At 70.2% G+C, this 51,061-nt stretch carries 49 protein-coding genes (1 of these 49 running past the window's edge); 12 read left to right on the top strand and 37 right to left on the bottom strand.

Annotated elements, in window-relative coordinates; genetic code table 11:
• Positions 1-2,112 carry the 3' portion of an ABC transporter permease gene (locus ACWDAG_RS28760; RefSeq protein WP_450698448.1) on the top strand. The gene continues 222 nt to the left of window position 1, outside the view, so only the last 2,112 of its 2,334 coding nucleotides appear in the window; the start codon falls outside the window, past its left edge; it ends in the stop codon at positions 2,110-2,112.
• A 44-nt stretch (positions 2,113-2,156) separates the two neighbouring features.
• Here the strand turns inward: ACWDAG_RS28760 and ACWDAG_RS28765 are convergent, their stop codons facing one another.
• From ACWDAG_RS28765 to ACWDAG_RS28795, 7 genes are all read right to left on the bottom strand, one after another.
• Positions 2,157-2,585: a hypothetical protein gene (locus ACWDAG_RS28765; protein WP_351462188.1), complete on the bottom strand. Its 429-nt coding sequence runs from the start codon at positions 2,583-2,585 to the stop codon at positions 2,157-2,159.
• A 4-nt stretch (positions 2,586-2,589) separates the two neighbouring features.
• Positions 2,590-2,982 (bottom strand): roadblock/LC7 domain-containing protein, encoded by a 393-nt coding sequence (locus ACWDAG_RS28770; protein ID WP_450698449.1) that lies wholly within the window; start codon positions 2,980-2,982, stop codon positions 2,590-2,592.
• A gap of 58 nt (positions 2,983-3,040) precedes the next feature.
• Positions 3,041-3,865 carry a MarR family transcriptional regulator gene (locus ACWDAG_RS28775; RefSeq protein WP_450698450.1) on the bottom strand — a complete coding sequence of 275 codons (825 nt, stop codon included), beginning with the start codon at positions 3,863-3,865 and terminating at the stop codon, positions 3,041-3,043.
• 133 nt (positions 3,866-3,998) lie between these two features.
• Positions 3,999-5,351, bottom strand: a complete 1,353-nt coding sequence (locus tag ACWDAG_RS28780) for an AI-2E family transporter (RefSeq protein ID WP_450698451.1) — start codon at positions 5,349-5,351, stop codon at positions 3,999-4,001.
• Positions 5,352-5,482: 131 nt separating this feature from the next.
• Positions 5,483-6,166, bottom strand: a complete 684-nt coding sequence (locus ACWDAG_RS28785; protein WP_450698452.1) for an aggregation-promoting factor C-terminal-like domain-containing protein — start codon at positions 6,164-6,166, stop codon at positions 5,483-5,485.
• A gap of 419 nt (positions 6,167-6,585) precedes the next feature.
• Positions 6,586-7,911, bottom strand: a complete 1,326-nt coding sequence (locus ACWDAG_RS28790; RefSeq protein WP_450698453.1) for a PhoH family protein — start codon at positions 7,909-7,911, stop codon at positions 6,586-6,588.
• Positions 7,912-8,241: 330 nt separating this feature from the next.
• Complete coding sequence (locus ACWDAG_RS28795; protein WP_450698454.1) at positions 8,242-9,015, bottom strand: isoprenyl transferase; 774 nt, start codon at positions 9,013-9,015, stop codon at positions 8,242-8,244.
• A 647-nt stretch (positions 9,016-9,662) separates the two neighbouring features.
• Here ACWDAG_RS28795 and ACWDAG_RS28800 point away from each other — a divergent pair.
• Complete coding sequence (locus ACWDAG_RS28800; RefSeq protein ID WP_450698455.1) at positions 9,663-10,817, top strand: winged helix DNA-binding domain-containing protein; 1,155 nt, start codon at positions 9,663-9,665, stop codon at positions 10,815-10,817.
• 3 nt (positions 10,818-10,820) lie between these two features.
• Here ACWDAG_RS28800 and ACWDAG_RS28805 read toward each other — a convergent pair whose 3' ends face one another.
• The 3 genes from ACWDAG_RS28805 to ACWDAG_RS28815 all read right to left on the bottom strand — a co-directional run bounded on the left by ACWDAG_RS28805 (position 10,821) and on the right by ACWDAG_RS28815 (position 13,437).
• Entirely contained in the window at positions 10,821-11,636 is an 816-nt protein-coding gene (locus tag ACWDAG_RS28805) for an SAM-dependent methyltransferase (RefSeq protein ID WP_450698456.1), read from the bottom strand.
• An 89-nt stretch (positions 11,637-11,725) separates the two neighbouring features.
• The gene (locus ACWDAG_RS28810) at positions 11,726-12,598 is read right to left on the bottom strand and encodes an LLM class flavin-dependent oxidoreductase (RefSeq protein ID WP_450698457.1); all 873 of its coding nucleotides are present in this window, start codon (positions 12,596-12,598) and stop codon (positions 11,726-11,728) included.
• Between the two features lie 77 nt (positions 12,599-12,675).
• The gene (locus tag ACWDAG_RS28815; protein WP_450698458.1) at positions 12,676-13,437 is read right to left on the bottom strand and encodes a prepilin peptidase; all 762 of its coding nucleotides are present in this window, start codon (positions 13,435-13,437) and stop codon (positions 12,676-12,678) included.
• 134 nt (positions 13,438-13,571) lie between these two features.
• Between ACWDAG_RS28815 and ACWDAG_RS28820 the strand changes: the two genes are divergently transcribed.
• Positions 13,572-13,946: a DUF192 domain-containing protein gene (locus ACWDAG_RS28820; RefSeq protein ID WP_450698459.1), complete on the top strand. Its 375-nt coding sequence runs from the start codon at positions 13,572-13,574 to the stop codon at positions 13,944-13,946.
• Between the two features lie 38 nt (positions 13,947-13,984).
• On the opposite strand, the gene ACWDAG_RS28825 is transcribed toward ACWDAG_RS28820, so the two are convergent.
• From ACWDAG_RS28825 to ACWDAG_RS28835, 3 genes are all read right to left on the bottom strand, one after another.
• On the bottom strand, positions 13,985-14,488 hold the full coding sequence (locus tag ACWDAG_RS28825) for a hypothetical protein (protein WP_450698460.1): 504 nt from the start codon (positions 14,486-14,488) through the stop codon (positions 13,985-13,987).
• A gap of 66 nt (positions 14,489-14,554) precedes the next feature.
• Entirely contained in the window at positions 14,555-16,462 is a 1,908-nt protein-coding gene (locus ACWDAG_RS28830) for a Flp family type IVb pilin (protein ID WP_450698461.1), read from the bottom strand.
• A gap of 125 nt (positions 16,463-16,587) precedes the next feature.
• Positions 16,588-17,133, bottom strand: coding sequence for an N-acetyltransferase family protein (locus ACWDAG_RS28835; protein ID WP_450698462.1), 546 nt, complete (start codon positions 17,131-17,133; stop codon positions 16,588-16,590).
• A gap of 208 nt (positions 17,134-17,341) precedes the next feature.
• Between ACWDAG_RS28835 and ACWDAG_RS28840 the strand changes: the two genes are divergently transcribed.
• Positions 17,342-17,908, top strand: a complete 567-nt coding sequence (locus ACWDAG_RS28840; RefSeq protein ID WP_450698463.1) for a dihydrofolate reductase family protein — start codon at positions 17,342-17,344, stop codon at positions 17,906-17,908.
• A 37-nt stretch (positions 17,909-17,945) separates the two neighbouring features.
• Here the strand turns inward: ACWDAG_RS28840 and ACWDAG_RS28845 are convergent, their stop codons facing one another.
• From ACWDAG_RS28845 to ACWDAG_RS28910, 14 genes are all read right to left on the bottom strand, one after another.
• Complete coding sequence (locus tag ACWDAG_RS28845) at positions 17,946-18,599, bottom strand: OmpA family protein (RefSeq protein WP_450698464.1); 654 nt, start codon at positions 18,597-18,599, stop codon at positions 17,946-17,948.
• Positions 18,600-18,607: 8 nt separating this feature from the next.
• The gene (locus tag ACWDAG_RS28850) at positions 18,608-19,192 is read right to left on the bottom strand and encodes a hypothetical protein (RefSeq protein WP_450698465.1); all 585 of its coding nucleotides are present in this window, start codon (positions 19,190-19,192) and stop codon (positions 18,608-18,610) included.
• Between the two features lie 34 nt (positions 19,193-19,226).
• A complete protein-coding gene (locus ACWDAG_RS28855) occupies positions 19,227-19,826 on the bottom strand; it encodes a pilus assembly protein TadG-related protein (RefSeq protein WP_450698466.1) in 600 nt (199 codons plus the stop codon).
• The gene (locus ACWDAG_RS28860; protein WP_450698467.1) at positions 19,826-20,023 is read right to left on the bottom strand and encodes a Flp family type IVb pilin; all 198 of its coding nucleotides are present in this window, start codon (positions 20,021-20,023) and stop codon (positions 19,826-19,828) included. The genes ACWDAG_RS28855 and ACWDAG_RS28860 overlap by 1 nt, the downstream gene beginning before the upstream one ends.
• Positions 20,024-20,183: 160 nt before the next feature.
• A complete protein-coding gene (locus ACWDAG_RS28865) occupies positions 20,184-21,125 on the bottom strand; it encodes a response regulator (RefSeq protein WP_450698468.1) in 942 nt (313 codons plus the stop codon).
• Between the two features lie 32 nt (positions 21,126-21,157).
• A complete protein-coding gene (locus tag ACWDAG_RS28870; RefSeq protein WP_450698469.1) occupies positions 21,158-22,747 on the bottom strand; it encodes a sensor histidine kinase in 1,590 nt (529 codons plus the stop codon).
• Between the two features lie 19 nt (positions 22,748-22,766).
• Positions 22,767-23,654 (bottom strand): DUF5936 domain-containing protein, encoded by an 888-nt coding sequence (locus tag ACWDAG_RS28875; RefSeq protein WP_450698498.1) that lies wholly within the window; start codon positions 23,652-23,654, stop codon positions 22,767-22,769.
• 45 nt (positions 23,655-23,699) lie between these two features.
• A complete protein-coding gene (locus tag ACWDAG_RS28880; RefSeq protein WP_450698470.1) occupies positions 23,700-24,644 on the bottom strand; it encodes a type II secretion system F family protein in 945 nt (314 codons plus the stop codon).
• Between the two features lie 36 nt (positions 24,645-24,680).
• Positions 24,681-26,018, bottom strand: a complete 1,338-nt coding sequence (locus ACWDAG_RS28885; RefSeq protein ID WP_450698471.1) for a CpaF family protein — start codon at positions 26,016-26,018, stop codon at positions 24,681-24,683.
• A 23-nt stretch (positions 26,019-26,041) separates the two neighbouring features.
• Complete coding sequence (locus ACWDAG_RS28890; RefSeq protein WP_450698472.1) at positions 26,042-26,425, bottom strand: TadE/TadG family type IV pilus assembly protein; 384 nt, start codon at positions 26,423-26,425, stop codon at positions 26,042-26,044.
• 1 nt (position 26,426) lies between these two features.
• A complete protein-coding gene (locus tag ACWDAG_RS28895) occupies positions 26,427-26,819 on the bottom strand; it encodes a TadE/TadG family type IV pilus assembly protein (protein ID WP_450698473.1) in 393 nt (130 codons plus the stop codon).
• Positions 26,820-26,824: 5 nt separating this feature from the next.
• Complete coding sequence (locus ACWDAG_RS28900) at positions 26,825-28,072, bottom strand: AAA family ATPase (protein ID WP_450698474.1); 1,248 nt, start codon at positions 28,070-28,072, stop codon at positions 26,825-26,827.
• Positions 28,073-28,081: 9 nt separating this feature from the next.
• A complete protein-coding gene (gene cpaB, locus ACWDAG_RS28905; RefSeq protein WP_450698475.1) occupies positions 28,082-28,789 on the bottom strand; it encodes a Flp pilus assembly protein CpaB in 708 nt (235 codons plus the stop codon).
• Between the two features lie 93 nt (positions 28,790-28,882).
• On the bottom strand, positions 28,883-29,719 hold the full coding sequence (locus ACWDAG_RS28910) for a hypothetical protein (RefSeq protein ID WP_450698499.1): 837 nt from the start codon (positions 29,717-29,719) through the stop codon (positions 28,883-28,885).
• A gap of 297 nt (positions 29,720-30,016) precedes the next feature.
• On the opposite strand from ACWDAG_RS28910, the gene ACWDAG_RS28915 reads away from it, so the two are divergent.
• The 3 genes from ACWDAG_RS28915 (at position 30,017) to ACWDAG_RS28925 (ending at position 33,719) form a co-directional block, all read left to right on the top strand.
• A complete protein-coding gene (locus ACWDAG_RS28915) occupies positions 30,017-31,738 on the top strand; it encodes a chitinase (protein WP_450698476.1) in 1,722 nt (573 codons plus the stop codon).
• 176 nt (positions 31,739-31,914) lie between these two features.
• A complete protein-coding gene (locus ACWDAG_RS28920; RefSeq protein ID WP_450698477.1) occupies positions 31,915-32,421 on the top strand; it encodes a SigE family RNA polymerase sigma factor in 507 nt (168 codons plus the stop codon).
• A 65-nt stretch (positions 32,422-32,486) separates the two neighbouring features.
• Positions 32,487-33,719 (top strand): hypothetical protein, encoded by a 1,233-nt coding sequence (locus ACWDAG_RS28925; protein ID WP_450698478.1) that lies wholly within the window; start codon positions 32,487-32,489, stop codon positions 33,717-33,719.
• Between the two features lie 33 nt (positions 33,720-33,752).
• Here the strand turns inward: ACWDAG_RS28925 and ACWDAG_RS28930 are convergent, their stop codons facing one another.
• From ACWDAG_RS28930 to ACWDAG_RS28940, 3 genes are all read right to left on the bottom strand, one after another.
• On the bottom strand, positions 33,753-34,235 hold the full coding sequence (locus ACWDAG_RS28930) for an ATP-binding protein (RefSeq protein WP_450698479.1): 483 nt from the start codon (positions 34,233-34,235) through the stop codon (positions 33,753-33,755).
• 77 nt (positions 34,236-34,312) lie between these two features.
• Complete coding sequence (locus ACWDAG_RS28935) at positions 34,313-35,224, bottom strand: anti-sigma factor RsbA family regulatory protein (RefSeq protein WP_450698480.1); 912 nt, start codon at positions 35,222-35,224, stop codon at positions 34,313-34,315.
• 55 nt (positions 35,225-35,279) lie between these two features.
• Complete coding sequence (locus ACWDAG_RS28940) at positions 35,280-37,655, bottom strand: ATP-binding protein (RefSeq protein ID WP_450698481.1); 2,376 nt, start codon at positions 37,653-37,655, stop codon at positions 35,280-35,282.
• A 241-nt stretch (positions 37,656-37,896) separates the two neighbouring features.
• Between ACWDAG_RS28940 and ACWDAG_RS28945 the strand changes: the two genes are divergently transcribed.
• Positions 37,897-39,240 (top strand): M14 family metallopeptidase, encoded by a 1,344-nt coding sequence (locus ACWDAG_RS28945; protein WP_450698482.1) that lies wholly within the window; start codon positions 37,897-37,899, stop codon positions 39,238-39,240.
• 109 nt (positions 39,241-39,349) lie between these two features.
• Here ACWDAG_RS28945 and ACWDAG_RS28950 read toward each other — a convergent pair whose 3' ends face one another.
• From ACWDAG_RS28950 to ACWDAG_RS28970, 5 genes are all read right to left on the bottom strand, one after another.
• On the bottom strand, positions 39,350-39,946 hold the full coding sequence (locus ACWDAG_RS28950; protein WP_450698483.1) for a hypothetical protein: 597 nt from the start codon (positions 39,944-39,946) through the stop codon (positions 39,350-39,352).
• A gap of 175 nt (positions 39,947-40,121) precedes the next feature.
• The gene (locus ACWDAG_RS28955; RefSeq protein WP_450698484.1) at positions 40,122-41,630 is read right to left on the bottom strand and encodes a GntP family permease; all 1,509 of its coding nucleotides are present in this window, start codon (positions 41,628-41,630) and stop codon (positions 40,122-40,124) included.
• Positions 41,631-41,735: 105 nt separating this feature from the next.
• Entirely contained in the window at positions 41,736-42,146 is a 411-nt protein-coding gene (locus ACWDAG_RS28960; protein WP_450698485.1) for a RidA family protein, read from the bottom strand.
• A 28-nt stretch (positions 42,147-42,174) separates the two neighbouring features.
• Positions 42,175-42,936, bottom strand: coding sequence for an IclR family transcriptional regulator (locus tag ACWDAG_RS28965; RefSeq protein WP_450698486.1), 762 nt, complete (start codon positions 42,934-42,936; stop codon positions 42,175-42,177).
• Positions 42,933-44,213, bottom strand: a complete 1,281-nt coding sequence (locus tag ACWDAG_RS28970) for a sugar kinase (RefSeq protein ID WP_450698487.1) — start codon at positions 44,211-44,213, stop codon at positions 42,933-42,935. Before ACWDAG_RS28970 ends, ACWDAG_RS28965 begins: the two co-directional genes overlap by 4 nt.
• A 137-nt stretch (positions 44,214-44,350) precedes the next feature.
• Here ACWDAG_RS28970 and ACWDAG_RS28975 point away from each other — a divergent pair, with 137 nt between their 5' ends.
• A complete protein-coding gene (locus tag ACWDAG_RS28975; protein WP_450698488.1) occupies positions 44,351-45,616 on the top strand; it encodes an amino acid deaminase in 1,266 nt (421 codons plus the stop codon).
• A 10-nt stretch (positions 45,617-45,626) separates the two neighbouring features.
• Positions 45,627-47,237 (top strand): N-acyl-D-amino-acid deacylase family protein, encoded by a 1,611-nt coding sequence (locus ACWDAG_RS28980; protein ID WP_450698489.1) that lies wholly within the window; start codon positions 45,627-45,629, stop codon positions 47,235-47,237.
• Between the two features lie 94 nt (positions 47,238-47,331).
• Here the strand turns inward: ACWDAG_RS28980 and ACWDAG_RS28985 are convergent, their stop codons facing one another.
• Positions 47,332-48,201, bottom strand: coding sequence for a S1 family peptidase (locus ACWDAG_RS28985; protein WP_450698490.1), 870 nt, complete (start codon positions 48,199-48,201; stop codon positions 47,332-47,334).
• Between the two features lie 106 nt (positions 48,202-48,307).
• Positions 48,308-48,991: a hypothetical protein gene (locus tag ACWDAG_RS28990; protein ID WP_450698491.1), complete on the bottom strand. Its 684-nt coding sequence runs from the start codon at positions 48,989-48,991 to the stop codon at positions 48,308-48,310.
• Between the two features lie 125 nt (positions 48,992-49,116).
• Between ACWDAG_RS28990 and ACWDAG_RS28995 the strand changes: the two genes are divergently transcribed.
• Together ACWDAG_RS28995 and ACWDAG_RS29000 are read left to right on the top strand one after the other, a co-directional pair.
• On the top strand, positions 49,117-50,328 hold the full coding sequence (locus ACWDAG_RS28995) for a pyridoxal phosphate-dependent aminotransferase (protein ID WP_450698492.1): 1,212 nt from the start codon (positions 49,117-49,119) through the stop codon (positions 50,326-50,328).
• Between the two features lie 47 nt (positions 50,329-50,375).
• Positions 50,376-50,807 (top strand): SCO4983 family protein, encoded by a 432-nt coding sequence (locus tag ACWDAG_RS29000; protein WP_450698493.1) that lies wholly within the window; start codon positions 50,376-50,378, stop codon positions 50,805-50,807.
• The last annotated feature ends 254 nt before the right edge of the window (positions 50,808-51,061 follow it).

Here is a 51,061-nt window from a genome sequence, read left to right on the forward strand (position 1 = left end):
TCGGACCACACGCTGATCATCGCCAACGCGGAGACGTCCTTCCGCAGCAAGGACATCCGCGGCCGGTTCGTGGAGCCCGAGGGGGTGAAGGCGCCGCTGCCGCCGGGCGTGGCGAAGTTCCCGGCGAAGGGCGAGATGGTCGCCTCGCCGGCGCTGAAGGAGCTGCTGGAGTCCGACTCCGGCAAGCTGCTGCGCGAGCGCTACCCCTACCGGATCACCGGGACGATCCAGAACTCCGGACTGATCGGACCCGCCGAACTCGCCTTCTACGCGGGCGCCACCGGCCTGGAGAACCATCTCTCCAACGGCTACGTCGAGCGCATCGACTACTTCGGACCCTCCGCCAACCGCACGCCGGACAAGCTGGACCCGGTCCTGATCCTGCTCATCATGATCATCTTCGTGGTGCTGCTGCTTCCGGTCGGTGTGTTCATCGCGGCGGCCGTCCGCTTCGGCGGCGAGCGCCGGGACCGGCGCCTCGCGGCGCTCAGGCTGGTCGGCGCCGACGGCCGAATGGCCCGTCGGATCGCCGGCGGTGAGGCCCTCGCGGGGGCGCTGCTCGGGCTGGTGCTCGGCACCGTCTTCTTCGTGGCGGCCAGGCAGTCGGCGAGCATACTGGTGGTACGGAACATCAGCGTCTTCCCCAGCGACCTCAACCCCTCCCCCGCGCTCGTCGCGCTGGTCGCCGTCGCCGTACCGGCCGCGGCCGTCCTCGTCACCCTGTTCGCGCTGCGCGGGGTCGTCATCGAACCGCTCGGTGTGGTCCGTACGGCCAAGCCCCCGCGCCGCCGGCTGTGGTGGCGGCTGCTGCTGCCGCTGGGCGGGCTCGGGCTGCTCTACCCGATGATCGGCCAGGGCAACGACAACGGCCGCTTCAACGAGTGGATGGTGATCGGCGGCACCGTGCTGCTGTTGGTCGGCGTCACCGCACTGCTGCCGTGGGTCGTCGAGGCCGTGGTGGCCCGGCTGAACTCCGGCTCGGTCTCCTGGCAACTGGCCGTCCGCAGGCTGCAGTTGAGCAGTGGCTCGGCCGCCCGCATGGTCAACGGCATCGCGGTCGCGGTGGCCGGGGCGATCGCGCTGCAGATGCTGTTCGCCGGGGTCGAGCACGACTACACCAAGCAGACCCGCAACGACCTGAACCGGGCGCAGATGCAGGTCTCCCTGCACAGCGACGTGCCGCTGGCCGAGGTGAGCCGTGCGCTTTCCGGAACCGAGGGGGTGCGCCACGCATCGGCCCTCTCGCTGGGCTCCGCCGCGGACCGGGCAAAGAACCCGGAGAACTCGCTGGAGGTCGCCGTCGGCAGTTGCGCGGAGCTGCGCGAGGTGGCGCGGCTGGCCTCCTGCCGGGACGGCGACGTGTTCCGGATCACCGGCGGCGAGTACGGCGACAAGGCGAAGGAGTTCCTCACGCCGGGCCGGACGCTGTACTTCGACCCCCGGTACGACGACCACCCGAGCCACACGGCCGCCTGGAAGGTGACCTCCGGCACCCTGACCGCCGAGGGGCGCCCGGACCCGACCGGCTACGAGCGCGGCGGTCTGCTCTTCACGCCGGGCGCGCTGCCCGCGTCCGCGCAGGCCGGCCTGAGCCCCATGGTGTACGTGTCGCTGGACCAGTCGGTGCCGGATGCCCGTGACCACGTGCGCAATGCCGCGGCCCGGCTGGATCCGCTGTCGGAGACGTTCAATCTGGCGGCCAGCGAGCAGTCGCTGCAGTTCAAGCCCATCCGCAACGGCCTGTCCGTCGGCGCCACCTGTGTCCTGCTGCTGATCGGCGCGAGTCTGCTGGTCTCCCAGCTGGAGCAGCTGCGCGAGCGCAAGAAGCTGCTGTCCTCGCTGGTCGCCTTCGGCACCCGACGCCGCACGCTGAGCCTGTCGGTGCTGTGGCAGACGGCGATTCCGATCGCGCTGGGTCTGATGCTGGCGTCAGCGGTCGGGCTGACGCTGGGCGCGGTGCTGCTGCGGATGACCGGCGAGAGGGTGACCGTGGACTGGGCGAGTGTGCTGACGATGACGGGCATCGGCGCGAGTGTCGTACTCGCCGTGACCCTGCTCAGCCTGCCCCCGCTGCTGCGGCTGATGCGCCCGGACGGCCTGCGCACCGAGTAGCCGGCCCAGGGCCCCTCCCCGACATGGGGAGGGGCCCTGTCCCTTCACAGGCCGTACTCCCGCACCACCCGCCGTACCTGCGCGAACAGCATGCCCACGTTGACCGACTTGCGGCAGACGACGACGGCCACGACGTCCTGCTGCTCATTCATGCGCACGAACAGGTGTGTGAGGTTCTCGCTGTTGACCAGGATCTCCTGGAAGAAGTGGTTGTCGCTCTGGATCCCACGGCGCTCCTTGAACACGTCCTCGATCATCACCACCGTGCGCCCCTGGAACAGGTCGAGGGTCGCACCGGCCAGCAGGTCCAGGACCTCCGGCGGGTGGTTGTCGACGGTCTCGTACGAAAGCAACATGCCGGTGGACATGTCGACGACGCCCGAGGCGACACAGTCGGGGGCATCGGTACGGAGGGACTTGACCAGGCCCATCACCTGGTCCGAGAAACCTGGGGTCATACGCTTCGTCGCCATCCCTTCAGACTCCTTCTGCTGTCTTGTTGTGCTGCATGAGGATCGAGCCGATGCGGTCAAGGGCGGGCCCGCTCGCCCGGTGCAGGCCGTCGACGTCCATGCCCTCGTCGCCGAGCACGACCATCAGGGCGGTGTCACCGACGGCGTAGAAGGCCGCACATCCCTGGCTGCCGTACGTCACGGTCCGGCGCAGGGGGCCGCGGGCGGTCGCCTGGGCGGTGCGGCGGGCGAGGCCGAGGCCGGCCGCGGCGAGGGCGGCGAGACCTTCCGGGTCGATCGAGTCTGCGGTGTCGGCCGCGATCAGCAGTCCGTCGGACGCGGCGACCGCGGTGTCGGTGATTCCGGCCACCTGCTCCCGAAGGCCGCGCATCTCAAGCGCCAGAGCTTCGTGGTCCATATGCTCAACTCCCCTATTTCTCTTTGCATTTCGTGCGATCGGCAGCTGCTGGGCTGATTCATTTCGGGGTTCCGTTCCGCAGCCGGAAGAAGCCGCCCGGCCTGCGTCGGGGCAGGTCGACGGGTGCCGGCGGCTGCGGCGGGGGTGGTACGGGCGGTGGCGGGATGCGGTGGCGGATGCCGTCGGGGGGTGCGCGGACCGGGATCGGCGCGGGCACGGCGGGGCACTCCAGGAGCCCCTCGCCGAGCATCCGGGCGACCTCGACGGTGACGGTGTAGACGCCGCGTCCGGTGCGGAAGGCCAGGTCGCGGGCGGTACGGCGGCCGTCGGCGTGGTCGAGCAGCGCGCGTTGCAGCGCGGTGAGCGGGCCGCCGGAGTGCGGGGCGGGGACGGGCCGTTCGCGATCGGGGTGGACGGGGCGGGGCAGGGCCGCGAGGGCGGCGAGTTTGCGGGCCGCGTCCTCCAGGAGCCGGGCCGGCGGCTCGCCCTCGGCGACCGGAGCGGTCGGTTCGACGCCGTCCTCGGCGCGCTCGCAGCCGTCGACGCGGCCCGCGAGGATCGCGAACGCCGCATCCTGCAGCGCCATCACGCACACCACCCTGAGCTGGGCGGCACCGGTGTATCCGCGGGCGATCAGCCCGGCGGCGGGCCAGCGTGCGCCCCTGGCCTCCCGGACCAGCGCGGCCCACTGTTCGCCGTCCACCCGCCCGGACCGCAGCAGCAGCGTCTCGGGGCCCGGCGCCCCGGGCGACTCGGCGGCGACGACGAGCCCGTCCCTGAGGTGCAGGGCGCCGCCGGGCGCCCCGGACACACGCAGGACACCGGTCCACCCGTCCCGCCCGCAGGCGGCCAGCGCCCGCGTCAACAGGTCGTAGCCCGACATCACGCGGGAAGGTGTATCAGGCCGAACGCATATTCCGGGCGCAGGTTTCCGAGCTGTCGCCAGGTGACGGAAGTTGAGCCGGGGGCTCGTTCAAATCGCTTTCTTCGGTGCGGATTTGATCGAGCGGTGGCTGTCAGGCGCCGGTGTTTTCGGTGACGTCGCCGAGGGCTGTGCCCCCGGACCCCCCTTCGGCCTGAACGGCCTCGTCCTCAGTCGCCGGAGGGGCTGGTTGTTGCTGATCGGCGGGGAGAAGTCCGGCCGAGTACGCCCGCAGATACCCCACCACCGTGTTCGTCACCGCCACCAGCGGTACGGCGACCACCGCGCCGCCGATCCCGGCGACCATGCCGCCCGCCGCGACCGACAGGACCACCGCGAGTGGGTGGACGCGTACCGCGCGGCCGAGGATGAACGGCTGCAGGATGTGGCCCTCGATCTGCTGGACCGCGAGGACCACGAGGAGCGTCATCACCGCGGTGAACACGCCCTGGGTGACCAGCGCGACGACCACCGCCAGCGCGCCGGAGGCCACCGCACCGACGAGCGGGATGAAGGAGAACAGGAAGATGAACACGGCCAGCGGTACGGCCATGGGGACGTCGAGGAAGTAGATGCCCAGGCCGATGAAGATGGCGTCGATCAGGGCCACCAGCACCGTGCCGCGCACATAGGCGGTCAGCGTGCGCCAGGCCCGCGGGCCCGCGCCCGCGACACCGGGGCGGGCCGCCGCCGGCACCAGCTTCAGCGTCCACTCCCAGATGCGCCGGCCGTCGTACAGCAGGAACAGGGTCGAGAAGAACGTCAGCAGAATGCCGGTGAGTGCCTCGACGACGACCGTCACGCCTTCGAGACCGGCGGAGGTGATCTGGTCGGTGTTGGCGCCGACCGCCTCCCGCAGGTTCTTGGCGATCTGGTTGATCTGCTTGTCAGTGACGTGGAAGGGGCTCTTCAGCAGCCAGTTGCGCAGATCGTCGATGCCGTTCTGGATCTGGTTGGAGAGGTTGTCGATGTTCTCCATGACCTGCCAGGTCACGAACCAGCCCAGCAGGCCCAGGACGACGAAGCCGAAGATCGCGGTGAGGGCGGTGGCCGGGCCGCGCGGCACGCCATAACTCTTGAGGCGGGCCACCGTCGGCTGCAGCAGCGCCGTGATGAGCAGAGCGACGACGAAGGCGAAGACGACGAGTTGTACGGCGCTGATGACCCGCATCAGCACCCAGACCGTGCCCGCGAGCACCAGCAGCCGCCAGCCGGCCTCGGCGGCGACGCGCACACTCCACGGCACGGCCTGTACGGGGTCGGGGCGGACGACGGGCGGGGGCGGTGCCTCGGCGGTGTGGTCCACAGGCGGCGTCGCCGTCCTGCGCGGCGACGGCGTCGGGTCGTCCGACTCCCGCTCCACCTCGGCGCGACGCTCGTCCAACCGCTCACTCACCTCGGTCAGACCGGCACCGATACGGCCGAGCCACCCTGGCACTCGCGACATGATCCGTCCTCTTCCCCCGTCTCTCCCCACCACTCCCCCCGGAGTCGTCGCGTCCGACCGTACATTGCGAAAGCCCCTCCCCTAAGGACGGGGAGGGGCTGCGCAAGGTTGAGAGGGCTCGGACGGAGCTCCTAGTACCAGTGGTTGGCGGCCCAGAAGGACTGCGCCGCGCACGGGCTGCCGTAGCGGTTGTTCATGTAGTTCAGGCCCCACTTGATCTGTGTGGCCGGGTTGGTCTGCCAGTCGGAGCCGGCCGAGGAGTACTTCGAGGCGGGCAGTGCCTGGAAGAGACCGTAGGCGCCGGAGGAGGCGTTGACCGCGTGGTAGTTCCAGCTGGACTCGTGGTCCACGATGTAGCTGAAGCACTGGAACTGGCCGCTCGGCACCATCTGCCGGGCCATCGCCTGGATCTCGGCGACGGAGTACGAGCTCTGGATCGGGAAGTCACCGGCGCTGCGGCTGGCCTTCTCCTTGGCCTCGGCGCGCTCCTTGGCTTCCTTGGCCGCCTTCTCCGCCGCTGCCTTCTTGGCGATGGCGGTGTCGGCGGCAGCCTTGCGGGCGGCCTCCTCGGCGTCCTTCTTGGCGCTCGCGTCGGCCTGGATCGCCTGGGCGTCGGCCTGCTGCGTCAGGGAGGCGGTCTGGACCTGGGCCTGCTGGCCCGCGGGTATGTCCGCCAGGAGCGTCGCGTCGCTTGCCGTCGCCTCGGCGTCGTTGGGCACAGCGGTGCTGCCCGAGGCAACTCCGACAACGCATCCGACGGCGGTGACCGCGGTGGCCGAGGCCACTGCGAATCCCCGGACCGCAATCCGGCTCACACGGTTTCCTTCCAGCATCGCCCGCTTCGGTGACCCTGGCGGACGCAATCGTGCCCCTGACTCTGGCCTCCCAACTAATGGGTCACGGGAGGCGCGGGCCCGGTGGGCAACTCCCGCGAGGGGAGCGCCGCGTGGTGCTCGGGCGGCATACGACGACGCTGTGGAGTTAGCTGTGGTGCTCATGTGGTTCCGTACCGCTGGGGGTACAGGTGTGTCGTATGCGGGGCCTGACAGGAGTGAGACTCTGCCGTAACCGGACGCCGGGTGGCAATTCTGAGTTGCGTGTGAAAGCTCACATCCCGTTTGACCCCAGGGATTTCGAGAAACAGCAACACGCGAAGGCGCCGCCCCGCTAGGCTCACGGCCTTTGCGGAACGGCGCCAACCGCCCTTGAATTACCTCAGAGTTGACCTTCCGTCTCAGATCTGTCCGTCTTCGAGCATTTCGGTCACAAGCGCCGCGATCTGGGACCTCTCGGACCTGGTCAGCGTCACATGCGCGAAGAGCGGATGCCCCTTCAGCTTCTCCACCACGGCGACGACACCGTCGTAGCGTCCGACGCGCAGATTGTCCCGCTGTGCCACGTCATGGGTGAGAACCACCCGTGAATTGGCACCGATTCGGGACAGAACGGTCAGCAGGACATTCCGTTCCAGTGACTGCGCCTCGTCCACGATCACGAATGCGTCGTGCAGCGAGCGTCCGCGGATGTGGGTGAGCGGAAGGACCTCCAGCATTCCGCGCGCGGTGACCTCTTCGATGACCTCGCGGCTGGTGACCGCGGACAGTGTGTCGAAGACCGCCTGCGCCCAGGGGCTCATCTTCTCGGCCTCGGAGCCTGGCAGATAGCCGAGCTCCTGCCCGCCGACCGCGTACAACGGCCGGAAGACCATCACCTTCTGATGCTGGCGCCGCTCCAGCACCGCTTCGAGTCCCGCGCACAGCGCGAGCGCCGACTTGCCGGTGCCAGCCCGGCCGCCCATGGACACGATCCCGACGTCCGGGTCGAGGAGCAGATCGAGCGCGATCCGCTGCTCCGCGCTCCTCCCCTTGATACCGAAGGCCTCCCGGTCGCCGCGCACCAGGCGGATGTTGCCCTCGGCGGTGACCCGGCCGAGCGCCTTGCCGCGCTCCGACTGGATGGTCAGACCCGTGTGCACGGGAAGGTCGGACGCTTCGGGCACATACACGTGCCCTTCCTCGAAGAGGATGTCCACCTGCTCACCGGGCAGGGTCAGTTCGGACATTCCGGTCCAGCCGGAGGAGTCCGTGATGGCGAGTTCGGCGCGGTACTCCTCGGCGAGGAGGCCGACGGACGAGGCCTTGATCCTGAGCGGCAGGTCCTTCGACACGACGGTGACGTCGAACCCCTCGGCCTGCAGATTGCGGGCGACCGCGAGGATGCGGGAGTCGTTGTCCCCCAGGCGGTAGCCGGTCGGCAGCACGCTGGGGTCCGAGTGATTGAGCTCGACACGCACGGTGCCGCCGAGTTCCCCGATCGGGATGGGGGCGTCGAGGCGGCCATGCCTCACCCGGAACTCGTCGAGCAGCCTGAGGGCCTGCCGGGCGAAGTAGCCGAGCTCGGGATGGTGCCTCTTGGCCTCCAGCTCCGTGACCACGACGATGGGGAGCACTACCTCGTGCTCGTCGAAGCGGCTCAGGGCGTTCGGGTCGGCCAGCAGGACGCTGGTGTCGAGAACATAGGTGCGCCGGTCTGGCTTGTGGCGCTTTGTGCTGGTCACCACGGAAGGACGTACCCCCTCGGATGAGGTCGGGGAGCGACGGAGTGGAGCTGGGCCGGTCGACGGCCGCGATGCACGGGCCGAATACCGGCCCTCCGCCTTGTCTTCCGTGCTGGAACCGCACGGTCGGGCTGGTGCAAAGGGCCTCCCGGGCGGACGGCCCCGTGCCGCCCGCTGAGATCCGACACCCGTGGTTCGGGCGTCGACCTGACTGGCTTATGCCCTCGAACATGCGTCACCATGCCGACGCATATGACGGCACCCTGGTGAACTCCTTGTTACGGATGCCCCAAATCGGGGTACTCGCGCGCCCTTCGGATGGCGTACGGCGTGTCAGCCGCCGTAACGCCGGTGTCGCGCCGCGTAGTCACGCAGGGCGCGCAGGAAGTCCACCTTGCGGAAGGCGGGCCAGAAGACCTCACAGAAGTAGTACTCGGAGTGCGCGGTCTGCCAGAGCATGAATCCGGACAACCTCTGCTCACCGCTGGTGCGGATCACCAGGTCGGGGTCGGGCTGGGCCCCGGTGTAGAGGTGGCGGCCGATCATGTCGACGTCGACGGCCTCGGCGAGGTCCTCCATCGAGGTGCCCTTGTCCTGGGCGTCGAGGAGCATCGCGCGCACCGCGTCGGCGATCTCCTGGCGGCCGCCGTATCCGATGGCGACGTTGACCAGTATCCCGTCGATGCCGGCGGTGGCCTCCTCGGCCTCCTTCAGGGTGGTCTGCATCTGCGGCGGGAGCAGGTCGGGGGTGCCGACGTGGTGCACGCGCCAGCGGCCGTCGGTGGCGAGGGCCTTCACGACGTCCTCGATGATCCCGAGGAGCGGGCCGAGCTCTTCCTGGGGCCGGTCGAAGTTGTCCGTCGACAGCAGCCACAGGGTGACGACCTCGACGTCCGTCTCGCTGCACCAGCCGAGGAACTCCTCAATCTTCTCGGCACCGGCCCGGTGGCCGTGCACGGTGGAGGAGCCCGCGGCCTTCGCCCAGCGCCGGTTGCCGTCCATGATGACGCCGATGTGCTTGGGCACCTGAGCGTGGTCCAGGTGGCCTTCCACCCGGCGTGCGTACAGCCTGACCAGCAGGCCGCGCAGCTTGTCGCGCAGGTTCACGTGATTGTCAGCCCCTCCGTACGGATCGGACAGGCGCGGGCCCAGGAGTGTGGAGGGCGATCCTGTCCGTATGGCGGTCCCCGGAGGCGAAGCCTACCCCCGGCTCCACCACCGCTCTCCCAAGGGGTGCTGGGGGGCAAGAAAACGGGCCGGTCCGTGGGGGGGAGACGGACCGGCCCGAGGGGGGGTTTCCACCATAACCCTTCGTAAGTGCTGCTGGGTGCATCGGCGTGCCACAACTACTCTCCGAATTCGAACGACGACGCGCCGATGGCCATGGAGAGGCACTTTCACGGCGGGCTCATGGCCGGATCACAGCGGATTTCCAGGGGAAACGTGCGGGAAGCGGCGTGATCCGGAGGGTTTGCCGGGTCTTGGGCCTCGTTCGGCGAGTTGTCCCCGCATCCCCCAGCCGGGTGACCCGGCCCACGAACGTCGACTTGACGTGGCTACGGCACCGCGCAGCCCCCTCCACTGCGCGGTGCCGCCGCGCAGCTTTGCTCACGCGAATTACCTTGGTCTGAACTTACGTGACACATGGGACTGGAGGCGACCCGCGGGGATAACGATGTGGAAACCGCCGGCCTTCACGCGCGGAACCTCCATCTAGGACAGAAACTGTCCTGCTTACCTCCTACGGTCGTCTCATGACCTTGAGGATCAGCTGGAACGAGGCGAGCGCGCGCCGACTGGAACGGCAGTTCCTGGCCAACCCTGCCGAGCCGGGCACGGCGGTCGCCGATGTGGTCGACGCGATGCTCGCCGCGCATGCCCAGGTGCTGTCCGCGGCCGAGGTGTCGGTGGGGGTGCGGACGGCCGGGACGACCCGGGCCGCGGTGCGCGCCGCGCTGTGGGAGAAGCAGGAGCTGGTGAAGACGCACGGCCCGCGCGGGACCGTGCATCTGCTGCCCGCGCGGGGACTGCCTCTGTGGTGCTCGGCGTTGCCCGCCGTACCGTCCACCGCGAGCCCGTTCGCACCGGGGGTACGGGTCACCGAGGAGCAGGCACGGCAGATCGTGGCGGCGATCGGGGACGCCCTGGAAGGGGTGTCCCTGACCATCGACGAGCTGAGCGAGCAGGTCGTCGCCCGTACCGGTCCCTGGGCCGGCGACCGGGTGATGCCCGCCTTCCAGGACCTGTGGCCGCGCTGGCGGCAGGTGCTGCACCGGGCCGGGCAGTCCGGCGCCCTGTGCTTCGGCCCGAACCGCGGCCGCAAGGTGACGTACACCCGCCCGCCGCACTTCGCTCCGCTGCCGGCGGACGAGGCGGTGCGCGAGCTCGCCCACCGCTATCTGCGCGCCTATGGCCCGGCGACGCCGCAGAACTTCGCCAAGTGGCTGGCGGCACCCGGGGGGTGGGCCGTCGAGCTGTTCGGCACGCTCGCCGGGGTGGGGGAGATCGAGGAGGTCGTCTTCGAGGGGGCGAGGGGGTACTGGGTCGTGGCGGGCGACGCGGAGTTCCCTCAGGAGCGGCTGCCCGGGGTCCGTCTGCTGCCGTACTTCGACGCGTACGGCATCGCCGCGCAGCCCCGGGAGCTGCTGTTCCCGGGGGCCGCGCACGGACGTGCGCTGGCGGGCGGCCAGGCGGGCAACTATCCGGTGCTGCTGGTGGACGGCGTGGTGGCGGGGGTGTGGCACCAGCGGCGCCGGGGTCGTCGTACGACCGTCACGGTGGAGCCGCTCGGACGGCTGACGGCGCGGCAGGAGCGCGAGTTGGGCGAGCAGGTGGAACGGGTCGGCGAAGTGCTGGAGGCCGAGGCGGAGCTGGTGATCGGGGAGGTGACGGCGGGGCCGCACGCATAGGGCTCACCGGCGGTGCGGCTTGCGGGCCTCGAGGAGGTGTCGGGTGCTGTGCGCGACGAACGGGCCCTCGGCCTCGATCCGTTCGTGCAGTGCGCGGAGCTTGTCCTCGTACGCCTCGACCGTGAAGTCCGGGACCATCCAGATCACCTTGCGGAGGAAGTGGACGACGGCTGCGATGTCGTGGAACTCGATGCGGAGCCGTTCGGCGCGCAGGTCGACGATCTCCAGGCCGGCCGCTTCGGCTCCGGCGCGTTCGCGGTCGGGGTGGCGGGTGCTGCGGGACGCGTCAGGCTGGGGGCCGAGGAAGTGCTCGACGAGTTCGAAGACGCTGTTCGGGCCGACGTGTTGGGCGAAGTAGGTGCCGCCGGGCTCCAGGACGCGGGCGATCTCCGTCCAGTGCGGGGTCACCGGGTGCCGGCTGCTGACGAGGGCGAAGGCGCCGTCCGCGAAGGGCAGCGGGGCGTCCTCGGGTACGGCGACGACCACCGTGCCGTGGGGGCGGAGCAGGGCGGTGGCCTTGGCGACGTTCGGCGGCCAGCCCTCGGTCGCGGCGGTGAGCACCGGTGGCTTCTCGGCCCGGCCGAGGGCGAAGTGCAGGACCTCGCCTCCGCCGGTCTGGATGTCCAGCGCGGCTTCTGCCCCGGCGAGGCGGCCTGCCAGGGAGACGGCGTAGCCCCATGACGGCCGCTGCTCCGTGGCACGGCCCTCGAACCAGGAGAAGTCCCAGCCTTCGGTGGGTGCGGCGGCGCCTTCGGCGAGGAGGGTCTCGAAGCGGTGGGGTTCCCTGCGGGACGTGAGTGATTTGCGGTGGGGCAACATCCGCGGCTCCGTCGTGGCTGGTCGCGCAGTTCCCCGCGCCCCTATGGGGCGCGCTACGGAACCGTCGCGGACTTTTGCGAACCCTGCGGTCATGGGATCAGCGGTCTGACCTCTTGTGCCGCGAACCGTACGAATCCCTCTGGGTCGGGTTCGTCGCCCGTCGGCTGGAGGATCACCCTGTCGGCGCCTGCGTCCGCGAGGCGCTGTACGGCCTTGGCCACGGCGCCGGCGTCTCCGGCGACACCGAGGTCGGGGACGGACTCGAGGCCCTCGTCGGCGAGTTCGGCGCGGAGCCGGGCGGTGGCGTCGGGGCCGGTGGCGGTGAGGAGGTACACGACCACCTCGTGCGGGTCGGTGCGCCCTGCCGACTCCCGCCCCTCGTCGATGAGCCGGCGGGCCTGCCGTACGCCGTCGGCCGTGGTCGACGCGGTGAGGATCGTGCCGTCGGCCGCCTCTCCGGACAGCCGCAGCGAACGCGGCCCGGTGGCTCCGGCCAGAACGGGCACGGGTCCGGCGGGCGGCCAGTCCAGGGCGACGTCGTCCAGCCGGACGTAGCGCCCCTCGGTCGTCACCCGCTCACCGCCCAGCAGGGTCCGCAGCGCGACAAGGTGCTCACGGAGCAGCGTGACGGGCGACTCGACCCGCGCCCCCACCTGCCCCATCCAGTCCTGCACGCCGTGCCCGACGGCGACGACCGCGCGCCCCGGGAACATCCGGTGCAGCGCGGCGGTCTCCATGGCGGTGATGGCGACGTTGCGCAGCGGCACGGGCAGCAGCCCGACGCCCACCCGCAGCCGCTCGGTCCAGGCAAGAGCGGCAGCGGCGGTGGAGATCCCGCCCTCCCGGAAACAGTCCTCCCAGAGCCAGAGTTCCTCGAGGCCGCTCTCGTCCGCGAGGCGGGCGACGTCCCTGAGGCGCTCGGGAGGCAGTTGGGGTCGGAACACAGCACCGAGTCCAGTCATGGCTTCTTCCTATCCGGGCGGCACGAGCCGGACAACTTCTTTATTCACCGCCGTTGTCGGTGTCCGGCTCGGAGCCGTCACGCCGCCGCGAATGCGCCCAGCAGCAGTCCCGTGAACGCCCCGCCGATCATGAACGGGCCGAGCGGAATGGCCGACTTGCGGCCCGCGCGGCGGGCGACGACCATCCCGAGGCCGTACACCGAGCCGTAGAGAAGGCCCGCGAAGGCCCCCGTCAACAGGATCTGCCAGCCGTACCAGCCGAGGGCCGTGCCCAGGGCGAGGGCGAGTTTCACGTCGCCGAAGCCCATGCCGGAGGGGTTGAGGAGGAAGAGGACGAGGTAGGCGGCGCCCAGGGTCAGGCCGCCGAGCAGGGCCGTGGGCCAGGATCCCGTGGCGGAGGGGAGGCCGGCGGCGAGACCCAGGAGGGCGGCGGTCGTGGCGGCCAGCGGCAGCGTCAGGACGTCGGGGAGGCGGTGTACCCGATGGTCGACGAGGGTCAGCAGGACCGCCACGGGGGTGAGGAGCACCCAGACCGCCGTCTCGGGGTGAGGGCCTGCTGCGGCGGCAAGGGCCGTACAGGCGAGGGCCGTTGCCGTGGAGACGGCCACCGCGCTCGGGCCGTACGGACCGCACAGCCCTGTTCCCTCTGCCCCTTCGCTCTGCCGGCAGTCCGCTCTGCCCAGCCAGCCGGCGAAGGCGCCCGTGATCCGGTGGCCTGAGGGGCAGCGGTCGCTCCACGGCTGACCCGGGTCGACCGAGAAGCGGTGGGCGGCTCGGGGCAGGAGCAGGCCCGTTCCCGCGCCCCACAGGGCTGCCACGAGGGTGAGGATTGTGCGCACGGCGGGACCTTATGCCCGGCGCGGGCGGGAGGCATGGGTCCCCGGGCCCATGGGAGGCCTACTCGGGTGGCGAGCGGAGCGGATACGTTCGGTCCGGGCAGGAGACGGTGACGGCGGTGGGAGGTGGCCTCGGGATGCGGCGGAGATGGGCGGACGGGCACGGGAAGTTGATCGTGCGGACGGGGGCCGGGGCGGGCGCTGTCGCCGTTCCGCTGGAGATCGCCGCCTCCTACCGCGCCCGTACGAAAGGGCTGTTGGGGCGGGACTCGGTCGACGGGGCGATTCTGCTCTCCCCCGCCAACAGTGTGCACACGTTCCGGATGCGGATGCCCATCGACGTCGCCTACCTCGACCGTGACCTGACCGTCGTCGCCGTGGTCACCATGAAGCCCTGGCGGCTGGGCCTGCTGCGGGCCCAGGCGCGGCATGTGCTGGAGTCGGAGGCCGGGGCGATGGCGGGGTGGGGGATCAGGGTGGGAGTGCGGGTGGAGGTGCTGGCCGACGGCTGAGGGGCTGACGACTGAGGGGCTGACGGCTCCCGGGCTGTTCAGCCCTGGTTGTTCTCGCGCTCCCAGCGGTGCATGTCCTCCGCGTTTCCGATTCTGATGCCGAAGGTCCAGGTCGGGTCGAAGAAGAGCCAGTAGCGGGACTCGAGTTCGAGGCCGAGGCACTTGATCACAGCCTCGTCGGGCTTCGACCTGGTGTCCGTGAAGGGGCGGACGGCCGTGCAGCGAAGACGGTCCCAGCCGTCGCCGAAGAGCTGTTCTCCCCAGGAGACGTGCGCGATCTCGTCGTCGGTCTCCTCTTCGACCCGTTCGAAGAGTTCGACACCGCCCAGCGACACGGAGTCCACGACACGGGCCGCCAACTGGTCGTACTGGCCGACCGATTCGAGACGCAGCGCTCCCTCGTCGAGCAGGACGTGCACGACGAGCGGCTGGGGACGGAACACGGGGACCGGTTCCTCGTCCCGGTCGATCCAGCCGGGTACGAGGACCTCGGTGACGTATCGCCGCCGTAGGACGTCCTCGACGTGCCTCCAATGGGTCACTGCCTGCTCCCGCCCTTCTCCCGCTGCCACTGCCTCGGCTGCTTCCGGGACCGATTGCACCACGGGTCAGCCGGCCTGCTTGGTGATTTCGATCGAGGTGTCCAGGCCTTCACCGGACTTCAGCGCGGTCCAGAACTCGCCGTTCTCGCGCAGCACGATGGTCACCCCGCCGCCGCGGTAGACGAGGCCCTCCGGCTCGCCCTTCTTCAGTGTGCCCTTGCCGACGAGCTTGAACGTGCCGTTCTCGATGTTGGCTTCGATGTCCCGCAGGAACCGCGGACCGTCCTCCTTGAGCTTCTTGTACTTGGTGCCGAGCGCGTCCTCGACCAGTTTCTTGTGGCGCAGGAAGTGGTCCTTGAACTTCTTCGGGTCGCCCTGCCGGACGGTCGGCCTCCTGGCCGCCTCGACCTCTTCCTTCGTCATGCGGCCGGCGGCCTCGTCCGCCTCGTCGGCCTGCCTGCGGGCCTCCTCGGCCTCCTTCCTGGCGTCCTCGTCGCAGCCGTCCTCGGCGAGTACGACGTACGGGGAGCCGGCGGCTCCCGCGGCCAGGACGGTGGTGCCGGTGCCGGAGGAGCCGGTGAGGGGTGCCCCGCCGGCGGGGGCGGTGCCGTCGTACGGGACGCGGCGGCCCGGTGCGGAGATGGTGCAGCCGCTCCGCCTCGCCTTCTTCTCGGCTTCCGCGGCCGCGTCCTCGGCCTCCTTCGCGGCCTTCTCCGCGCCCGCCGCATCACCGGCCTTCGCCGCCTTCTTGGCGTCCTCCGCCGCCTGGCCCGCCTTCTCCGCGAGTTCGCCGAGCTTCCCGAGCCGGCCCAGCTTGCCGAGGTCGCCGACCTTCTCGCCGACCTTGGCGACGTCGTAGCCGGGGATGAAGAGGGAGCCGATGTTCCAGATGACATGGCTCACGGCGCGGGTCCGGTGGCCGCTCTGCCAGTCATTGGCCACGTCGTCGCCGATGAAGACGTCGGAGAGAACGGTCCCGCCGGTCTTCAGCGATGCGCCGCCCCAGCCGAGGACGGCGCCCAGGTAGTCGCCCTTGGACCAGTTGTCCCGGGCGCCCTCGGAGTTCTCCATCCAGTCGTGGCCGAGCTGCTTGCCGTAGTCGCCGATGCCCTTCAGGGTGTCCAGCGGGTGGCGGACCAGGCCGTAGATGCCCGTGATGTCACCCCAGGCTCCGTCGACGAACAGGCCCTGGCCGACCTGTTCGATCTGGTTGCCGGCGCAGCCGAAGAAGGCACCGACGCCGGAGAAGCAGCCGTGGTCGCTCTTGTCATCGGGGCTGTCGTCTTTCTGGTCCGGGGTGGCCGTGTCGTCGCCGTTGCCCTTGGCGTTCTCTGCCCTGACGTCCGTGCCGCCGCCCGACGGGGCGGGGCAGCCCACGCCGGTGACCTTGCAGACCTGGGCCTCGACGCCGCCGTAGACCTGGGTGCCGAGGCCGCTGACCAGCAGCGCCGTGATGAGGGCGGCGACGATGGCCACGAGGCCGGCGTACTCGACGGCGGTCTGGCCGTCGTCGCGGTGCCGGCGGATCATGCGGGGCGGGGAGAAGGGGCGGCGCTCTGCGCGGTTGGGCTCGGGGAGCTCGTACCACTGCCTGCTCTCGGACTGGAGCAGGAAGCAGAGGATGACGACCGGGAGGAAAAGCTGCAGACCGCCGTGCCCCGAACCGGCGGCGAGGTCGGCGAGGCCGCCGAGGATCAGCCAGACCTGTACGGCGACGAGTCCGCGCCGCACGCGTGGCCCGCCCTCCCGGCTGCGCCGGGCGAGCCACCATCCCAAGATGCCGGGCGCGGCCGCGTACCCGACGCGGGCGATGACGCGGCCGTCGAGGGCGTCGTACGAGGCGGCGGTCAGGAGGAGGCCGACACCGCCGAGGACGGTGAACGCGAACAGCGCGTGCACCAGCACCAGGGCCACCGACAGCGACCGCGGCAGCTCCCGCCGTCCACCGTCCGGCACTCCCCCCATCGACGCCATGCCTGCCCCTTCGCCGTCGGTTCGCGACAGGGTTCGACGGTAGGGAGGGGGCGGTCGGGCAGCATGGGCCCGCGGACCCAAATCGGTGCCCAATCGGCCTTGGGCCGAGTACTGAGTGGATGTTGCTACGAGGCTGCGGGTCCGGTCGGGAGACTCAGCTCAAGGCGCAAGCGCACATAGTTCGCGTCGCCCGGACCGGGCCGATGATGCCCATCGGGCTTCCACCCGTGCCGGGCATAGAAGGTCTGAGCCCGGCTGTTGCGCTCCCATGCTTCGAGCACACCGGTCGTCCGGGCCGCATCGCGTAGCCGCTCCACGAACGCCGCATGCAGCCGGCTGCCGATCCCCTGTCCCCAACTTCCGGGGTGGACATGGATCTGGTACAGCTGGCCGGCAGCCGCGGAGTCCACGTCAGGATCCGAGGGCGGGCCCATCGCAAGGATGCCCAAGGTCTCGCCTCCGCGCACAGCGCACAGCACTGTCCTGGCGTCGTCCTGGAGGGCGTGCATCCACATCTCCCGCCGACGGGAACGTGCCTCAGGAGAGGTGAGTTCCGGCTCCCGGAATCCACCTGCCCGGTAATACGCGGTGCGCGCTTGCGTGTGCAGGTCTGTGATCCGGTCCAGGTCGTCGAGGCTCGCCGTTCGCAGCAGGGTCTGGGAAGTCGTCACAATCGGACGACGTCACTGGCTCGATGATCGGTTCCGCTGTGAGTGACCGGCCAAGTTCACCCGCACCTTGCGTCGGGTCCGGGTCGGCCGAGTGCACCACGCTGAGGCCCGAGCACGAGGGCCACCGGCGGGCCCAGATCGCGCACCGATGAGTTTCCCGCGCCACGCTGGTCTGTACGTCGGACACCCACGGACGGAAGGCTGGGCCATGCGGAAACTGATCTACGGCATGAACCTCACCCTGGACGGCTACATCGCCGCGGTCGGCGACGACATCGGCTGGAGCGGACCGCCGAGCGACGAGCTGTTCCAGTGGTGGCTCGACCTCGAACAGGCGAGTGGCCTGTCGCTGTATGGGCGCAAGCTGTGGGAGACGATGAGCTCCTACTGGCCGACCGGCGACCAGCAGCCTGGCGCCACCCCGGCGGAGATCGAGTTCGCGCGGACCTGGCGGGACACGCCGAAGGTGGTGTTCTCCTCGACGATCGACAAGGTCGACTGGAACACCCGCCTGGTCACCGGCGACGCGATCGCCGAGATCACCCGGCTCAAGGCCGAGGACGGCGGCCCGATGCACATCGGTGGCGCGACGCTCGCCGGGGCGGCCATGCGCGCCGGGCTGATCGACGAGTACGCGATCGCCACCCACCCGGTCCTGGTGGGCAGCGGCACGCCGTTCTTCACCGCTGTGGACAGCTGGGTGAACCTGAACCTGGTGGAGACGCGGACGTTTCCCGGCGGCGTGGTCCTGACCAGGTATGAGACGAGGCGCTGAGCAGCGGTACCCGTGAAGCGCGTCCCAGAGTCGTTGATCAGCTCTCCGTTCGCGGGAACGTGACCTCGACCCGCCGGTTCTTCCTGCGGCCCGCCTCCGTGGAGTTGTCGGCGATCGGGTACTGCTCGCCGTAGCCGCGTACCTCGAAAGTGATGCTCGGGTCGTGGAGCTCCTGGTCCAGGACGTCCTGTACGGCGTTGGCGCGTTGCCGGGAGAGGACGTCGCCATGAGCCGCCGAGCCCAGGTTGTCCGTGAAGCCGAAGACGCGGACCTTTGTCGCGTTCTGCTTCTTGATCTCGTCCGCGATCCCGGCGATTCGGGACTTCGCCTCGTCGCTCAGCTTCGCGCTGTCCTTGCTGAACAGGACCTCGGCCTGGAGGGCGAACGTCACGTCGGTATTGGTGTCTTCGCGGCGTTCCTCGCCGCCCTGGTCCTCTACGACGGACTTGATGTCCAGGACTTTGGGCGCGGCGAGGGTGGCGCCCTCGGGGAGCTTGAGGTCGGGGTCGTTGGGGTCGACTTTGACCGGGGCCGAGGCGGTGGCTTCGGTGCCGGGCGGGACGCTCGGGGAGTCGTCCGCTTGGGCCGTGACGGCGCCGAAGAGGTTGGTGGCGAACATGAGGGAGGCGGCGGTGAGGGTGAGGGCGAGGCGGGGGGTGCCCGCTCGGGCAGGGGTGTGGGTGACGGTCATGGTCGGCCTCACCCAGAGATCGCGATGTCAGCGGGAGCGAACATGGGGAGCTGGAAGGAAACTTGGGTCGTGTCCGTGGGCGGCGCGGGGAACTGCATGAACACAGGCACGGTTTCGCCTGACTTGACGGACGTGATGCCCGTCGTGGTCAGCGGACGACCATCCGTGTCACGCAGGACGTAGTAGCGCTTCTTCCCCTTGGAGTCCACCAACGTGGCTCCACCGAGCGATCGGCCATTTCTGATGATCTCGGTCTCGTTGCCGCTCAGCTGCGCGGGAAGGGTGAGCGTCTTGCCGCTGTCGTTCTTCAGGACTCCGCTGACCGTGACGAATCCACCCGAGTCCCGCTTGGCCGAGGTGATCTGAAGCAGCAGACCATCCGGGCCTTTCAATTCGGCCAGGGGCTCGTCCGACTGCCCCTCCTGAGCACTCGCGTTTGATCCACTGCCCTTGGAGGCGGACGCCGACGTGTCCGGCTTCTTGGCGTCGCCACTACCGCCGCTGCCGCAACCGGCCACCCCGACGGCCAAACCGGCCGCAACGGCCAACGCGACCATCCCCCTACGGGCCTTCGCAGTGAACCGAATGCTCATGACTCCGCTTCCTTCATCACTCGTCGTTCGCTTGTCAGTCGGCCAGATGGACGTCGAAGAGGTCCTTGGGCTCCGGTAGGCCGCCGGGGTCGTGCGGGTCCAGATCCCAGTCCCTGTCGATGCCCGTGTCCCTGTCCCTGCAGGTGAGCTTCGGCAAGCCAACGTCCCCGGCGGGTTTGCAGAGAGGCTCGATCACGGCCTTGGCGGACGCCTGAGCATGCGTGTTCTCCGTGCCGGGGACGATCGAGTCTCCGACGGTCTTGTCCGTCTCGACCTTGACCTTGTAGCTCAGGTCCCACAGCTGAGTAACGCATGGGCCGATCCGGTGCGCGCCGTTCTGCGCCGCGAGCTGGTCCGCACGCGGGCAGCCGTCGAGCACCGCCACGCGGCCGTCGAGGATGTCCTGCCACTTCGTGGGATCGAGTACGACTTCCTTCCACTGCCCTGCGAGCTTGTCCCGGGTGTCCTGCGCCGCCGCGAGGGCAGCCGCGTCGGCTGCCGTCTGGGCGCTGTTCCGGGTCGCCGCGGCCTGGCCGACCGCAAGATACGCGAACGCGAGAAAGAGCAGGCCCGCCACCACCGTGATGTAGATGGGGAAGGCCTGCCCTACGTCGTCGTACCTATGGGGCCGCATCAACCGCCAGTAACCTCGGTGATCTTGTCGGTGATCGCGTTGAAGATCGTCTGCCCGATGTCCGTACCCGTAATAGCCAACACGATCGCCACAACCACCGCGATGATCCCCAGATACTCCACTGCCGTCTGCCCCTTGTCGTTGCGGGCGGCGCGAGCCTGCAGGTGTGCGACGGTGGTGTTGATCCAGTTGCTCATGGTGTTCCCCTCCGGGTCGGATCTCCATGCCGCTCTCGGCACGAGAACCGTACGGTGCAACACCCCTCCCGCCGAAGGGCCCCAGGGCCCAATCAAGGGCCCAAAGCGAGTTCCGGCCATGAGCTCGGTACCGCGCGTTCCCCCCTGCCGTCATCTCCCGTCACCCCGCCCCTCGGCCCGGACCGGGCGCTGTGCCGAGCCACTTGGCGGCCGCCTCCGAGCGGCTGGTGCTGTGGAGTTTCGCGAAGATGCGGTTGATGTGGTTCTTGACCGTCTTCTCGCTGATGAAGCAGGTGGCGGCGATCTGCTGGTTGTTCATTCCGGACGCGATGAGTTCCATGATCTCCGCCTCCCTCGTGCTCAGTTGGAACCTTGCTCTGTCGGGAGCAGCCACCGGACGGCCACTCGACCATCCAGACGACGACTGTCCCATACTCGGTTGCACCTGCGAAAGGTTTTTTGAAGAAACAGTGGAGGTCGGAGTGCCTGGAACACTGAAATCAGCTGGTGGGGTGGGTAGTTGAGTAGATACATGCGGATGTGCACGAGGCTCATTTTCGTATGCAGTTGCACTACCCAAGCCCTCTGGGAGGGGTAGTTCCCCCTGCTGCTGGCGCAGCTGCGCCAGCAGCGCCCCCGCCGCCGTCGGCGTGAAGTGGGCCTTGCCCTCCTTGATGTCCCATACCGCTGCGACCAGTTGGTCCGCGGTGAACTCGCCGTGGACCAGATAGCCGCCTGCGCCGCGGCGCAGGGCCTCCTGGACGATCTCCGATTCCCTGCTGTACGTGAGCATCACGACCGGGGCGATCCGCACCAGGTACGGGAGCGCCGAGATGCCGTCCACGCCGGGCATGCGGACGTCCAGGAGGACAACGTCGGGGTGGTGTTGGAGGGCCGCTTCGTAGGCCTGGCGGCCGTCTGCCGCTTCCGCCACGACCGTTATGTCCGCGCGGCCGGAGAGGAGGGCTGTGAGGCCTGCGCGGACGACCGGGTTGTCGTCCGCCACCACGACCTTCAGCGGGGCGGGTGAGGGGACGGCCTCGAACGGGTCCTGCTGCGGCGGCTGCTGGGGACCGGTGTGGGGAGTCGTGGGATCCGGCATCGGGCGGCCTCCTCTCGTCTCGTGGGGGATCTTCATGTCGTCACGGCCGCCAAGGGCAGTTCCAGGCAGACCTCCGTGCCCTTGGGGTGGGCGCCGCGGCCGATGCGAATGCGGGCGCCCACCGACGCGGCCCGCTCCACCATTCCGACCAGGCCGAAGTGGCCCGCCCTGCGGAGTTGTTCGAGGGTGGTGCCGGAGGGCAGGCCGCGGCCGTCGTCGTAGATGCTGATGCGGAGGAGGCCGCCGTGGACGCCTGCGTGTACGTCCACCCGGGTCGGGGCCGCGTGGCGGTGGGCGTTCTCCATCGCCTCCGAGGCGATGGTGAGGAGTTGGCGGGCGACCGCGGGTGGGACGGGTGGCACGGCGTCGTCGCCGGTCGGGCGGTAGGAGGCCGGGACGCCGGTGCGGGTGGTGAAGTCCCGGGTGTGGGCGGCCAGTTCGGCCAGGACGTCGGTCGCGTGGTCCGGGTCGGATTCGCGGCGCAGGTCGGCCAGGAGCTCGCGGGATTCGGCGGCGGCTCGGCGGGCCGAGCGGGCGACGAGTTCGGCTTGTTGCTCGACCAGCTTCGGGTCCATGTCCGGTGCGCCCGCCGAGCCTGCCAGGCCGTCAGCCGCGAGCGCCACGCCGTGGAGGGTCTTGGCCACCGAGTCGTGCATCTCCCTTGCCAGTCGCGCCCGTTCCGCGCTCACCGCCTCCGTCACCGCCAGGCGGGCCTGCATCGCGGTCAGGGCCTGCGTTGCGGCGCCGAAGCGGAACATGAGGTTGCGCAGGGCCGAGCCGACCGCGCCCGCGATCACGCACAGGCCGGGGAGGAGCAGCGTCTCCGCGGGGCGGCCGGCGTGCAGGTCCCTGGACGCCGCGTGCACGAAGAAGAGGATCAGGGACTGGAGCGACGCGAAGACCGCGGCGCCGCGCCAGCCGTAGACGATGCCGGCCAGGAGCGGGGTGCAGACGCTGACGTAGGCGAGGGTGGTGTCCGGGCCCGCGGAGATGAGGAGCAGGGAGCCGAAGAGCATGTCCACGGCGAGGAGGGTGGGGTGCCGCAGGAGCAGGGGGCCGAAGCGCTCCCAGTCCCTGAAGAGGACGTAGGAGCCCATGAAGGTGACTACGACTGCTGCGCCCACGAGGCGTGTGGCCATGCCCGGCGCGGCGTTGAGGAGGGCGGCGGGGGCGGCCAGCGCGATCATGGCGAGGCGGAAGCCGAAGACCTGGCGGCACATGGCCTGGAGGGCGTTGATCTGGAGGGGGATCGTGGGGGGTGTGCGGCTCTCGGTGTCCGGTGGTGCCACCGGGTGGTGAGTGCCGACGACCGCCACCGGAGGCGGAGCCGGAACGAGAACAGGAGCAGGAGCAGCCTTCGAAGGGCCCGGCGGTCCCGCCTGTCCGCGCGGATCCGGCTGCGCCGGTACCCCCGGCAGCGGCGCCTCCGCCCGTTCCCACCCCGGTGGCAGCTGCGGTGTCGCCGAGGTCACCGGGATGTCGGGGGCGCCCGTGCGGGCATGGGGCGGCAGGACCGTGCCCGCCGGTGGGGTGGTGATCTCCGGGGGCTTCGGGCGTCGTCGTAGCAGGCGTGTGCGTTCCTCGCGTCCCGCGAGTTCCTCTCGTTCCTCTGTCGTCGCCATGGTCCTGGTCACCCCGTCCCTACTTGCCCGTGAGTGAGCCGAAGTCGGTGCCGGAGCCGAGGATCAGACCGGCGCCGAGGAGGAGCATCGTGGCCGGGACCATGAAGGTGGTGATCATCATGGTGGCCTTGGGGACCGCGCGGGCCGCCTTGCGGCGGGCGTTCTGCGCGTCCGTGCGGCGCATGTCCTTCGCCAGGGCCACGAGTGTGTCGACGATGGGAGCGCCCAGTTCCTCGCCCTGCTGCAGCGCCGTCACGAACATCGCGACCTGTTCGGAGTCGTTGCGCCGGCGCAGCTCCGCGAAGGCCTGGCGGCGGCTCATGCCGAGGTCCATCTGGCGGAGGGTGATGCGCAGTTCGTCCGCCCAGGGGCCCTCGTACTTCGAGGCCACCCGGTCCAGGGCCTGGCGGAAGCCGAGGCCCGCGCTCACCACGACCGCGAGCACGTCGAGGAAGTCCGGCAGGGTGCGCTCGATGACGTCCTTGCGGATGCGGATCGCCGACCAGATGCCGACCTCCGTCCAGAACGCGCCGAAGGCGAACAGGACCAGGGCCAGGATGAAGTTGCCCTTCATCAGGAACACCAGTCCGCCCACGCCGCCCAGGAAGCCGTAGACCGCGCGACGGGCCGCATAGCGGTCGATGGTCAGGCCGCCGGGGTTGCCCGCGAGGTCGATCTTGCGACGGTACTTGGCGACCAGCTTCGGGCCCATCAGGCGCAGGACCGCGGGCGCGTAGCGCATGCCGAGGCGGTCGATGAGCGAGTCGACCGCGCCGGTGCGGGTCGAGCCCACCTCCAGGGCGAGCACCAGATCGCCGGGCAGCTTGGCGTCCGCGCGGTACATGCGGATGCCGGCGAAGATGCCCCAGACGCTGAGGCCCATCGCCAGGGCCAGCAGAAGTCCCACTCCCATGGTCGTCCTCCCTCCAGAGTTCTCGTACGCTCGGGCGTCTCAGACGTCGATGCGGGACAGGCGGCGGATGAGGATGAAGCCGACCGCGTAGAGCGCGAAGGCGATGATCACCGCGGCCTGGCCGAGCGAGGAGCCCGTCATACGGTCCAGGGCGCCGTGCTTGACGCCGTTCATGAGGAACAGGGAGCCCACGCCGAGCACGGGGACGGCGTACGAGGTCATGTTGACCTGGGAGAGCTGGGTGCGGACCTCGCGCCGCGTCTCCTTCCGCTCCTCCAGCGTGTCCGTGAGGTTGCGCAGTGCGGTGACCACCTGCCCGCCCGCCCGGTTCGACAGCACCAGCGTCGTCACGAGTACGACCAGCTCGCGCGACGGCAGCCGCTCGGCCAGTTCGCCCAGTGCGTCATCCATGGACGCGCCCAGCGCCAACTGGTTGGCGACCTTGGCGAGTTCCTCCCCGGCCGGCGCCTCCAGTTCCTCCGCCGCCATCCCGATCGCGGTGCGCAGCGCCAGGCCGGCCTGGGTCGCGTTGGCCATGATCCTTGCCAGCTCCGGCAGTTGGTTGATGAACTTCTCGATCCGCTTCTGCCGCTGCCAGTTCAGGAACTGCACGGCCACCCAGATGCCCAGCAGACCGGCCAGCGGTCCGAAGAAGGGCGCCAGGGACGCCTGGCCGATGAGCCACAGACCCGCCACCGTCGCCAGCATGTAGACGAAGAACTCGCCCGGAGTGATGTCCAGGCCCGTCGCCGCCAGCCGCAGTTCCAGCTTCTTGCCGAGCTTCGTACGGCGCAGGCGGCGGTCCAGGTTGCGGAAGCGCCGGCGACGGCCGCCCGCCGGTATCTGCCCGGCGGCCGAGAGGCGGTCGACGAGTGCCTGGCGCTGTGCCTTGCCGGTGGCGTAGGAGTGCAGGCCGATGACCGCAAGGACGCAGGTCAGCAGGGTGATGCCGGTGGTGAGCAGGACTAGGGTGTGCAGATCCATCGGGCGGTTCCTACCTGGGTTCCATCGGGACGGTTCCTACCTGGTTTCTCGGATGGCGAGCTGTGCTGCGGACTCGGCGACGCCGAACGCCTGCGGGACCGGCTGGCTCGCCATGTAGAGGCGGTCCGCGGTGCGGCGTGGGAGCGGGAAGTACTCGAAGGCGCCGTAGACGCGGCCGTCGGCGGCCATCGGCTGGGCGTTGAAACGGGCCACCGTCGCCAGGCGGTACGGCTCGCTGCCGTGGCTGTCGAGGATCGCGATCTCGGTGATGCGGCGGGCGCCGTCGGCGAAACGGGTGAGCTGGATGATCACGTCGATGGCGCTGTTGATCTGGTCGTGCAGCGCCTCGAAGGGGACCTCGACCTCGGACATCGATGCCAGGGTCTTCAGTCGCATCAGCGCGTCCTCGGCGCTGTTCGCGTGCACCGTGGCCAGGGATCCGTCGTGGCCGGTCGACATCGCCTGGAGCATGTCGAGGGACTCGCCGCCGCGGACCTCACCGACGACGATCCGGTCGGGGCGCATACGCAGGGAGTTGCGCACCAGGTCGCGGATGGTGACCCGGCCTTTGCCCTCGACGTTCGGGGGCCGGGACTCCAGCCGGATCACATGCCCCTGCTGCAGCTGGAGTTCGGCCGAGTCCTCGATGGTGATGATGCGCTCGGTCTCGGGGATCAGGCCGGACAGCGCGTTCAGCAGCGTCGTCTTGCCCGTGCCGGTCGCGCCCGACACGATCACGTTGGACTTCGCCTGCACCAGCCCCGCCAGCAGGTACAGGATGGGCTCGTCCAGCGAGCCGAAGCCGATCATCTCCTGGAGCGTGAAGGAGCGCGGGAAGCGGCGGATGGTGAGGGTGGCTCCCGTGAGGGACAGCGGCGGGATGATCACGTTCACGCGCTCCCCGGACGGGAGGCGGGCGTCGACCATGGGGTTCGACTCGTCCACACGCCTGTTGACCGTCGAGACGATCCGCTCGATCGTCTGCATCAGCTGGTCGTGGGAGGGGAAGCGCAGGGGCAACTGCTCCACCCGGCCGCCTCGTTCGACGAAGATCGCGTCCGGGCCGTTCACCATGATCTCCGTGATCGAGGCGTCTTCGAGCAACGGCTCCAGGATGCCGAGGCCCAACGCCTCGTCCACCACCCTGCGGATCAGCTGCGAGCGCTCGACCGTGGACAGCACCGGGCCCTCGCGGCTGATGATGTGCCCGAGCACCCGCTCAAGGCGGGCGCGGCGCTCGGCCGCGGCCAGCGCGCTCATCTCCGCGAGGTCGATCTCCTCCAGCAGCTTGGCCCGGTAGGAGGCGACCAGGTGGCCGTCCTCGCCCCGGTGGCCGTTCTCCTCGGGGGTGTTGATGCGTGCGCGCAGGCTCATGGTCGGTGCTCCTTGTTCCCGCGTCAGCCGGTGGTCGGGTCGGTCGAGTCGAGCGGCATGGTCGCGGTCTTCCTTGCGGGGTCGAAGTCCCAGCCGGGGACGATCGACGGGATCTTGACGGTGGCGGTGACGGTGACGGTGTCGGCGTTCCGCGCGGGGACACAGGTGACGGACAGCCAGTCGCTGACCGCGTTCACGCAGCCCTCCTGAGCCGTCCCCGGCTGCAGTGACTCCGCCCGCGCCCCGGCCCGGGCCGCCGTACCGGCCTGTTGGGCGGTGTAGGCGATCAGGCCGAGCTGCACGACCGCCATGCCGACGATCAGGAGGATGGGCAGGAACCCCAAGTATTCGAGGGCAACTTGGCCCTGGTCACGGCGGGTGCGTCGATACGGCAGTCGATACGACATCTCAGTGCGTCGCCTCCTCGACCGCGCCGGCGTGGCCCCTCACCCTGAACGGGAGGCTGAACGTGCCCGGGAAGAGAAGCGGTACGTCGAGCCGGACGTCGGCGGTGACATAGCCGCCCCCGGTACCGCACCGCACATCGGCCCCGCTCTTCCACGCGTCCGACAGGTCCTTGCGTCCCGCCTGGTCGCACTTGGCGTCGCGGTCACCCGTGGCCGCGGTCCCCGCCCGCACAGCCTCGTCCGCAGCATTCCCCGCAAGCGTCCACGTGTATCCCACCAGCACGAGCTGCCACAGCACCACCAGCGTGATGATGATCGTCGGCATCATGCCCAGGAACTCGATGGTGACCTGGCCCCGGTCACGCTCTGCCGACGGCAACGCCCGCATCCCCATCCCCCTCAGTCCCTGCGCCGCCGGAAACTCACCGACCCGCGGTCCCCCCGGAACCGCCCGCCGCCGCGCTGCGCCCCCTCGACCGCCTTGACCAGCCCCAGCTCCCCCGCCAGCGTCCACAGCGCCTGCTTCACCGCGCCCCTGTTGTCGAGCTCGTGGACCCGCCCCGCGTCCACCGCCCCCTGCAATTCCTTGAAGTTGGCGGGGATCACCGTCCCGGCGACTGCCGTACCGGTGATCTTCTGGATCAGCGGCGGCTGGATCTCGGTCCCCCGCGAATACCGGTTGACGACCACCGTCGTCTCCTCCGCCTTGCGGATCTGCAGCCGGTCCCACATCCGTACGGTCCGCTTGGCCCCGCGCACCGCGACCACGTCCGGTGTCGTGACCAGCAGGGCCGTGTCGGCCATCTCCACCGCGGCCGCTCCCGCCCCGCCGAGCTGGGCGCCGCAGTCGATGACGACGACCTCGTAGCGGGAGCGCAGGGCGCTGACGATCTGCCGGGCCGCCCGGTCGGTCACCTCCTCGCCGCGTTCGCCCTCCCCCGGGGCGAGCAGCAGCGCAAGGCCGGTGTCGTGGCGGAAGACCGCGTCCGCGAGCACCCGCGGTGAGATGTCGGTGATCGCCGCCAGGTCGACGACCGAGCGGCGGAACTGGACGTCCAGATACGAGGCCACGTCCCCCGTCTGCAGGTCCATGTCCACGAGCGCGGTGCTGCGCCCCGAGGCCTGTGCCGCGAGCGCCAGTTGGATGGCGGTCAGGGTCGCGCCCACGCCGCCCTTCGCGCCGCTCACCGTGACGACGGTGCCGCCGACGCCGGTGAAGACGTCGCCGCCGGAGCCGAGATGGCGCCGTACACCCACCGACCACTGCGCGACGGCCTGGACGCGGCTGGCCAGCTCCTCGTAGCTGAGAGGGAGCGCCACCAGGCCCCGCGCGCCGTAGTCCATCGCCGCCTGGAAGAGGCCGGGGCTCGCGTCCGAAGTGACGAGGATGACCCCGACCGCGGGAAAGCGCAGGGCCACCTCGCGGATGAGTTCCAGCGCCGGGACCGGGCCGATGCGTTCGTGCACCACGACGACCTCGGGCAGCTGGTCGACGGACTCGGCGGCGAGCCGCGCGAGGGTGTCGACGAGCTGGGTCGAGTCGACGACCGGGGTCACCGGCTCGGCGTCCGGGAGCTGGCTGAGCAGTGTCGTGATGGACCGGACCGCGTCCACGTCACCGACTGCCGGGAGGATCCTCGTGGGCATGGGGGCCTCTCACTTGTCCTTGGCGAGTTGGTACGTGCGGTCCTGCCCGGGGATGGTGCCGGTCTCGCCCGGCGCGACCAGCGCGAGCCGGACCCGCTTGGCGAAGGACTCCGCGTACGTCAGGCGCTGGGCGTCGAGCGCGGAGAGCGCGAAGGTGATGGGGACGGCCTTGGTGAGTTGAGCGGTGCGGTTGTCGGCGTCGGGCTGGAGCGAGGTCAGGTCGCCGACGTCGAGGACCCTCGCGTTGGTTACGATGATCTTGGACAGGTCGGGGTCACCCTCCTTCTGTCCCTCGAAGGTGGCGTAGACGTTGACCTTGGAATCCGGCGTTATCTTGCCGGCGACGCCGGTCGCCGCATCGATCATGATGGCGACCTCCTGCTGCCCGGGCTGCAGGGCGGGCTGATCGGCGATCATGTCGCTCTGCAGCAGGGAGCCCTTCTTCAGGGTCGTCACGGCGACCTTGCCGCGGATGCCGGCGAGATCGGTGACCGCGTTCGCCGACAGCCACCGCTTGGGCATCTCGGTCTTCTCGAACTGGTCCGCCCTGAGGCCGGTGTACGGCTTGATGTCGTCCTTGACCTCGTACGCCGTGACCTTGGGCCCGACCTGGGACTTCACGTCGCCGATGACGGACAGGACGCCGACGAACGCGCCGAGGGCGCAGACGACCGACAGAAGCAGGAGTAGCACGCCACGGCGCTGACGGGAGTTCATGAACCGTACAACCTCATTGGGGGATATCGGTCGAGCGGATTGGATGGAGCGGGCGTTACGACTACGGCGGGGCGGACCGCCGGTTCATGCCGTTCAGGAGCCTCTCCCCGCGGGGAGCTGGTTCTGGTTCTCCAGGATGGGCGGCGGCCCGGCGGAGCAGAAGACACACCGGTCACCGATGACGTCGATGCCGCACCAGTGGCAGGAGCCCTGCCGTACCGATGTGACCAGTTGGTACAGCACGGGCAGGTCGGGCAGGAAGGCGGCGAACTCGATCAGCTTGCCCGTCCCCCACCAGGTCGCGGACTCGGCCGGCAGCACCGCCTCCCGCAGCCCCTGGGCGTTCCACTGCGGGACGAGGCTCGCGGTGACCCAGTCCGACTGCAGCTGCCCCTTGGCGACCAGCATCGAGGTGCCGAACTCCGGCCCCGGAAGGGCGGCCCCGGGGGCGAGCTTCACCAACTGCGGCTCGGGATGGGCGAGTACGGCGAAGTGCTGGCCCGGCACCCAGGACTTGGCGTGCTGCTTGAGGCCTACCTCGACGCGATCGACGCGGTCGAGTCGGGCGACCGAGCCGAGCAGTGCTCCGGCGTGGATGTAGTGGGTGAGGAGGCGGCCGGCGGAGGCGAGCACGCCGGGGCTGAGGTCGCAGGAGGCCAGCTGCCTCAACTGGCGGGCCAGGACGGCCAGTCCGAGCGGGGGCAGAGCGGGCCGGAACAGGGCGATACGGTCGGTCTCCAGCAGGGAGCGGATCGTGTGCAGTCGCCGAGCCGTCTCCGCGGAGACCGCCTGTGAACAGACCACGATCAGATGCCCGTACTGGTCGATCAGACTCTGCACACCCGCCAGCGCGTGCTCCAGCGGCTGCTTGTCCAGGTCCTGCAGGACGATGGCGGGCAGGGTCCGCTCGTCCTGCGGTGGCAGCGCCATGTCGGCACTGGTCACGGCGATGGCAGTTGGCACGCGCAGCTCCCCGTGGTACGCCCGTCGGCGAACCGGCGCGTAACTCCGGGACACCGAGGTGACTTCACTCCGTGACTACCTCAGCACTGTATCCACGCCTCTGTGGCCGGAGAACAGCGTTTGTGTAGCTGATGAGCAACTGGCGTTTCACAAGTTGCGTCAAAACGGGGCAGGTTCGAGCATCTCGCCGATCCCCGAGCGGGCCCGCGGCCCATTTGGTCTGGACCTCTTGACAGGTGAATTGGTCTGGACCAACTTATTGTCATGTCCCCACAGAGACGATCCACGGCACGACGTACGCCACGTCTGTCGACAGCACGGCTCTGGTCAGGAGCCGTCACCGCCGCCCTCGCCCTCACCTTCGCGGGCACGGGCCAGGCGTCCGCAGCGGACGTCAACAACGCCAGGAACGCCGGCTTCGAGTCCGGCCTGAGCAACTGGACCTGTTCCGCGAGCAGCGGTACGACGGTCTCCTCCCCCGTGCACGGCGGCGCGGCCGCGCTCAAGGCCACCCCGGCCGGGCAGGACGACGCCCAGTGCAGCCAGACGGTGGCGGTCAAGCCGAACTCGACCTACGCGCTGAGCGCCTGGGTGCAGGGCGGCTACGCGTTCCTCGGCGTGACCGGCACGGGCACCACGGACGTGTCGACCTGGACCCCCGACTCGTCCTCGTGGAAGCAGCTCACGACGAGCTTCACCACGGGCTCGTCCACGACCTCGGTGACGGTCTACACACACGGCTGGTACGGCCAGGCGGCGTACTACGCCGACGACGTCTCGGTCTACGGCCCCGACGGCGGCGGAGGCGGCGACCCGGCACCGACGGTCCCGTCCACGCCGAGCGGCCTCGCGGTGTCCGGCACGACATCCTCCTCGGTGTCCTTGTCCTGGACCGCGGTGTCGGACGCGACCGGCTACAACGTCTACCGGAACGGCACGAAGGTGACGGCGGTGACGGGCGCGTCGGCGACCGTGACCGGCCTTGCGGCCTCGACCTCGTACTCGTTCCAGGTCACGGCGACCAACTCGGCGGGCGAGTCGGCGAAGTCGACGGCGGTGACGGGCACGACGACCGCATCCTCCGGGGGCGGTGGCACCGCGCTTCCCAAGCACGCGGTCACCGGTTACTGGCAGAACTTCAACAACGGCGCCACGGTCCAGAAGATCTCCGACGTCTCGTCCCAGTACGACATCATCGCCGTGGCCTTCGCGGACGCCACGACGACGCCGGGCGCCGTGACCTTCAACCTGGACTCGGCAGGACTGGGCGGCTACACGGTGGACCAGTTCAAGGCGGACATCGCAGCGAAGCACGCGGCCGGCAAGAAGGTGATCATCTCGGTCGGCGGCCAGAACGGCACGGTGTCGGTGAGCGACTCGACATCGGCGACGAACTTCGCGGACTCCGTGTACTCCCTGATGCAGACGTACGGCTTCGACGGCGTCGACATCGACCTGGAGAACGGCCTGAACGCGACGTACATGTCCCAGGCGCTCCGCTCCCTGTCCTCGAAGGCGGGCTCGTCACTCGTCATCACGATGGCGCCGCAGACGATCGACATGCAGTCGACGTCGAACGCGTACTTCCAGACCGCGCTGAATGTGAAGGACATCCTGACGGTCGTCAACATGCAGTACTACAACAGCGGTTCGATGCTGGGCTGCGACGGCAAGGTCTACTCCCAGGGCTCGGTCGACTTCCTCACCGCCCTGGCCTGCATCCAACTGCAGGGCGGCCTCTCCCCGTCCCAGGTGGGCCTGGGCCTGCCGGCCTCGACGAGCGCGGCGGGCAGCGGCTACGTGTCCCCGACGGTCGTGAACAACGCCCTCGACTGCCTGACGACGGGCACGAACTGCGGCTCCTTCAAGCCGTCGAAGACGTACCCCGACCTGCGGGGCGCGATGACCTGGTCGACCAACTGGGATGCGGCTGCGGGGGGTTCGTGGTCGAGTGCGGTGGGGGCGCATGTGCATGGGCTGTCGTAGCGGCCTTTGACTGATGTGCTTCGGTGCGGCGCCGCGGGACATGCGGCGCCGCACCTGCGTGCGGGTGCAGCTGCCGCAACCTGCTCTGAAACATTTCCCCGGCCCCACCGCGTCAATGAAGTGAGGACAGTGGAACGGGCGGTGCCGGGCACGGGGCCGTGGACAGGGGGACGTGGATGAGACAGGCACGCGCGGACGAGTACGCGGAGTTCGCTGCGGTGCGTGCCGGGCATCTGTACCGGTCCGCCTGTCTGCTGACCGCCGGTGACACGCATCTGGCCGAGGATCTCGTGCAGGAGACCCTCGGGCGGCTGTACGTCAGCTGGAGGCGTGTGTCCCGCGTGGAGAATCCCGCGGGATACGCGCAGACCGTCCTCATGCGTACGTTCCTGACCCATCAGCGCAGGCGCAGCAGCACCGAGCGCGCCACCGACGTGCTGCCCGACATGCCCGCCGACGGCCGCGACATGCCGCTGCGCCTGACCCTGCTGGAGGCCCTGGCCCGGCTGCCCGCGAAGGACCGGGCCGTGGTCGTCCTGCGGTACTGGGAGGACCGCTCCATCGAGGAGACCGCCCAGGCCATGAACGCCAGCTCGGCGGCCGTCCGCACCCGGTCCGTCCGTGCCCTGGGGCGGCTGCGGGAACTGCTCGGCGAGGACCTCGGCGAGTACGCCCGCCCCTGAGCGGCACCTGTCCAGCCGTCCTCTTCACTCTCTTCTTCATCCATTTCGCGAAACGGTGGTCCGTCATGCCCTTCGAACAGCACGGCAACCCCTTCGAGGAACAGCTCTCGGCCGAGCTGCGGCAGGCCGGCGACACCTTCGTCGCCGACCGGCCCGCGCTCGTCGCCGCCGGTGAACTGCGGGGGCGGCGCCGCCTGCTGCTGCGGCGGCGGGCCGCCGTCGTGGGCGGGGTCGCCTCGCTCGCCCTCGTCGGCGTGGGGGGCGCGGCACTGCTGCCCGGCAGCGGATCGTCGGCGCGCCAGGACGGGGCCTCGGTCGGCACCGGCAGCCACACCGCCGCCGCCACACCCGCCCCCGTCTCCGACGACCAGCTGATTCGGACCCTCGAAGGCCTGCTCCCCAAGGGGAAGTTCAGCAAGGCGGAAGCCCGCGGGTCGTACGTACAGCTCGTGTACGACGACGGAAAGGGCCCAGCGGCGGTCAGCGTCAACCTGGGGCGGGTCCAGCCGGGGAGTGACGAGGCGCGGAGTACCACCGAGTGCCCGGGGAAGGTGTTCGCCCATTACGACGCCTGCAGCACCACCCGACTTCCGGACGCCTCGGTGGTCATGGTGCTGCAGGGCTACGAGTACCCGGACCGTCGGGTGGACACCAAGTGGTGGAGCGCCGAGCTCGTCACCCCGCAGGGGCAGCATGTCAGCGTGAGCGAGTGGAACGCGGCGGCCGAGAAGGACGCGCCGATCAGCCGGGCCGAACCACCGCTGTCCGCAGTGCAGTTGAGGAAGCTCGCCGCCGCCGGTGCCTGGCGGGACGCCATCGACGCGATGCCGCAGGACACGAGCAGGCCGACCGCACAACCGAGCGACACCGCGACGGCCGCCTCCGTGGCAGTCGCTCCGACCCTCAAGTCCCTCCTTCCCAAGGGGAAGTTCAAGGTGTCCGAAGACAGCGGTGACGACCCCGGATTCGGCTACCTCGTCCTCGACGACGGCAAGGGCGAGAGCCTCGTCCAGGTCAACGTCCAGGCCGACATGTCGGACGCCGAGGGCGACCTCTTCGGCTCAGACGCGGAGGTCCTGGCCGACGGGACGAAGGTCGCCACGCACCAGGTACCGGGCGAGAAGGGCGGCGCCGGTGTCGTGATGTGGACCGTCGACACCATCAGGACCGACGGGAGGCGAGTGGTGATCAGTGCGTTCAACTCCGGCGCCCAGGACACCGCCGCGACCCGCAAGACCCCCGCGCTGACCATGAAACAGCTCCGCGAGATCGCGCTCAGCCCGAAGTGGTGGCTCTGAGGGTGACAAGGGAACGGCGGGCGGGGCCCGGCGCTACGGGTCCCCCCGGCCGCAGCCGTCCGCCCCGCAGGTACCCAGTTCGAACCACACCGTCTTGCCCTGGCCGTCCTGGTGGCAGCCCCAGCGTCTGGCAAGCGCGTTCACCAGGAACATCCCGCGGCCGCTCTCCGAGGCGCCCGCCTGAAGCACCTGCGGGGTGCGGCGGCCGCCGTCCCGTACCTCACAGCGCAGGACACCGTGCGCCGCGGACAGCGTGAGCCGGAAGCGGCTCGCGGAGTGCAGCAGGGCGTTGGTGGCCAGTTCGCTGACGAGGAGTTCGGCGACGTCCACCAGGTCGTCCCGGTCGGTCAGCCCCCAGACCTCCAGCTGTCTTCGGACCTCTGTACGGGCCTCGCGGACGGCGGTCGGGCGGGGGTCGTACTCCACGCTCGAATGGCCTGCCCGCAAGGGCGGTTGAGGGTACGCGGCGAACTGAGGGTCCGAGTCCGGGTGGGGGGTCCCGGAGAGATCCAGCATGGTTTCAGATTGTCCTCCCCGGCGCCGCGGCAAACGGGGAGGACTACCTGTTTCCATACCTGCGTACGGGCAAGCGGTTACCCGTACTGCAGCCGTACGGTCGTCCCCGTTCCGTCGTCACGGACGTCGACGTAGGCGCACACCTGTCGGGTGAACCACAGGCCCTGGCCCGGTTCGAGTTCGGGTGTGGGCGGGGGGACGAAGCCGGCCAGCGGGTCGTCGAGGCGGCGGGGCGCGCGGAGCTCGCAGACGCAGGCGGGTGCCTCGCCCCACATCAGCGCACCGGTCACGGAGCCGAGGGAGATGGCCGCCGCGGTGACGGCCTCCGTGAACAACTCCGCGTCCGCGGGCGCCAGTCCACGGGCGGCGGCACCCCTGCGTACGGCCTCCGGGTCCGGCTGCCTGAGCAGTTCCGCGGTGGCCGGGGGCAACGGCAGCGGTACGGAGTCCAGCTCTGCCGTGAGGCGGACCGGGTCCTCGTAGACGGGGGTGTCGGGGTGGGCGCGGCGGGCCGCCTCGATGATGGCCGCGCCGGCGGTGCGGGTGTCGTAGGCGCACAGCGCCGTCGTCGCCAGCGGTGCGAAGAGGAGGTTGGCGAGCGCCTCGTAGCGGATCCACTCGGTGGTCTCCCGGGCGGAACGTCCTGCGCGGCCGTTCCATACGGGTTCCATGAGGAGGTGGATGCGGCCGCCGGGGCCCGCGTGCGCGGCGAGGTGACCGGCGGCCTGGGCCACGGCGTTGGCGGCCGAGCCGGTGTACCACTCGGTGTGCGGGACGAAGGTGACGCTCTTCGTGTCACCGCCGAGGGCGTCGCGCAGCAGGTCCAGCTTGTCGGGGGCGGCGATGGCCACCGGCGGGGGTTCGCCGGGGGCGCCGAAGCCTTCGACGAGGAAGGGCAGCGCGGCGGCCACGAACTCGTCGTCCGCGCCGTACACGGCCATGCGGTGGTCGAACGGGGTGGGGGCGGGGGCGTGTGGTGTGCTGGTCATGGTTCTCCGCTCTGTGGGGGGTGTGGGGGTCTGGAAAGGAGAGCCTGGAGGGGGCTCAGTTCTGAGCGGTCACCCAGGCGGCGATCTGGCTGCGGTTGCTGAAGCCGAGTTTGCTGAGGATGCGTTCCACATGGCCTTCGGCGGTACGGCGGGCGATGACGAGCCGGTCGGCGATCTGCTGGTTGGCGAGGCCCTGGGCGACGAGTTCGGCGACCTCGGTCTCGCGGCGGGTGAGCGTGGCGCCCTGCGGGGAGCGGGATCTGCGGCGGCCACTCGTCTCCCTTGCAGGCGTGGGGTGTCGGGGCTGCTCGCCCTCCGTCGCGTAGGCGACGAGCTCCGTGAGCCCGAGGGCGCGTCCTTTGTCGTACGACCGCTCGAAGGCGGCCTGTCCGAGGGCGGCCGGCGCCCGCTCGCCGCCGGCGCGGCGGATGGCGTTGAGGTAGGTCGAGCCCCAGCGGTTCCGGTCGATGTCGGCCCAGGTGCGGTCGGCGCCGCCGAGCAGGGTGGCCGCGTGTTCGTGGGCGCCCGCCCGGGTGGCGATGTGGGCCAGCAGGTCGAGAGTGAGGGCGATGCCGGTGATGTCGTGGACGGCGAGCTTGAGGCGCAGGGCCTCGCGGGCGTGCCGTCCGGCCTCGTCCCAGTTCTCCTTCACGGTGTGGGCGAGGGCCAGCATCCGCAGCACGTACGAGCGCACCCACTCCTCGCCGTGTTCCTCGCACAGCCGGCGGGCCCGCTCGCAGACCTCGACGGCGCGGTCGGCCTCGCCCAGGAAGCCCAGGGCGCAGGCGAGTTCGACCTGGTCGAGGCCGTGCAGGCTGAGGTGCTGGCCGGGGACGGGCCCGCGGGCGACGGTGGCTCCGAAGTGCGCGAGGGCGGCGGGCAGTTCGTTGCTGAACAGGCGGATGACGCCGATGACGTATTCGGCGTGGGCGGCCTCGGCCTTGTCGCCGAGGTGCTCGGCCAGCGCGTGGGCGTCCCGTGCGCGGCGCAGGCCTTCACTCATGTCCTGGGTGGCGGCGGCGAGGAGGCCGGCCACCCACAGTCCGCGGGCCCGCTCGGCGGTCGGTTCGGGGTTGGCGTCGAGGGCCCGCTCCAGCCAGTAGCGGCCCTCGCGGGGCGCGCCGCAGGCGTGCCAGTAGAACCACAGGGTGCCCGCGAGGCGCAGGGCGGCGAGGCGTTCGCCGGGGGCGGTGAGGCTGAAGTCGAGGGCGGCGCGCAGGCTGTCCTGGTCCGCCCGCAGCCGGGCGACGATCTTCCGCTGCCCGGGCCCGAACCAGACGCGTTCGCAGTCGGCGGCCCGCCGCTGCATCCAGTCGCGCTGACGGCGCCGGGTGGCGTCCTCCTCCCCCTCCAGCTGCCGCAGCCGGTCGAGGCCGTAGTGCCGCAGCGTGTCCAGCAGCCGGTAGCGGACCCCGTCCGGCCCCGTCTCCCGCCCCAGCACGGACTTGTCGACCAGCCCCGCGACCGCCTCCAGCACCTCCTGCGGCCGCACCCTCCCCAAGCCTTCGGCCGGGGGGACCCCCGTCTCTCCGTCCGCGCACACCGCCTCCGCCGTCTCCAGGTCGAAGCCACCGGGCAGCACGGAGGCCCGCGCCCACACCAACTGCTCCTGCGCGGTGCACAGTTCGTGGCTCCAGTCGACGGCTGCGCGCAGGGTCTGGTGGCGGGGCAGGGCCGCGCTGCTGCCGGCCGTGAGGAGGCGGTAGCGGTCGTCGAGGCGCTCCAGGAGCTGTTCGACGCCGAGGACGCGCATGCGTACGGCGGCCAGCTCGATGGCGAGCGGGAGCCCGTCCAGGCGGCGGCACAGACGGGCCACCGCGGCGCGGTTGCCGGCGGTCAGCCGGAAGCCGGGGACCACGGCGGCGGCGCGGTCGGCGAAGAGGGCGAGGGCCGGGTAGCCGTCGGCCGCGGTGAGGTCGCCGTCCGGGTCGGGGACGGGTAACGGCCGTACCTCCATGAGGTGTTCCTCGGTGAGCCCGAGGCGGTGCCGGCTGGTGGCGAGGACACGGACGCCGGTGGTGCCGTGCAGCAGGGCGGCGGCGAGGTCGGCGCAGGCCTGCAGCAGATGTTCGCAGTTGTCGAGGACGAGGAGAAGGCGCCGGTCGCGTACCTGCTCGACCAGGGCGTCCAGCGGGGGCTGTGCGGAGTGGTCGTGCAGGCCGAGGGCGTCTGCGGCGGCGAGGGGGACGAGCGCCGGGTCGTGCAGTCCGGCCAGGTGCACGAAGCGCACACCGTCCGGGAAGGCCCGTTCGACGCGGGCCGCGAGCCGCGCGGCGAGCCGGGTCTTGCCGACGCCGCCCGGTCCGGTCAGCGTGACCAGGCGCGCCTTGGCGAGCAGTTCGCGGCCCTCGGTCTGTTCGCCGCGCCGGTCGACGAAGCTGGTGGTCTCGACCGGCAGGTGACGGTCCCTTCGCGGCGCTGATCCGCCCATGATCAGCCTCCCTGGAAACGGAACATCACTCTTCTCCGCAATCGGCATATATGCACGTTCCGGTCACACCCGCGAGTGCACTTCGCCGGAGAGCGCCTCTGCGCTGACGACTGCGCGTACACTCCGCGGCCGGTTTTCGCTCTATTGACCTGTCCATGCCATTCAATGACGATGGGCGGCACCCGCACAGGCACCTCACAGGCACGTCGCACTGAACCACCCCACCTCCCTAGGAGACTTCATGCGACTTCGGATACGAGGCTCGGGCGCCCGCGGCGGCAGACGCACCGCCGCCTTCGCCGCCCTGCTCGCCCTCGCCCTCGCGGCACCCGTCTCGGCGACGGCCCACAGCGCCCACAAGGCGGCACCCTCGGCCGACGACATCCGTCAGTACGAGATCCACGTCGACCACAACACCCCCGTCACCCGCACCGCCATCGCCGCGGCCGGCGTGACCGTGGACGAGGCCGACGAGGAGACGGTGGTCGTCTCCGGACGCGCGGCACAGATCAGCAGGCTCCGCCGACAGGGCTACGACGTCTCGCCGCTGGGCTCGGCACCGGACCGCTCCTCGGGCTCGGGCGACGTACGGCTCTACGACTTCCCCTCGGCCGACTCGAAGTACCACAACTACGCCGAGATGAACACGGAGATCGACCAGCGGCTCGCGGCCTACCCGAACATCATGAGCAAGCGGGTGATCGGCAAGTCGTACCAGGGCCGGGACATCGTCGCCATCAAGGTCAGCGACAACGTGGCGACGGACGAGAACGAGCCGGAGGTGCTCCTCACCTTCCACCAGCACGCGCGCGAGCACCTGACCGTAGAGATGGCGCTGTACCTGCTGCGCGAGCTGGGCGCCGGGTACGGCAGCGACTCCCGCGTCACCAACATGGTGAACAACCGCGAGATCTGGATCGTGCCCGATCTCAACCCGGACGGCGGCGAGTACGACATCGCCACCGGCTCGTACCGGTCGTGGCGCAAGAACCGGCAGCCCAACTCCGGTTCCTCGTACGTCGGTACGGACCTCAACCGGAACTGGAACTACAAGTGGGGCTGCTGCGGCGGCTCTTCGGGCTCCACGTCGTCCGAGACCTACCGCGGCGCTTCGGCCGAGTCCGCGCCCGAGGTGAAGGTGGTCTCCGACTTCGTGCGCAGCCGGGTGGTCGGCGGCAAGCAGCAGATCACCGCCGGGATCGACTTCCACACGTACAGCGAGCTGGTGCTGTGGCCGTTCGGGTACACGTACTCGGACACCGCGACCGGCATGACGGCGGACGACGCCGCCGCCTTCAAGGCCGTGGGGCAGAAGATGGCGGCGAGCAACGGGTACACCGCCGAGCAGTCCAGCGATCTGTACATCACGGACGGCTCGATCGACGACTATCTCTGGGGCACCCAGAAGATCTTCGACTTCACCTTCGAGATGTATCCGACGGACAGTTCCGACGGTGGGTTCTACCCGCCCGACGAGGTCATCGAGCGGGAGACGTCGCGGAACCGGGATGCGGTGCTGCAGTTGCTGGAGAACGCGGACTGTATGTACCGGTCCATCGGGAAACAGGCCCAGTACTGCAGCTAGGCAGCCGGGGAAGCCGGTCGAACCGTTGCCGTGTACGCGTGGACGACCAGGGCGGTCTGCCGGTGGTCGTCCACGGGTGCGCTCTTCGGCTCGGCCGCAGCCAGCGGGTTCAGTCGCCCTCGGCCTCGGTCTCGACTTCAGCCTCGGGTTCGGTCTCGGACTCCCCCGCACCATCGTCGAAGTAGGCGTCGAGGACCGCGTCCAGCTGCTCTTCCCACTCGCCGAAGACCGCCCTGGCCGTCGCCTCGATCTCGATCGGGTACCAGCGGCGGTCAGGGGTGTGGACGGTGATGGTGAACCGCTTGCCGAAGCGCGGCGATTCGGTCTCCACGGCACCGATCTCGTCCCAGCGGAACTCGCACTCCTGGTCGTCGAGGGAGAGCCGTACGCCCTTGGCGTCGGCGACGATCTTCGCCCGGCGGTCGGAGGCCTCGAAGACGGGGCCGTCGGGGGCCTCGTCCTCGTCCGTGGAGGCCTGGTCCTCCGCGGCCGGCTCCTGCTCCTCGGCCTCGGTCTCCGCCTCCTCGGACGCGAGGTCCCCGACCTCGAGCCCGGAGTCGGGGGACTCGACGTCCTCCGCCTCGACCTCCTCCGGCTTCTCGGAGACGGGTGAGGTGAGCCCGGGGATGAAGGCCGGGTCGAACCCGGCACCGGTCACGGGCTCGCCCTTCAGGGGCTGGCTGCTCGATCCTATGCGCTGCTCCACAGCGGGCAGTATGGTCGAAGATCCTGTGGCGGACACAGCCGGCCCCAACTTCGTTATGAGACGCCTACACGAACAAGCCCGCTGAAACGGCGGTCTGCAGACGACCCGGAGGCGGCAGCGACCGCCGCGGCCCGACCAGCACACCCCAGCCACCGCAATCGCCGCCATCGGGCATCTACACGACCAGACTCAGCACGGCTGCCACCACGAACCCGACCACAGACAGCACCGTCTCCAGCACGGTCCACGTCTTCAGGGTGTCCCGTTCCGTGATGCCGAAGTACTTGGCCACCATCCAGAAGCCTCCGTCGTTCACATGCGAGGCGAAGATCGAGCCTGCCGAGATGGCCATGATGACGAGGGCGACGAAGGCCTGGGAGTGGTGGCCCTCGGAGAGCAGTGGCGCGACGATGCCGGCCGTCGTGACGATCGCCACCGTTGCCGAGCCCTGGGCCACGCGCAGGACCACCGAGATCAGGTACGACAGCACGAGCACCGGCAGGCCCACGTCGTGGAAGGTGTCCGAGAGGGCCTGGGCCACGCCGCTCGCCTTCAGGATCGCGCCGAAGACACCGCCCGCGCCGACCACCAGCAGGATGTTGCCGACCGGCTTGAGCGAGGCCGTCGACACCGTCTCCAGGGACTTGCGGGACCAGCCGCGGCGGATGCCCAGCAGGTAGTACGCCAGAAGCAGCGCGATCGTCAGGGCCACGAACGGGTGGCCGAAGAACTCGATCACCGAGCGGCCGGTGGACGGGTCCAGGGCGATGGAGGAGAAGGTGGCCGCGAGGATGAGGACCAGGGGGGTGCCGATGATGCCCAGCACCATGCCCAGCGGCACCGGGTGCTCGCGCGGCTCGACGCCCTGCTCTCGCTGCTCGTTACTGCGATCCATTACCGCGCTCCGCGCGGGGGCTGCCAGCTTGGCCTCGGCCGCCGCCTCCACCATGTCCTGCGGTACGGCGACGAAGATGCGGCGGCCGATCCACGCGGAGAACACCCAGGCGGCCAGTACGGCGGGGATGCCGCAGATGACGCCCATGAGGATGACCCAGCCGAGGGCCACGTGCAGCAGACCGGCCGCGGCCACCGGACCCGGGTGCGGGGGCAGGAACGCGTGGGTCATCGACAGGCCCGCGAGGAGGGGCAGGCAGTAGAGCAGGATCGACTTGCCGGAGCGCTTCGCGGCGGCGTAGACGATGGGCGCGAGCACGAAGATGCCCACGTCGAAGAAGACCGGGATGCCGAAGATGAGGCCCGTGAGGCCCATCGCGAGCGGGGCCCGCTTCTCGCCGAACAGTCCCAGCAGGCGTGACGCCAACACCTCCGCGCCACCGCCGACTTCGAGGATCGCGCCGAGCATCGTGCCCAGGCCGATGATGATCGCGACATGACCGAGGATGCCGCCCATGCCGGTCTCGATGGTGGACACGGCGTCCGAACGCTGGACCGTGCCGAAGAGTTCGGTGACGGACAGGCCTGCCAGCAGGCCCACGGCTATGGAGACGGCGAGCAGGGCGACGAACGGCTGGAGTCTGACCTTGATGATCAGGAAGAGGAGGAGCGCGATGCCGATGGCGGCGACCGTGAGGAGGCCCGCCGTTCCGTCGACCAGGAGGAGCAGGCCTCCGGTGTGGTGGGGGGTCTCGGGGGCGGGGGCAGTTGCGGCGAGCGGGAAGGACATTGGGGGTCCTCTACGTAAGTGCATGGGCTTTCGGGCAGGGGGGATCGCGGCACGGCGCCGCGTGAGGTGCCATGCCGTATACGACGTGCGGGAGTTGAGGGGACGTCAGCCGAGTACGGCCAGCGCGTCGATCTCGATCAGGAGACCCGCGGGCAGACCGACGTAGACCGTCGTGCGCGCGGCGGGCGGGGCGGTGAGCGCCTGCTCCTCGAAGTACGTGTTGTAGATGCCGTTCATCTCGGCGAAGTGGTCCACGTCCGTCAGATAGACGCGGATCATCATCACGTCGTCCCAGCTCGCGCCGCCCTCCTCCAGGATCGCCTTGACGTTCGCGAGGGTCTGGAGGGTCTGTTCGCGCAGGGTCGGGCCGGCGGGCGTGGGGGGCTTGCCCTCCTCGGCGGGCAGGAAGCCGACCTGGCCGGCGACCTGCAGGATGTTGCCCTTCTTGACGCCGTGGGAGAACTTCGCGGGCGGGGTGGTGTGGGTCTTGGGGGTGAGTGCGATCTTCTCGGTCATGCGGTGCCCTTCATGTGCGTCATGTGCGTCATACGGTGTCCGTCACGGGCGTTCTTCCGGAGTACTCCCCGCTGATCGCGTCGGCCGTGCGGCGCACCAGCGGGAGCAGGGTGAGGAGTTCCTCGGCGGTGACGACGACGTTCGGTGCGGAGACCGACATCGCGGCGACGACCCGGCCGTCGGCACCGCGGATCGGTGCGGCGACACAGTTGATGGACTCCTCGTGGCCGCCGAGGTCGGTGGCCCAGCCCTGTTCGCGCGCCTTGTCCAACTCCCGTAGGAAAGCAGGGGCGTTGGGGGTGGATCGGGAGGTGTACATGGGGTAGTCGAGCTTGTCGGCGAGCGCCCGGCGCTCCCCTTCGGGCAGGTCGGCGAGGAGCAGCTTCGCCACCGCGGCGACGGTGATGGCGACCGGCTTGCCGATCCGTGAGTACATACGGACCGGGTACCGGCTGTCCACCTTGTCGATGTAGAGGACCTCGGACTCCTCGTACACGGCGAGATGGACGGTGTGCCCGCACTGCTCGTTGAGGCGTACGAGGTGGGGGTGGGCGATCTCGCGGATGTCGAGGTTCTCCATGGCCTCCTGGGCGAGGGCGATGAGGCGGGCGCCGAGGCGGTAGCGCTGGTCGGACTGGCGGTAGACGAGGCCGTGCTCGTGCAGCGTGCGCAGCAGCCGGAGGGCCGTGGACTTGTGCACGCCCAGGCGGTCGGCGACCTGGCCGAGGTCGGCGGGGCCCTCGGCGAGCAGCGGCAGGATGCTGAGCGCGCGGTCGACGGTCTGGCTCATGGCGTACGTACCTCCTCGTCGGCCCGATCGACGGCTCGCTCCAGGGCGTGATCATCGGCTTGCGTCCAGCCGGGGCCGAGTCGAAGTCTCCCCCACGCGTCGTCGTCGAGGGCGGCGAGGCGGTCGGCGTGGTGACGGGTGGGGGGTGGGGCGAGGTCGCCTTGGGCGGTGAGGGTGGCTGCCGCGGTCAGGTGGCCGTGGCGTAGGCGGTCCCTCAGGGGGAGGTCGCGGAGGGTGGCGGAGAGAAACCCTGCGGCGAAGGCGTCTCCCGCGCCGACTGTTGCTACGACGTCCACGGCGAGGGCGGGAACGAAGGTGCCCGGGGTCGGGGCTGGGCGGGGGGAGGTGTCGCTCGCCCGCGCTGACGGGGTGCCGCCTCTCTTCGGGTCGGGAGCCGCCCTGGCGGCACGACTGCCCGCGGGCTCCGCGGAGTGGCTGCCCGCGGGCGGCGCGGCGTGGCCGCCGGGCGGTTTCAGGGGCGCGGGGAACTGCGCGACCAGCCCACGACTGCCCGCGGACGACACGAAAGCTGTAGCCCCCACTCCTCCTTGCTTCACCACCAACACACCCGGCTCCGGCAGCGCAGCGCGAACCGCATCCGGGCCGCCCCTCACCCCCCACGCCTCCTCCGCCTCGTCCTCCCCCACGAACAAGACGTCGGCGCCGCGCGCCAGTTCCAGCAGCACCCCCGCTCCGTCGGCGTCCGGCCACAGGCCCTGCCTGTAGTTGACGTCGAAGGAGATCAGCGGGCGGCCGGCCCGTGGTGCGGTCAGCTCGCGCATCAGCCCCAGGCAGTCCGCCGACAACGCCGCCGTGATCCCCGACAGATGCAGCACCCGGCCCGCGCGCACCGCGTTCAGGTCCGTGTTCTCCACCGCCATGGCGGAGGCCGCGGATCCTGTGCGGTAGTACGCCACCTCGTGGGCGGCGGTCGACCGGTCGCCGGCCGTGCGGAAGTAGATGCCGGTCGGGCGTGCCGGGTCCCGTCGTACGGCGGTGACGTCGACGCCGTACGCCCCGATCGCCTCGACCAGGTGGTCGCCGAACCCGTCGGCGCCGACCCTGCTCACCCAGCGCGCGGAGTGCCCGGCGGCCGCGAGGGTGCAGGCCACGTTGGATTCGGCGCCGCCGATGGCGCGGTCGAAGGAGGGGACGTCGGCGAGGCGGCCGGGACGGGAGGGCAGGAACGTGACCATGGACTCGCCGAGCGTGACGACCTCGACGACCTCGACGACATCTGCGCCGTCGGGGGCATTGCCAGGTCCGGTCGTGGTCACGATCGTCGTAACTCCTCGGCGGTGTGGCGGGCGGACGGCTGGTCGTTGACCCCGCGTGGCCGAGATGTTAGACAGCGGTGAGCGATATACGCAACGCGTGTTGCAGTCGATGCAACGTAGCTGATCAGGGAGGCCTCATGGTCACGGAAGCTCTCGCCCGGCTCGCCGGGGAACGCGTCGACCACCGGTTCAAGGGCCTCCCGCCGGACGCCGACGGACTGACCGTCGGCGAGCTGGCGGCCCAGCGCCGCAACCTCTTCAGCGGCGGCTTCGCGACCCCCGTCCTCGCCCTGTCGGCCGAGCGCCTGGAGCACAACCTCGCGCTCATGGAGACGTATGCGATGCGCCACGGCCTCGCCTTCGCCCCGCACGGCAAGACCACCATGGCCCCCCAGCTCTTCCGGCAGCAGATCGAGCGCGGCGCCTGGGGCATCACCCTCGCGGTGCCGCACCAGGTGCGCGTGGCACGGGCGTTCGGGATCCAGCAGGTCTTCCTCGCCAACGAGCTGGTCGATCCGGCGGCCCTCCGCTGGATCTCGGCCGAGCTCGACGCCGACCCCGGGTTCCGGCTCGTCTGCTACGTCGACTCCGTGCGCGGGGTGGAGCTGATGGACGCCGCGCTGCGGGGTGCCGCCCGGCCGCTGGACGTCGTGGTCGAGCTGGCGGCCGGTGAGGGTGCCCGTACCGGGGTCCGTACGGAGACGGAGTGCGCGGCGATCGCCGATGCCGTGGCCGGGACGGGGACGCTACGGCTCGTCGGTGTCGCGGGCTACGAGGGCGAGGTCCCGCAGGCCGACCCGGAGCGGGTGCACGCCTGGCTGCGGCGGCTGGTGGCGCTGGCCGTGGACTTCGACAAGGCGGGGCGGTTCGCGGGGCTTGACGAGATCGTCGTGAGCGCGGGCGGCAGCGCCTGGTTCGACGCGGTCGCCGACGTGTTCGCGCAGATCCCGGAACTCTCCGCCCCCGTCCTGAAGTTGCTGCGCTCCGGCGCCTATGTCTCGCACGACGACGGGCACTACCGCAAGATCACCCCCTTCAACCGGGTCCCGGAGGAGGGCGCCCTGGAGCCCGCCTTCCGGCTCTGGGCCCAGGTCGTCTCCCGGCCCTCCGCCGACCAGGCTTTCGTCAACGCGGGCAAGCGCGACGCGGCGTACGACCTCGACCTCCCCTTCGCCCAGGTCGTCCGGCGGGACGGCGCCGAGCGTCCGGCCACCGGCATCTCGGTGACCGCGCTGTCGGACCAGCACGCCTGGCTGCGGACGACGGACGAGGCGGATCTGGAGGTCGGGGACTGGCTGGGCATGGGCCTGTCCCACCCGTGCACGTCCTTCGACAAATGGCAGCTGATCCCGGTGACGGAGGCGGACGGCACGGTGGTCGACTACATCCGAACCTTCTTCTAGGGGGCAGGCCGTGGAAGAGCTCGTCATCCGGGACGCGGACGTCGTGGACGGGAGCGGTGAGCCCTCGTACCGCGCGGACGTGGTGGTCGACGGCGGCAGGATCGTCTCGGTCGTCAAGGAGGCGGCCGCCGCGGGCTGCCAGCGCCCCAAGGCGCGAAGGGAGCTGGACGCGGAAGGGCTGGTCCTGTCCCCCGGCTTCATCGACATGCACGCCCACAGCGACCTGGCCCTGCTCCGGGACCCCGACCACAGCGCCAAGGCCGCACAGGGGGTCACACTGGAGGTCCTGGGGCAGGACGGGCTGTCGTACGCCCCCGTCGACGACCGCACGCTCGCCGAGGTGCGCCGCGCGATCACCGGCTGGAACGGCCACGGCGACGACATCGACTTCGACTGGCGTTCGGTGGGCGAGTATCTGGACCGGCTGGACCAGGGCATCGCGGTGAACGCGGCCTATCTCATCCCCCAGGGGACGGTCCGTATGCTCGCCGTCGGCTGGGAGGACCGCGAGGCGACCCCGGCCGAGCTGGACCGGATGCGCAGGCTGGTCGCCGAGGGCATGGAGCAGGGCGCGGTCGGCATGTCGTCCGGACTCACCTACACGCCCGGCATGTACGCCAAGGACGCCGAACTGACCGAGCTGTGCCGGGTGGTGGCCGAGTACGGCGGCTACTACTGCCCCCATCACCGCTCGTACGGGGCGGGCGCCCTGGAGGCGTACGAGGAGATGGTGGCCCTCACCCGGGAGGCGGGCTGCTCGCTCCATCTCGCGCACGCCACCATGAACTTCGGCGTGAACAAGGGCCGGGCACCGGAGCTGCTGTCCCTGCTGGACGAGGCGCTGGCGGCCGGGGCGGACATCAGCCTCGACACGTACCCCTACACACCCGGCTGCACCACCCTCGTGGCGCTGCTGCCGAGTTGGGCGAGCGAGGGCGGACCCGAGGCGATCCTGAAGCGGCTGGCGGACGACGAGACGGCCGAGCGGATCCGGCACCACATGGAGGTGGTGGGCGCGGACGGCTGCCACGGCGTGCCCATCGAGTGGGACACGATCGAGATCTCGGGCGTGGCGGACGCGGGGCTGGGCGATTTCGTCGGCCGTACGATCCTGCAGTCGGCGCAGGCGCGCGGCGAGGCCCCGTGGGCCACCGCCCGTCAGCTGCTGCTGGCGGACCGGCTGGGCTCGACGATCCTCCAGCACGTGGGCCACGAGGAGAACGTCCGGGCGATCATGCGGCACCGCGTCCACACCGGCGGCTCGGACGGCATCCTCCAGGGCACCAAGCCGCACCCGCGCGCGTACGGCACCTTCCCGCAGTATCTCGGCCGGTATGTGCGGGAGTTGGGGGTGCTGTCGCTGGAGGAGTGCGTCGCACATCTGACCTCACGGCCCGCCGCCCGGCTTCGGCTGCCGGACCGGGGGCTGGTCCGCGAGGGCTACAAGGCCGACCTGGTGCTGTTCGACCCGGAGACGGTGGCGGCAGGGGCGACATACGAAAACCCGCGCACCCTCCCGACGGGCATCCCACACGTCCTGATCGACGGCCGCTTCGTCATCGAGGACGGCCGACGGACAGACGTACTGGCGGGCAGAGCGGTCCGTCACAGTCCCATGTGACGGAACGCCGGCCCCCATTCAGGGGCGCGGGGAACTGCGCGACAAGCCACAGCGGCGTCGCAGACACCCAACGACCGATCGCTCCCCAAAAAAGCTACGGCTTAGGCAGAGTGCAGCCGCTCGCGCTCAGGTTCAGCTTGTTGCCGGTGGTGAAGCAGGCCGGGATCTGGTAGGTCTCCTCGGCGTAGTTGATGCCCTGCCGGACGGTCACGTTGCCGCTCGCGTCGACCTCGCAGGGGTTGTTCTCGGTGCAGCGCTCGCCGTCCTCGTTGCCGGTGTTGTTGACGGCGACGACCTTGCCGGTGGCGTTGTCGACGACGGGCGAGCCCGAGGTGCCGCCGATGGTCTGGCAGGCGGAGGTGTAACGGAGCGAGTCCTTCCAGGTCCAGTCGCCCTCCTTGAGGCGGTAGACGAAGCCGTCGACGTTGCAGGCGTACGTCTTCTTCCAGTAGCCGGAGACGACGGTGATCGCGGTGCCCGCGGTCGGGTGCGTGTCCTGCACGGTGAGCGGGCTGATGCCGTACGAGCTCTTGATCTTCGCGTAGGTGGTGGTGAGCTGGTAGATCGTGACGTCCGTGTCCGTCATCGTCGAGTACGCGACCTTGCTCGCGCGCAGCGTCCCGACCTTGCCGGCCGAGGCGTTGAGCAGGCTGAAGGTACGGCTGGAGGCCTGGTCGACGATGACCTCGCCCGGCTCCGGGAACCCGGTCTCCAGGCAGTGGCCGTTGGTCATGACGAGCGCCGGGTCGGTGTCCGCGGAGTTCGGGAAGCGGATGACGGAGCCGGAGCAGTTGCTGAGCGCCACGGTGCCGGCGAAGTTGACGGCCTTGATGGTGGGCGTGGCCGTCTTCGTCGTCGTCTTCGTGGCCGCGCCGTCCGTCAGCAGAGGCGCCGCGACCGCGGGTGCCATGCCCGCCCCGGTTATCACCAGGGCTGAGAGCACGGCGAGGAGAGGCTTCTTCATGTGGGGGTCCCCTCTTGCGACTTGGGCGACCGGAGATTTTCCGGCCGCCCGAGATTTGACATGTGCATTGTGAGGGGGAGGTGAGTGGTTGGGCAAGGAGTTACCGCTACTTGGGACCCTTGCTGGCGCCCTGGCCGTGTCCGGGGTTGCGGCCGGAGCGGCCCGGGCTCGACGCACTCACGGTGGCGGTGGGCGTCGTCGTGGCACCCGCGGTGGAGGCCCCGGCCGAGGGTTCCCGGGTCTCACCCTCGGACGCGGTACGGCTCGGGGAGACACTCGGGCTCGGGGAGGCCGCCGGGGGCGATTCCACGCCACCGCCGGACGACGGGCTGGCAACCACCCCACCGGAGGAATCCGAAGCGGTCACCGTCGGAGCAGCACTCTCCTCCTTGCCCTGCGCGCCACCGGAGGGCCCGGAGGAAGACCCGGCGAATGAGAACCCGACGATCAGGGCACCCACCACACCTCCGGCAACGACAGCGCCCTTGAGGGGCGCGGGGAACTGCGCGACAAGCCCCCACGCACCGTCAGACGCCCGACGACCATTCCCCCGCCTCCCCGCGGAGCGCTTGGGCTTCCGCCGGGAGGGCCTGTCCGTCGGCGGGGGCAGCACATACGCCCCGTCCACCACCGGAGGCATCTCCCGCGTCTCGTCATACGCGTTCAGCCACCCGTGCGCCACGGCAGGATCGGCGTACTCCTCGTACGGGGGAGCGGACTCCGGCTGCGGGTGGTACACGTTCGGCGGACCCTGAGGTGTCCCGTATTCGTGCTCGGGTGGCCTGGACATGACCGCGCATTCTAGAGACGGGCGGGGCCCGTGGGACAGCTACCGGCGATAACGCCCCAAACCCCACGTCTCACGTGGCGGATAACACGGGCCAAGACGCGTTACCGGGCCGTAAGCTCCCAGACATGCAGGTGATCCAGTCGACCAAGCTCGCCAACGTCTGTTACGAGATCCGCGGCCCGGTGCTCGAGGAGGCGATGCGGCTCGAGGCGGCCGGTCACCGCATTCTCAAGCTGAACACCGGCAACCCGGCGGCGTTCGGCTTCGAATGCCCGCCCGAGATCCTGGAGGACATCCTCCGCAACGTCTCGACGGCGCACGGCTACGGCGACGCGAAGGGTCTGCTGGCCGCCCGCCGTGCGGTCGTCATGCACAACCAGACCCTCGGCATCGAGACCGACGTCGAGCACGTCTTCGTCGGCAACGGCGTCTCCGAGCTGATCGTGATGGCCATGCAGGGCCTGCTCGACGACGGCGACGAGGTCCTCGTACCGTCGCCCGACTACCCCCTGTGGACCGCCGCCGTCTCACTCTCCGGCGGCACCGCCGTGCACTACCGCTGCGACGAGCAGTCCGACTGGATGCCCGACCTCGCCGACGTCGAACGCAAGGTCACCGACCGCACCAAGGCGATCGTCATCATCAACCCCAACAACCCGACGGGCGCGGTGTACGACGAGGCGATGGTCAAGGGCCTGACCGACATCGCCCGCCGCCACAACCTCCTCGTCTGCTCGGACGAGATCTACGACAAGATCCTCTACGACGGCGCCACGCACATCCCGACCGCCGCCGTCGCCCCCGACCTGCTGACGCTCACCTTCAACGGCATGTCGAAGGCCTACCGGGTGGCGGGCTACCGGGTCGGCTGGATGTCGATCTCCGGGCCGCGCGCCCACGCGGACTCGTACATCGAGGGTCTGACGATCCTGGCGAACATGCGCCTGTGCGCGAACATGCCGGGGCAGCACGGCGTGGTCGCCGCGCTGAGCGGGCGGCAGACCATCAACGACCTGGTGCTGCCGGGCGGGCGGCTGAAGGAGCAGCGGGACGTCGCGTACGAGCTGCTCACCCAGATCCCGGGCGTGACCTGTGTGAAGCCGAAGGGCGCGCTGTATCTCTTCCCGCGCCTCGACCCCAAGGTGTTCAAGATCAAGGACGACCGGCGGATGGTCCTGGACCTGCTGCGCCGCGAGAAGATCATGGTCGTGCAGGGGACCGGGTTCAACTGGGCCGAGCCCGACCACTTCCGGGTCGTGACCCTGCCGTCGGTCGGGGATCTGCGGGACGCGGTCACCCGGATCGGGAACTTCCTCGATGGCTACAGCCAACTTTAGACGAAATCTAAGCTAGGATGGTTTCCTGACAGCACGGGAGGCCCTCCATGTACGAACCGATCCGCACACCTCCTTCCCGCAAGGGGTCTGTCCACAGCACGATGGCCGGCACCACCTCCGACTTTCCGCACCGCTCCCGCGAGGAGGAGCTGGACATCCAGCTCGCGGGTCATCTCGGTGCGCTGCTCGCCGTCACGGACGAGCTGCGGGGTGCGAGCCCTTCCGGGGACCTGGACACCGCGGCCGAGCGGCTTGCCGCGCAGGTGACGCGACTGCGGGGTGGCGCTGCGCCGGTCCGCATGTCTGTGGCGCTGTCCGACGACGACCCCATGGCCCTGCACGAGCGGGCCCACGCCCTCGCCGGACGCGCCCTGGTCGTGGCCGCGTCGAGGGCCGATACGGCGGCGGCGATTCTTGCCGCAGAGCAGATGGACGTGCATGCGGCCGCCCTGGAGCCGCGCGAACTCTCGTCCCACTGAGCCCTCGGGGCTCTCTTTGACGGCCCCGGTCCGCGTGCACCTGTGGCGTCGCGCGGACCGGGTGCCATGGCACTGCGTCGGCTTGGGCGGGGGTGCCTATTCGCCGTTGGGGTTCCTGACTGACTGCGGCTGCCGGTTCATTGGGGCCGATCGCGCAGTTCCCCGCGCCCCTGGGGGGGGGGGGGGGGCCTGCGGCACACGCCCCCCCGCGCCCCCCCCCCCAAAAAACCCAGAGCGCCCCGGGGGGAGCGAGA

The sequence above is a fragment of the Streptomyces sp. NPDC001157 genome, assembly GCF_053598255.1.

Excerpts from the sequence above, each read along its gene's own strand:
- ACWDAG_RS28765 (WP_351462188.1), bottom strand. The coding sequence starts at position 2,585 with ATGGCGACGAAGCGTATGACCCCAGGTTTCTCGGACCAGGTGATGGGC.
- ACWDAG_RS28770 (WP_450698449.1), bottom strand. The coding sequence starts at position 2,982 with ATGGACCACGAAGCTCTGGCGCTTGAGATGCGCGGCCTTCGGGAGCAG.
- ACWDAG_RS28775 (WP_450698450.1), bottom strand. The coding sequence starts at position 3,865 with ATGTCGGGCTACGACCTGTTGACGCGGGCGCTGGCCGCCTGCGGGCGG.
- ACWDAG_RS28780 (WP_450698451.1), bottom strand. The coding sequence starts at position 5,351 with ATGTCGCGAGTGCCAGGGTGGCTCGGCCGTATCGGTGCCGGTCTGACC.
- ACWDAG_RS28800 (WP_450698455.1), top strand. The coding sequence starts at position 9,663 with ATGACCTTGAGGATCAGCTGGAACGAGGCGAGCGCGCGCCGACTGGAA.
- ACWDAG_RS28805 (WP_450698456.1), bottom strand. The coding sequence starts at position 11,636 with ATGTTGCCCCACCGCAAATCACTCACGTCCCGCAGGGAACCCCACCGC.
- ACWDAG_RS28810 (WP_450698457.1), bottom strand. The coding sequence starts at position 12,598 with ATGACTGGACTCGGTGCTGTGTTCCGACCCCAACTGCCTCCCGAGCGC.
- ACWDAG_RS28820 (WP_450698459.1), top strand. The coding sequence starts at position 13,572 with ATGCGGCGGAGATGGGCGGACGGGCACGGGAAGTTGATCGTGCGGACG.
- ACWDAG_RS28830 (WP_450698461.1), bottom strand. The coding sequence starts at position 16,462 with ATGGCGTCGATGGGGGGAGTGCCGGACGGTGGACGGCGGGAGCTGCCG.
- ACWDAG_RS28840 (WP_450698463.1), top strand. The coding sequence starts at position 17,342 with ATGCGGAAACTGATCTACGGCATGAACCTCACCCTGGACGGCTACATC.
- ACWDAG_RS28845 (WP_450698464.1), bottom strand. The coding sequence starts at position 18,599 with ATGACCGTCACCCACACCCCTGCCCGAGCGGGCACCCCCCGCCTCGCC.
- ACWDAG_RS28850 (WP_450698465.1), bottom strand. The coding sequence starts at position 19,192 with ATGAGCATTCGGTTCACTGCGAAGGCCCGTAGGGGGATGGTCGCGTTG.
- ACWDAG_RS28855 (WP_450698466.1), bottom strand. The coding sequence starts at position 19,826 with ATGCGGCCCCATAGGTACGACGACGTAGGGCAGGCCTTCCCCATCTAC.
- ACWDAG_RS28860 (WP_450698467.1), bottom strand. The coding sequence starts at position 20,023 with ATGAGCAACTGGATCAACACCACCGTCGCACACCTGCAGGCTCGCGCC.
- ACWDAG_RS28865 (WP_450698468.1), bottom strand. The coding sequence starts at position 21,125 with ATGCCGGATCCCACGACTCCCCACACCGGTCCCCAGCAGCCGCCGCAG.
- ACWDAG_RS28870 (WP_450698469.1), bottom strand. The coding sequence starts at position 22,747 with ATGGCGACGACAGAGGAACGAGAGGAACTCGCGGGACGCGAGGAACGC.
- ACWDAG_RS28880 (WP_450698470.1), bottom strand. The coding sequence starts at position 24,644 with ATGGATCTGCACACCCTAGTCCTGCTCACCACCGGCATCACCCTGCTG.
- ACWDAG_RS28885 (WP_450698471.1), bottom strand. The coding sequence starts at position 26,018 with ATGAGCCTGCGCGCACGCATCAACACCCCCGAGGAGAACGGCCACCGG.
- ACWDAG_RS28890 (WP_450698472.1), bottom strand. The coding sequence starts at position 26,425 with ATGTCGTATCGACTGCCGTATCGACGCACCCGCCGTGACCAGGGCCAA.
- ACWDAG_RS28895 (WP_450698473.1), bottom strand. The coding sequence starts at position 26,819 with ATGGGGATGCGGGCGTTGCCGTCGGCAGAGCGTGACCGGGGCCAGGTC.
- ACWDAG_RS28900 (WP_450698474.1), bottom strand. The coding sequence starts at position 28,072 with ATGCCCACGAGGATCCTCCCGGCAGTCGGTGACGTGGACGCGGTCCGG.
- cpaB (WP_450698475.1), bottom strand. The coding sequence starts at position 28,789 with ATGAACTCCCGTCAGCGCCGTGGCGTGCTACTCCTGCTTCTGTCGGTC.
- ACWDAG_RS28910 (WP_450698499.1), bottom strand. The coding sequence starts at position 29,719 with ATGGCGCTGCCACCGCAGGACGAGCGGACCCTGCCCGCCATCGTCCTG.
- ACWDAG_RS28915 (WP_450698476.1), top strand. The coding sequence starts at position 30,017 with ATGTCCCCACAGAGACGATCCACGGCACGACGTACGCCACGTCTGTCG.
- ACWDAG_RS28920 (WP_450698477.1), top strand. The coding sequence starts at position 31,915 with ATGAGACAGGCACGCGCGGACGAGTACGCGGAGTTCGCTGCGGTGCGT.
- ACWDAG_RS28925 (WP_450698478.1), top strand. The coding sequence starts at position 32,487 with ATGCCCTTCGAACAGCACGGCAACCCCTTCGAGGAACAGCTCTCGGCC.
- ACWDAG_RS28930 (WP_450698479.1), bottom strand. The coding sequence starts at position 34,235 with ATGCTGGATCTCTCCGGGACCCCCCACCCGGACTCGGACCCTCAGTTC.
- ACWDAG_RS28935 (WP_450698480.1), bottom strand. The coding sequence starts at position 35,224 with ATGACCAGCACACCACACGCCCCCGCCCCCACCCCGTTCGACCACCGC.
- ACWDAG_RS28940 (WP_450698481.1), bottom strand. The coding sequence starts at position 37,655 with ATGGGCGGATCAGCGCCGCGAAGGGACCGTCACCTGCCGGTCGAGACC.
- ACWDAG_RS28945 (WP_450698482.1), top strand. The coding sequence starts at position 37,897 with ATGCGACTTCGGATACGAGGCTCGGGCGCCCGCGGCGGCAGACGCACC.
- ACWDAG_RS28955 (WP_450698484.1), bottom strand. The coding sequence starts at position 41,630 with ATGTCCTTCCCGCTCGCCGCAACTGCCCCCGCCCCCGAGACCCCCCAC.
- ACWDAG_RS28960 (WP_450698485.1), bottom strand. The coding sequence starts at position 42,146 with ATGACCGAGAAGATCGCACTCACCCCCAAGACCCACACCACCCCGCCC.
- ACWDAG_RS28965 (WP_450698486.1), bottom strand. The coding sequence starts at position 42,936 with ATGAGCCAGACCGTCGACCGCGCGCTCAGCATCCTGCCGCTGCTCGCC.
- ACWDAG_RS28975 (WP_450698488.1), top strand. The coding sequence starts at position 44,351 with ATGGTCACGGAAGCTCTCGCCCGGCTCGCCGGGGAACGCGTCGACCAC.
- ACWDAG_RS28985 (WP_450698490.1), bottom strand. The coding sequence starts at position 48,201 with ATGAAGAAGCCTCTCCTCGCCGTGCTCTCAGCCCTGGTGATAACCGGG.
- ACWDAG_RS28990 (WP_450698491.1), bottom strand. The coding sequence starts at position 48,991 with ATGTCCAGGCCACCCGAGCACGAATACGGGACACCTCAGGGTCCGCCG.
- ACWDAG_RS28995 (WP_450698492.1), top strand. The coding sequence starts at position 49,117 with ATGCAGGTGATCCAGTCGACCAAGCTCGCCAACGTCTGTTACGAGATC.
- ACWDAG_RS29000 (WP_450698493.1), top strand. The coding sequence starts at position 50,376 with ATGTACGAACCGATCCGCACACCTCCTTCCCGCAAGGGGTCTGTCCAC.